The organism is Ruminococcus sp. XPD3002, assembly GCA_900119535.1.
Taxonomy (GTDB): Bacteria; Bacillota; Clostridia; order Oscillospirales; family Ruminococcaceae; genus Ruminococcus; species Ruminococcus flavefaciens_H.
On sequence record FPJT01000007.1, the window covers coordinates 58,597 to 116,267 of the forward strand.

The 57,671-nt window shown below is 45.9% G+C and carries 50 protein-coding genes (2 of these 50 only partly in view); 16 read left to right on the forward strand and 34 right to left on the reverse strand.

The features are described from left to right. A protein-coding gene (gene abc-f, locus BT127_RS07710) for a ribosomal protection-like ABC-F family protein (protein ID WP_075424451.1) crosses the window boundary here: on the forward strand, nucleotides 1–26 show its 3' end. 1,510 nt of this gene lie to the left of the window's left edge; only the last 26 of its 1,536 coding nucleotides appear in the window; its start codon lies beyond the left edge, outside the window; the stop codon is at nucleotides 24–26. A 47-nt stretch (nucleotides 27–73) separates the two neighbouring features. Here the strand turns inward: abc-f and BT127_RS07715 are convergent, their stop codons facing one another. The 14 genes from BT127_RS07715 to BT127_RS07785 form a co-directional block, all read right to left on the reverse strand. After that, nucleotides 74–970: a carbohydrate ABC transporter permease gene (locus BT127_RS07715; RefSeq protein WP_075424452.1), complete on the reverse strand. Its 897-nt coding sequence runs from the start codon at nucleotides 968–970 to the stop codon at nucleotides 74–76. 3 nt (nucleotides 971–973) lie between these two features. Further along, nucleotides 974–2,029, reverse strand: coding sequence for a carbohydrate ABC transporter permease (locus BT127_RS07720; RefSeq protein WP_075424453.1), 1,056 nt, complete (start codon nucleotides 2,027–2,029; stop codon nucleotides 974–976). A gap of 109 nt (nucleotides 2,030–2,138) precedes the next feature. After that, nucleotides 2,139–3,644, reverse strand: coding sequence for an ABC transporter substrate-binding protein (locus BT127_RS07725; protein ID WP_075424454.1), 1,506 nt, complete (start codon nucleotides 3,642–3,644; stop codon nucleotides 2,139–2,141). 621 nt (nucleotides 3,645–4,265) lie between these two features. After that, entirely contained in the window at nucleotides 4,266–7,508 is a 3,243-nt protein-coding gene (locus BT127_RS07730; RefSeq protein WP_075424455.1) for a lectin like domain-containing protein, read from the reverse strand. Nucleotides 7,509–7,542: 34 nt separating this feature from the next. Then, nucleotides 7,543–7,797: a hypothetical protein gene (locus BT127_RS07735; RefSeq protein WP_075424456.1), complete on the reverse strand. Its 255-nt coding sequence runs from the start codon at nucleotides 7,795–7,797 to the stop codon at nucleotides 7,543–7,545. 12 nt (nucleotides 7,798–7,809) lie between these two features. Next, the gene (locus BT127_RS07740) at nucleotides 7,810–8,592 is read right to left on the reverse strand and encodes a YdcF family protein (protein ID WP_075424457.1); all 783 of its coding nucleotides are present in this window, start codon (nucleotides 8,590–8,592) and stop codon (nucleotides 7,810–7,812) included. A gap of 9 nt (nucleotides 8,593–8,601) precedes the next feature. Then, nucleotides 8,602–9,450, reverse strand: coding sequence for a PHP domain-containing protein (locus tag BT127_RS07745; RefSeq protein ID WP_075424458.1), 849 nt, complete (start codon nucleotides 9,448–9,450; stop codon nucleotides 8,602–8,604). A gap of 131 nt (nucleotides 9,451–9,581) precedes the next feature. Beyond that, entirely contained in the window at nucleotides 9,582–10,421 is an 840-nt protein-coding gene (gene rsmI, locus BT127_RS07750) for a 16S rRNA (cytidine(1402)-2'-O)-methyltransferase (protein ID WP_075424459.1), read from the reverse strand. Beyond that, a complete protein-coding gene (locus BT127_RS07755) occupies nucleotides 10,418–11,140 on the reverse strand; it encodes a tRNA1(Val) (adenine(37)-N6)-methyltransferase (protein ID WP_075424460.1) in 723 nt (240 codons plus the stop codon). Before BT127_RS07755 ends, rsmI begins: the two co-directional genes overlap by 4 nt. Before the next feature lie 10 nt (nucleotides 11,141–11,150). After that, nucleotides 11,151–11,639, reverse strand: a complete 489-nt coding sequence (locus BT127_RS07760; RefSeq protein WP_075424461.1) for a GNAT family N-acetyltransferase — start codon at nucleotides 11,637–11,639, stop codon at nucleotides 11,151–11,153. Then, nucleotides 11,640–12,716 (reverse strand): tRNA 2-thiouridine(34) synthase MnmA, encoded by a 1,077-nt coding sequence (gene mnmA, locus BT127_RS07765; RefSeq protein ID WP_075424462.1) that lies wholly within the window; start codon nucleotides 12,714–12,716, stop codon nucleotides 11,640–11,642. A 19-nt stretch (nucleotides 12,717–12,735) separates the two neighbouring features. After that, nucleotides 12,736–13,392, reverse strand: coding sequence for an HAD family hydrolase (locus BT127_RS07770; RefSeq protein ID WP_318257201.1), 657 nt, complete (start codon nucleotides 13,390–13,392; stop codon nucleotides 12,736–12,738). Next, entirely contained in the window at nucleotides 13,382–14,569 is a 1,188-nt protein-coding gene (locus BT127_RS16260; protein ID WP_082334951.1) for a C39 family peptidase, read from the reverse strand. The genes BT127_RS07770 and BT127_RS16260 overlap by 11 nt, the downstream gene beginning before the upstream one ends. A gap of 3 nt (nucleotides 14,570–14,572) precedes the next feature. Beyond that, nucleotides 14,573–15,772 carry a nucleotidyltransferase gene (locus BT127_RS07785; protein WP_075424463.1) on the reverse strand — a complete coding sequence of 400 codons (1,200 nt, stop codon included), beginning with the start codon at nucleotides 15,770–15,772 and terminating at the stop codon, nucleotides 14,573–14,575. A 269-nt stretch (nucleotides 15,773–16,041) separates the two neighbouring features. Between BT127_RS07785 and BT127_RS07795 the strand changes: the two genes are divergently transcribed. Further along, nucleotides 16,042–17,241 carry an acetate/propionate family kinase gene (locus tag BT127_RS07795; RefSeq protein ID WP_075424465.1) on the forward strand — a complete coding sequence of 400 codons (1,200 nt, stop codon included), beginning with the start codon at nucleotides 16,042–16,044 and terminating at the stop codon, nucleotides 17,239–17,241. Between the two features lie 426 nt (nucleotides 17,242–17,667). Here BT127_RS07795 and BT127_RS07800 read toward each other — a convergent pair whose 3' ends face one another. Then, nucleotides 17,668–18,636 carry a serine O-acetyltransferase gene (locus BT127_RS07800; protein ID WP_207647501.1) on the reverse strand — a complete coding sequence of 323 codons (969 nt, stop codon included), beginning with the start codon at nucleotides 18,634–18,636 and terminating at the stop codon, nucleotides 17,668–17,670. A gap of 219 nt (nucleotides 18,637–18,855) precedes the next feature. On the opposite strand from BT127_RS07800, the gene BT127_RS07805 reads away from it, so the two are divergent. The 10 genes from BT127_RS07805 (at nucleotide 18,856) to BT127_RS07850 (ending at nucleotide 31,234) form a co-directional block, all read left to right on the forward strand. Beyond that, on the forward strand, nucleotides 18,856–20,385 hold the full coding sequence (locus BT127_RS07805; protein WP_075424466.1) for a TerB N-terminal domain-containing protein: 1,530 nt from the start codon (nucleotides 18,856–18,858) through the stop codon (nucleotides 20,383–20,385). Beyond that, nucleotides 20,372–21,682 (forward strand): ATP-binding protein, encoded by a 1,311-nt coding sequence (locus BT127_RS07810; protein ID WP_075424467.1) that lies wholly within the window; start codon nucleotides 20,372–20,374, stop codon nucleotides 21,680–21,682. The genes BT127_RS07805 and BT127_RS07810 overlap by 14 nt, the downstream gene beginning before the upstream one ends. A gap of 243 nt (nucleotides 21,683–21,925) precedes the next feature. Next, on the forward strand, nucleotides 21,926–22,492 hold the full coding sequence (locus tag BT127_RS07815; RefSeq protein ID WP_075424468.1) for an MptD family putative ECF transporter S component: 567 nt from the start codon (nucleotides 21,926–21,928) through the stop codon (nucleotides 22,490–22,492). Between the two features lie 17 nt (nucleotides 22,493–22,509). Beyond that, nucleotides 22,510–23,466: a helix-turn-helix domain-containing protein gene (locus tag BT127_RS07820; protein WP_318257202.1), complete on the forward strand. Its 957-nt coding sequence runs from the start codon at nucleotides 22,510–22,512 to the stop codon at nucleotides 23,464–23,466. After that, the gene (locus tag BT127_RS07825; protein ID WP_075424470.1) at nucleotides 23,466–25,217 is read left to right on the forward strand and encodes an ABC transporter ATP-binding protein; all 1,752 of its coding nucleotides are present in this window, start codon (nucleotides 23,466–23,468) and stop codon (nucleotides 25,215–25,217) included. The genes BT127_RS07820 and BT127_RS07825 overlap by 1 nt, the downstream gene beginning before the upstream one ends. After that, nucleotides 25,210–26,943 carry an ABC transporter ATP-binding protein gene (locus BT127_RS07830; protein WP_075424471.1) on the forward strand — a complete coding sequence of 578 codons (1,734 nt, stop codon included), beginning with the start codon at nucleotides 25,210–25,212 and terminating at the stop codon, nucleotides 26,941–26,943. The genes BT127_RS07825 and BT127_RS07830 overlap by 8 nt, the downstream gene beginning before the upstream one ends. A 1-nt stretch (nucleotide 26,944) precedes the next feature. Next, nucleotides 26,945–27,688 (forward strand): energy-coupling factor transporter transmembrane component T, encoded by a 744-nt coding sequence (locus BT127_RS07835; protein ID WP_075424472.1) that lies wholly within the window; start codon nucleotides 26,945–26,947, stop codon nucleotides 27,686–27,688. Then, nucleotides 27,685–29,106 (forward strand): ABC transporter ATP-binding protein, encoded by a 1,422-nt coding sequence (locus BT127_RS07840; RefSeq protein WP_075424473.1) that lies wholly within the window; start codon nucleotides 27,685–27,687, stop codon nucleotides 29,104–29,106. Before BT127_RS07835 ends, BT127_RS07840 begins: the two co-directional genes overlap by 4 nt. 210 nt (nucleotides 29,107–29,316) lie before the next feature. Next, complete coding sequence (locus tag BT127_RS07845) at nucleotides 29,317–30,462, forward strand: glutathione synthase (protein WP_075424474.1); 1,146 nt, start codon at nucleotides 29,317–29,319, stop codon at nucleotides 30,460–30,462. Between the two features lie 13 nt (nucleotides 30,463–30,475). Continuing rightward, complete coding sequence (locus BT127_RS07850) at nucleotides 30,476–31,234, forward strand: class II glutamine amidotransferase (protein ID WP_075424475.1); 759 nt, start codon at nucleotides 30,476–30,478, stop codon at nucleotides 31,232–31,234. A 334-nt stretch (nucleotides 31,235–31,568) separates the two neighbouring features. Here BT127_RS07850 and BT127_RS07855 read toward each other — a convergent pair whose 3' ends face one another. Continuing rightward, the gene (locus tag BT127_RS07855; RefSeq protein WP_075424476.1) at nucleotides 31,569–36,557 is read right to left on the reverse strand and encodes a leucine-rich repeat protein; all 4,989 of its coding nucleotides are present in this window, start codon (nucleotides 36,555–36,557) and stop codon (nucleotides 31,569–31,571) included. 144 nt (nucleotides 36,558–36,701) lie between these two features. On the opposite strand from BT127_RS07855, the gene BT127_RS07860 reads away from it, so the two are divergent. The 4 genes from BT127_RS07860 (at nucleotide 36,702) to BT127_RS07875 (ending at nucleotide 40,718) form a co-directional block, all read left to right on the forward strand. After that, nucleotides 36,702–38,087 (forward strand): helix-turn-helix domain-containing protein, encoded by a 1,386-nt coding sequence (locus BT127_RS07860; protein ID WP_075424477.1) that lies wholly within the window; start codon nucleotides 36,702–36,704, stop codon nucleotides 38,085–38,087. Between the two features lie 203 nt (nucleotides 38,088–38,290). Continuing rightward, entirely contained in the window at nucleotides 38,291–38,908 is a 618-nt protein-coding gene (locus tag BT127_RS07865; protein ID WP_075424478.1) for a TetR/AcrR family transcriptional regulator, read from the forward strand. Next, on the forward strand, nucleotides 38,908–39,945 hold the full coding sequence (locus BT127_RS07870) for an aldo/keto reductase (protein WP_075424479.1): 1,038 nt from the start codon (nucleotides 38,908–38,910) through the stop codon (nucleotides 39,943–39,945). The genes BT127_RS07865 and BT127_RS07870 overlap by 1 nt, the downstream gene beginning before the upstream one ends. A 17-nt stretch (nucleotides 39,946–39,962) precedes the next feature. Continuing rightward, nucleotides 39,963–40,718, forward strand: coding sequence for a carboxymuconolactone decarboxylase family protein (locus tag BT127_RS07875; RefSeq protein ID WP_075424480.1), 756 nt, complete (start codon nucleotides 39,963–39,965; stop codon nucleotides 40,716–40,718). Between the two features lie 75 nt (nucleotides 40,719–40,793). On the opposite strand, the gene BT127_RS07880 is transcribed toward BT127_RS07875, so the two are convergent. The 18 genes from BT127_RS07880 to BT127_RS07965 all read right to left on the reverse strand — a co-directional run. Next, entirely contained in the window at nucleotides 40,794–41,210 is a 417-nt protein-coding gene (locus tag BT127_RS07880) for a hypothetical protein (RefSeq protein WP_075424481.1), read from the reverse strand. Between the two features lie 19 nt (nucleotides 41,211–41,229). Continuing rightward, entirely contained in the window at nucleotides 41,230–42,768 is a 1,539-nt protein-coding gene (gene asnB, locus BT127_RS07885; RefSeq protein WP_075424482.1) for an asparagine synthase (glutamine-hydrolyzing), read from the reverse strand. A 92-nt stretch (nucleotides 42,769–42,860) separates the two neighbouring features. Next, entirely contained in the window at nucleotides 42,861–43,535 is a 675-nt protein-coding gene (gene plsY / locus BT127_RS07890) for a glycerol-3-phosphate 1-O-acyltransferase PlsY (protein WP_075424483.1), read from the reverse strand. Then, on the reverse strand, nucleotides 43,535–44,863 hold the full coding sequence (gene der / locus BT127_RS07895; protein ID WP_075424484.1) for a ribosome biogenesis GTPase Der: 1,329 nt from the start codon (nucleotides 44,861–44,863) through the stop codon (nucleotides 43,535–43,537). The genes plsY and der overlap by 1 nt, the downstream gene beginning before the upstream one ends. 23 nt (nucleotides 44,864–44,886) lie before the next feature. Further along, nucleotides 44,887–45,624 (reverse strand): hypothetical protein, encoded by a 738-nt coding sequence (locus BT127_RS07900; protein ID WP_075424485.1) that lies wholly within the window; start codon nucleotides 45,622–45,624, stop codon nucleotides 44,887–44,889. A gap of 26 nt (nucleotides 45,625–45,650) precedes the next feature. Further along, complete coding sequence (locus BT127_RS07905; RefSeq protein WP_075424486.1) at nucleotides 45,651–46,952, reverse strand: DUF512 domain-containing protein; 1,302 nt, start codon at nucleotides 46,950–46,952, stop codon at nucleotides 45,651–45,653. Between the two features lie 77 nt (nucleotides 46,953–47,029). Continuing rightward, nucleotides 47,030–47,215 (reverse strand): 50S ribosomal protein L32, encoded by a 186-nt coding sequence (rpmF, locus tag BT127_RS07910; protein ID WP_075424487.1) that lies wholly within the window; start codon nucleotides 47,213–47,215, stop codon nucleotides 47,030–47,032. A 35-nt stretch (nucleotides 47,216–47,250) separates the two neighbouring features. Next, nucleotides 47,251–47,700 (reverse strand): YceD family protein, encoded by a 450-nt coding sequence (locus BT127_RS07915; protein ID WP_075424488.1) that lies wholly within the window; start codon nucleotides 47,698–47,700, stop codon nucleotides 47,251–47,253. 103 nt (nucleotides 47,701–47,803) lie between these two features. Continuing rightward, complete coding sequence (locus BT127_RS07920) at nucleotides 47,804–48,211, reverse strand: hypothetical protein (RefSeq protein WP_075424489.1); 408 nt, start codon at nucleotides 48,209–48,211, stop codon at nucleotides 47,804–47,806. Between the two features lie 60 nt (nucleotides 48,212–48,271). After that, nucleotides 48,272–49,606: a glucose-6-phosphate isomerase gene (locus BT127_RS07925; RefSeq protein ID WP_075424490.1), complete on the reverse strand. Its 1,335-nt coding sequence runs from the start codon at nucleotides 49,604–49,606 to the stop codon at nucleotides 48,272–48,274. Nucleotides 49,607–49,750: 144 nt separating this feature from the next. Continuing rightward, complete coding sequence (locus BT127_RS07930) at nucleotides 49,751–50,884, reverse strand: D-alanyl-D-alanine carboxypeptidase family protein (RefSeq protein ID WP_075424491.1); 1,134 nt, start codon at nucleotides 50,882–50,884, stop codon at nucleotides 49,751–49,753. Between the two features lie 92 nt (nucleotides 50,885–50,976). Beyond that, nucleotides 50,977–51,975 (reverse strand): D-alanyl-D-alanine carboxypeptidase family protein, encoded by a 999-nt coding sequence (locus tag BT127_RS07935; protein ID WP_075424492.1) that lies wholly within the window; start codon nucleotides 51,973–51,975, stop codon nucleotides 50,977–50,979. Nucleotides 51,976–52,047: 72 nt separating this feature from the next. After that, nucleotides 52,048–53,121: a D-alanyl-D-alanine carboxypeptidase family protein gene (locus BT127_RS07940; RefSeq protein ID WP_075424493.1), complete on the reverse strand. Its 1,074-nt coding sequence runs from the start codon at nucleotides 53,119–53,121 to the stop codon at nucleotides 52,048–52,050. A 371-nt stretch (nucleotides 53,122–53,492) separates the two neighbouring features. Next, on the reverse strand, nucleotides 53,493–54,713 hold the full coding sequence (locus BT127_RS07945) for a sodium ion-translocating decarboxylase subunit beta (protein ID WP_075424494.1): 1,221 nt from the start codon (nucleotides 54,711–54,713) through the stop codon (nucleotides 53,493–53,495). A gap of 12 nt (nucleotides 54,714–54,725) precedes the next feature. Then, nucleotides 54,726–55,127, reverse strand: a complete 402-nt coding sequence (locus BT127_RS07950; protein ID WP_075424582.1) for a biotin/lipoyl-containing protein — start codon at nucleotides 55,125–55,127, stop codon at nucleotides 54,726–54,728. Between the two features lie 2 nt (nucleotides 55,128–55,129). Then, on the reverse strand, nucleotides 55,130–55,510 hold the full coding sequence (locus BT127_RS07955; RefSeq protein ID WP_075424495.1) for an OadG family protein: 381 nt from the start codon (nucleotides 55,508–55,510) through the stop codon (nucleotides 55,130–55,132). 12 nt (nucleotides 55,511–55,522) lie between these two features. Continuing rightward, a complete protein-coding gene (locus BT127_RS07960; RefSeq protein WP_075424496.1) occupies nucleotides 55,523–56,923 on the reverse strand; it encodes a pyruvate carboxylase subunit B in 1,401 nt (466 codons plus the stop codon). Nucleotides 56,924–57,217: 294 nt separating this feature from the next. Continuing rightward, nucleotides 57,218–57,671 carry the final stretch of a translation factor GTPase family protein gene (locus tag BT127_RS07965; protein ID WP_075424497.1) on the reverse strand. 2,114 nt of this gene lie beyond the right edge of the window, so 454 of the gene's 2,568 nt are visible here — the last part of the coding sequence; its start codon lies off the right edge, out of view; the stop codon is at nucleotides 57,218–57,220.

The following is a 57,671-nucleotide window of genomic DNA, read 5'->3' on the forward strand; positions in this document are numbered from 1 at the left end:
CAGTCATTGAACTTGACCAGATATAAAAAATCGGGGAGGACCTGAAAAGGTTCTCCCCGAAAGTATACTCTTATTATTCCTTTACACCACCGAGGGCAACGCCAGCGATAATGAACTTGGAAAGAATTACATATACGATTACGATAGGAAGGATACTGAGAGCGATTGCTAAGTAGATAGCACCGTAGTCAGTAAACTTATCTGATGCCTGGATAGCAGAAACCATCATAGGAAGAGTCTTCTGCTTGAACTTCGAGCTAACAAGGATCATGTTAGGTGTATAGAAGTTGTTCCAGCTTGCGATGAAAGCGAATATAGCCTGAACTGCGATAGCAGGCTTCATCATCGGGATCGCGATCGATATGAATGTTCTGAACTCGCTGCATCCGTCGATACGAGCAGCCTCAACGATATCAAGCGGGAAGCTCGACTTCATGTAAGAACGCATGAAGTAAACTACCGCAGGAGCTGCGATCGCAGGAAGAATGAGCGGCCAGTATGTATCGGTAAGGTGAAGTTTCAGCATGAATGCTACGAAACCGGCTGAAGTAACCTGCATAGGAACCATCATTACAAGGAGGATAACTGTGTAAGAGATCTCCTTGAGTTTGAAGTCGTATACATGGATGCCGTAAGCAGTCATAGCTGAGAAGAAAACAGTAAATACAGTTGAGATACCTGTAATAAGTAAGCTGTTCTTATAACCGATCCATACGTTGAATACTGTATTATAGTTGATATCCTTGAACAGTGTCTTTATGTTCTTGCTGAGGTGTCCGCCAGGAATAAAGCTGATACCGTTAGCAATAGCTGAATTTGAACGAGTAGCATTGACAATAAGGATATAAATTGGAAGCAGACAGATAATAGTCAGGATAATGAACCATATGGTAAGTATAACTGACTTTCTCTTAAGGCTTGCAGTATAGTTATCCTTGGGCTCTCCGTAAACAGATTTCATTTTGCTCATATTTTAAAATCTCCCCCCAAACTGCTTGCCGACCATTGAAGTCTGCTGCTGATTCTTCTTGATCTGCTTCTTCTTAGCGATCTCATCCTTATCACGAGTGAGGTAGAATGCGATACAACCAAGAATAAGAGTAATGAAGAACAGAATAACTGAAGCTGCACCTGCGTAACCCATCTTAGGATCGACCTGATCGTGGAAATACTCATAAATGTAAACAGCAACAGTTTTAAGGTCGTTACTAACCTTATTAGGATCCTTATGATAGAGATAAGGAATATCGAACATCTGGAGACCACCGATCATGGAAGTAACCAGTGTGTAAGCCATAATAGGGCTTAAGAGTGGAAGAGTGATCTTTCTGAACACCTGTCCGGAAGTAGCACCGTCGATGCTTGCAGCCTCGAACAGTGAAGGGTTGATACCCTGAATACCTGACATGAGCATGATCATGGTATTACCGAACCACATCCATGTCTGGATGAACATAACGACGCCACGGGACTGCCATACACCTGTGATGAACTTGATAGTATCATACTTTTCTGATGCAGCGTCCTTGCTTACCAGTCCTATTTTATTAAGGAGCTGATTGAGCGCACCGGGAGTATTCTCAGCCTCACCGCAAAGCTGGAGGAAGAGAACTGCAACTGATGCAGCAGTGATGATATTAGGAAGGTACATTACAATCTTGAAAAAGCCCTTTCCCGGGATCTTGAGGTTAGCTTCTGTAAACCAAACCGCAAGAGAAAGGGACAGAGCGATCTGAGGTATAAAGTTACCTACCCAAAGGATTACAGTGTTCGCAAGAGAACTGAAGAATCTCTCGTGAACCATTTTGATAGCACGGTTTGAACCGCCGAAGAGTATAGCCTTATAGTTGTCCAGACCTACGAAAGCATCGAGACCATCTTTACCGTTTCCGTGGAAGGAAAGGATAAAGGTATTAATTAAAGGCCATAACTGGAAAAAGAAATAAACGATAAAAAACGGCAGAATAAACAAGTAGCCATATTTTGCATAGCTGATAGATTTAATTCGCCTCTGTGCAGCTGATGCCATTCACACACACCCTCTCAGATAAATCAATTGTTAAATAAATATACACCTACGGAACACCGAAGTATTCCGTAGGTATACATATTACATTTTAAAGCTGAAACGAATTTAATTATTCGATATCGAGTGTTGTGATCTTCTCAGCAACCTGATCCTTGAATGCATCAAGTGTATCTTCCCATGAAGCGCCAGCCTCGATGTACTGCTTCTGAACAGCATCGATGAACTCGCCCTTAACTGTAGCATCATACTCTGTGATGAGGCCATTGAAGTCGATTGTCTTAGCGTTCTCAGCAAGCTCTGCGAAGTAGTTCTGCTTGTCCTTGAAGTTACCTGTGATCTCCTCGTTGAATACTGTGTTAGCATCGATGAGGTCAGCCATTACCTTAGAGTTGTTTACGAACTCAGGCTTGGTCTTAGCGTATGCAGACATCTGATCCTCGTCTGATGTAGCAGAGATGATGAAGTCACGAGCCTCTTCACCGTTATCTGTGTTTGGATGAACAACGATCCAAGTACCGCCCCAGTAGAATGCCTGTGGTCCTTCACAAACAGCCCACTTGCCGTATGTATCGCCGTCTACGCCGCCAGCAGCGTTAAGGAAGAATCCGCCGAAGCCCCATGTTGATACGAAGTAACCCATGCAGCTTCCGTTTGTTCCTGCAGCTGTCCAGTCATCAGACCACTGTGTGTTCTTTGTAACACCGCCGCAATCCCAGAGAGCCTTAGCTGTATCTGCGAAGTCCTTGCAGAAGTCGTCGATAACGAGTTTGTTGTCCTTAACCCATGGCTGTGTACGTCCACAAGCATATGCCTGCCAAATACCACCGAGTGTATCAGCGAGAGCTGTCTTGCCGTTTGAAGCCTCGTTAACTGTCTTAGCAGCCTCAACGAACTTATCCCAGTCGCCGATCTTATCCTGCATCTCAGCAGGTGACTTAACGCCGAGGTACTCTTCAGCGAGGTCAGCTCTGTAACCGAAGCCGCCTGCTGCAGCCTGCCATGAAACGCCCTTACGAACGCCGTTCTTATCCTTACCGATCTCATCTGTGTATCCGAAGATGTTAGAGAAATCGCTGTCACCAAGACCGAGCTTAGCAAGGTCGAGTGTGAGTGAATCATCGTTGATGTACTTCAGAGCCCAGTCAGCCTCGCAGAAGTAAACGTCGATGTCTCCGCCGCCAGCGAAGAGCTGATCGTACTTCTCAGAAGCTTCGCCGCCAGGAACACCGAAGTTGATGAACTTGATGCCGTCTACGCTGTCGTTTGCGAGCTTATCAGCGAATGCCTTGTAATCAGACTCGCCCTTCCACTGAGCAAGAAGTGCAGGAACGTCATCTGCGTTCCAAGCAGCAACTGTGAAGTCTGCGCCGCCCTTACCAACTGAAGCGTCGATCTCACCAGTGCCTGTTACAGCGTCAACTGCATCTGAAACAGCCTCTGAAGCATCTGAAACTGCATCTGAAACAGCGTCTGAAACTTCGCTTGCAGCGTCTGAAACAGCGTCTGAAGATGACTCTGAAGATGATGAAGCTGCCTGACTGCCGCAGCTTGCGAGTGCTGTAGCTGCCATTGAAAGAGTAGCTACTAATGCTAATGTTTTCTTAAGTGTGTTCATTAGATTTTCCTCCTTAAATACCCATATTTTAATAATATGGTTTTAGATGAATAATGATTTTCTTCCGAAGCCTTCGGGGCCCATTCCCATCGGTGAATGTCCTCACTCGAATCATACTCCCTTTGGGTGTTCGGTGTGCTCCTTGCGGAGCGGGTATTACAAGGGACTTTCATCCCAGTACCGTCTTGGCGGTTTGTACGGCAGATACCGTATGAAGCAATTCGTCCGCAGGCATCATCAGGGAACCGCTCCCTGTGATCCTTTCACCTGAAAGATATCCTTGCTTCATGCTGTTTACTTAAAGTATTATACAGCACCTCCGCTTTGGTGTTTTTACTATACCGTATTTTTCGATCAAAGTCAATCCTTTGCATCGTTCCGTAATACTTTTTTGCACATATTGTACATTTTCAACACTCATTTCTCGGTAATAATCACATAATTACAGAGTACAATTTTCAAAAGTTACAAATTGGTTAACGGTCATTTTTGACTTTATTTCACATATCGTAAAGGTTTCTTTTATGGCATATGCCTACCTAATACAAAAAACCGGAAAATATTTCCGATTTTTTGTGCAATTATACAGAGTCGAAACAAGGAGCAGTTTTTTGATGCATTTTACTCCTCTTTTTTGTCGGTTGCATCGGTTATACTCATAGTTGAAAGTTCGGCATAATATACAAGAATTAATGTCGCATCTGAGGAATCTATTACATGGTTCTTATCCATGTCTGCAAGGTACTGATTGCTGTAAGGGATCGTACCGCCGCCGCCGGTTGACATTGACGCATAGTGCGCCAGTGTCTCTGTTGCATCCGCCGCATTAACGAAACCGTCCATGTTAACATCGCCCATTTCGTACATCTCAACTATCATCGGCGCCGTAGCAAAGTAGGTTTTTGTCGCCTTTTCACGTATAGCGAGCCTGTCACCTACGTGGAACTCGTTATCTCCCCACCACGCTCCTATCAGCGAATCAAGATAACTGTCATCTTCTCTGAGGTTATATCGATCCAGCAGCAGTTCCTTCAATTTTTCAAGAGATGTATATCCCCTGGATTCCGCCAGCATTTCAAACAATCCGCCTGACGAAGGCTCTATCAGTGCCGCTTCATACTTTTCAGGATCATCAAACGTTATAACGCCTGCCTTTGTGGTGTATGAAGGAACTTCGGGAGCCATTCCCCCTGCATAAGGTATGACCATATAGGTTGCAAGACTTGCAAAATGCGTATCATCAGCCTTTAAGCGAATGTTCAGTCCCTCTCCGGGTATTACGCTGAAATCCAGATAATTCTCGTCATCTTTTCCGTTTTCGTCCACTGCAAAAGTGGTCATACGGTTTGCGGCAGGCTGATAATTTGTGGGCACGTCGAATCCCTCATCGATACAGAATTCTATATCGGGAGCAAGTTCCGTGGGGATACCTGTGATAGTCTCGGCTTTAAAGTTGATGACCAGATCGGGCATAACTCTCCTTGAAGGAAGCCTGTATTCGGCCTTCTTATCGCCTATATACGCAAAAACTCTCTTTCCTGCGATACCTCCCACATAAGCGCCGTCATCAATAAAATTGCCGAATTCGTCATATACTTTTTCCGCACCTTTGTAGTACAGGCGCTCATCCTGCATATCCACTTTAATACAGTCACGCACTATTTCAAGCTCGTAATCACCGTTCTTAATTCCAGTCTGCTTCGCAGTAAGATTTATTGTACAGGCTTCTCCGTCTTTAGGAAGTTTCTGCCACTCTGAACGCGAATAACCGTACACAATTTCGTCTCCTATGCTTATTAATGCTGTGGTTACGGGGTAAAGCTGCACCTGATCTATAGTAGCATCAAGAATGACATAAAATTTGCCGTCCTTGTAGTAAGCACGCTGATACTTTAATTTTCCCCTTTCAACGTAGTAAACGAAGATGTCGTTTATTGCCGCCGTCTTTTCTGTATAGTTTACTATACGCGGCTCATCGGGACTGCCGTTTGTATAAGCCGAAACAGTATCAGGGGGAACGATCTTCTCTGTCACCTCGTGTACTCCCGAGAACTCACCGCTTCCGCCGGAACATTCTATCTCAAAGTCGCCGTAGGAGGTCAGGGTGAGTGGTGTTCCCGGTTCAACCGCACCTTCAGGTTCGGAGAATTTTACGTCATTATCCTTTGTACCAAATGCCTTAAGGGAAATATTGCCCAGAACTACGGTTATCGTTCCGTTAGCAAAGAGCGTCTTGTAGTAATCGAGCTTTTCATCGGCTTTCTTCATTTCCTCTTCGTCATCCTCTATACCGAAGTAGAGATTGGATTTCAGATTGGTGTAAATAGCATTTTCCTCTGCATCGCCGTAAGTTTCTTCGTCATCAACAACGTCGAACCATGTTTCTCCGTCCGCACTGAAAAAGCTTTCTCCTCTGTTGGTATTGTTTCTGACGCCGTCTTCTGTAGTATTGCTGCCGATATTCGTCTTTTCACCGTCTCTATCATCAGTAACATACATAGCTGTCTCGATCGGGATTATGAATGTGGTTTCCTTATTGTAAAGCTTCACTACAACGCTGAAGTCGGTGCCGTACTTTACAGCTACAGCTTCATCAAGGGGAATGGTAAAATAGCCTGTATAGTGGCTTACGCCTTTCGTAACTGACGAAGGTGTACCCGAAGAAGGATCAGTACGGTCCTTAAGGTCTGTATATACAGTTATTTCATATTCTGTTTCGGGTTGTCTTATATATGTAGATATTGCTTCGATGTGCTGATCCGTTTCATCATTATAGAATATATTCGCCATGTAGGAAGGTGTATTTTCCTCCCCTGAATCAAATATTGAGAGCGACTGGTTCGGGACAAAAGTATCATGGTGGAAATTAGTCGAGTAGTTATACTTGTCTACGAGCTCAAACACTGCAAATTCTCCCAATGAAGGATCATCATAGGATATCCATACGAAACCATCATCACCGAGATCTGTTCCCCAGCTGTTCTTTACGAGCCACGCTCCGTCATGCTCGGGAGCGTTTTTGAAATAAGATGCAGGAAAGTCGTCATCCCAGCCGACTATTACCACAGAGTGGTTTGAAAATCTCGGAGGTCTCTTTGATTTGGTACAGAAATGCTCGGAAGAATAGTTCGCCGAAGAATCAGAATGGAACGCAACATCAACAGCCTGTCCGTTTGTAACGAAATGCTTTACAAGGCTGTCAACGTAATCCTTATTCGTCCTCATCCTGTCATAATCGAACATATATGCATTTTCAAGGTGATAATCCGAATCATACTTGATGTCATACATTTTCACGTAGTCATTGAGAGCGTTGATATCACCGTACCGCAGTTTTGATTCGTTAACAGGTCCCACCCACTGAGACCACAGATTTACTACGATTTCACTGCTTCCGCCGACAGACATGATCTTCTTTGGATCGGTTTCCATGGAATCTATCTGGTCGATTCCGAGATAAGCACAGTAAGCAGTATGAAACTCCGAAAGGTCAATATTCGGCAGTCTGTCTATTATGCTCGTTTCCGCACTTGCTGCTGCTGAATGTGCCCAGCAGGTACCGAAGGTCTCCTGGTTCTTTACAGCTGTAAGCGGCAATACACCTCGCATATCGAACTTTGAAGGGTACTTCTCATCGCCTTGTATCAGCTCGCTCATCTCCGCTGTATTGAGAACATCCGGAGAAAGCATATCTTCAACTCCGTCCAGAGTCAAAGAATCGGGTACAGACAGGGAACAGACTATATCGTCCGCTGCGCTGTCAGGCGAAATAACTGCCGCTTCCGAGAGAAACGGCATCATATAACTTAAAGAAACAGCTGCTGCCGAAATTATAGCAGCAGCTCTGTTCAAACATTTTCTCATAAACACTCCTCAAACCTATCACATCAAACCCTGTTTACATATACATCATATTCTTGTCCGCAAAAAGCAGATGTTTCGCCGCTTTCTGTATATCCACACTATAGAAAAGCTCACCGCCTTCATATTCCGACTGAACTGCTGTATATCCGCTGTTTTTAAGTCCGTTGGAACGGAGATACGCTTTAGCCTGCTTGACGGTCTTGAAACGTTTTCCATACATCTCATGATGTGCATAAACATTGCGCGAAATGAGGTATGTACCTGTTTTTTCATTTTTCAGAACAAACACTTTATTATCCTCCTAACCGAAAAATATAAAATAAACAACCCCGAACCATTCTCTTACCCAATATGTAGGCAAAAGCCAGTATGGAGTATGTGCCGAAATGTTACGGGCATCCATTCCGAGTTTACGGGCTATCAGGTCGGCCCTCAACTGATGGAAGCCGTCTGTAACGATAGTGACATCACCGCAAAGTGATCTTTCCTTTATCAGCTTTTCCGAGAATCTCAGGTTCTCTTCGGTATTCACGGACTTATCCTCCATAAATATCCGTTTACTATCGATACCTCTTGCAACGAGGTAATCCCTCATGCACTGCGCCTCGCTTACAGCCTCGTCCTCGCCCTGTCCACCAGAGACGACAGCCTTTACATCCTCATGCTCCGAGAGATAATCGTAAGCGGTATCAAGTCTGCGTTTCAGCATAAGGCTCGGACGTCCGTCCTTTACCTTGCATCCAAGTACAACAAGTGTCGTACTGCTGCTTTTGGGTGCATCACGCATTTCCCTGACCATAAATCCGCTTATCACGGCGGCTGTAATAACTCCTGCAAGGAAAAGTCCGCCTACAGTACAGACTGCGGCTTTCCCGAAAGGTCTTTCCCACATACGGCTTACAAGCTTCATGAAGCTGCCGTTAAACAGGAATATCCCCGTCAGGATAAGTGAAACAGCTGCTCCTGCGGCATTTCCGATATTGACTATCCCGGAGCCTACAGGAAGCAGAAATAGTATAAAAAGTGCAAAAGAGGCAAGAGCAGCTATCACTCTCGCCTCGTTTTTCACAAGTAAAAAACTCATGCCGATCAGTTATTCCTTTGCTGCTTTAGTTTTTGATGTCAGACGAAGGATCCGTTCAAGGTTCTCTTCGGTAGTTGTACAGCTTCCGAGATGAGTCGGAACGCTGTTGTAAAGTCCGTGAAAATCTGAACCGCCTGTTTCGATAAGTTCGTATTTTTCAGCAAGCTTGTGAAGTTCGCTGCGGCAGGCTTCATCAGCTGAATAATGAGCAACCTCAACTCCGTCTATCCTGCCCTCGGAAGCAAGCTCCTCCAGCAGTTCAAAGTTGTCATACTGCGCAGGGTGAGCCATTACAGCCGCACCGCCCGAAGTATGGATAAGGTCGATTACGAAGTTCACATCGGGATATTCTCTCTCGATATAGCAGCTTCCTGTTTTCGGGTTAAAGAGCTCGGCATCAAGTTCGCCGTAGAATTCGAGAGCATATCCGTAATCGATAAGTGCGCGCATGATATGCTGCTTGAATATGCTCTTTGAGCCTGTGGTATTTTTCAGTATGCTTTCAAGTGTTATGGGGTATTTTTCCATAACCTTGTCTATCATTTCCTTCGAGCAAGCCTTTCGTATCTCGCATGACTTAAGGCATAGACCTTCAAGTCTTTCGGGTTTGCGTGGATTGTAGCACAATATATGGACTTTTCCGTTTCTCTTTTTATCCCAGGCGGAAAGTTCAACTCCGCGCAGTATATTGACTCCTTCACGCTGACCTATAACATCAGCTCTTGAAAAAGAAGCCATAGTATCGTGGTCAGTAATGGAAAGCCAGTCGATACCTGTTCGTTTAGCCTGTGCGATGACGTCCTCGATGCCGAGAGAGCCGTCAGACAGGGTCGTATGACAATGCAGATCGCAGATCATGATATAACCTCTTTCACCGCAAAAAGGTGCGGTCGAAATATATTAATTATGTCACAAATAAATAACGAAAAATATATGCTTTATCCATTATACCATATCCGCTCACAAATTGCAAGCTTTTTTGTGCAATTTTATTCCTGCTGCAATGCCGAGTACAATTCTCCCTTCTTGAATCCCGTTTCCTTTGCCACTGCCTTACATGCGTCCGTAGGCTTTTCACCCATATCTATGAGCTTTTTGACCTGCTCCATAGCCTGTTCTATAGTCATTTCGCCGTCCGCAGAAGGATCTCGTCCCTCCAGCAGGAGTACGAATTCTCCCCTCGGTTCATTCTCGTTATAGTAGGCTACCGCCTCATCAAGGGTGAAGTGAAGTGTCTCCTCGTATATCTTGGTTATCTCACGGCAGATAGTTATCTTTCTGTCTCCTCCGAAAAACTCCGCCATTGCCGAAAGAGTCTTTTTCAGTTTGTGTGGAGCCTCGTAGAATATCATAACCGCAGTTTCATTCCGCAGTAGCTCGAATCGTTCAAGGCGTTCCTTGTTTGCCACGGGAAGAAAAGCTTCAAAGGTGAATCTTCTTACGTTCATACCAGAAAGTGCAGCGGCAGTAGTCACCGCAGTAGGTCCAGGGACCGCCTTTACAGGTATGTCATTTGCATAAGCCTTCCGTACAAGTACTTCACCGGGATCGGATATACAGGGCATACCTGCATCCGTAACGAGTCCGCAGCTTTCGCCTTCAAGCAGTCTGCGGATTATCCTTTCCGAGTCCGCAGGAAGACTGTGCTCGTGGAAAGAGACTATATTCCCGCCGCTTTTTTTTATATCGTAATGGGCGAGTATCTTGGAAGTCATGCGGGTATCCTCCGCTGCAACGAAGTCCACCTCCTCCAGCATTCTCAGCTGACGTAGAGTTATATCCTCCAGATTGCCTATGGGAGTTCCTATTATATACAGTGTACCGCTCATTGCTCATCCTTTCCCGTATCGTAGATACGCTGAAGTTCTTCCGTAAAACCGTTCTCGCTGCGGATGTACAGCTGTGGCTCGACCTTCATAAAAGGCTTGGAGCCTTTCTTGCCCTCTATCAGGAACAGCCACGGTGCTTCATCGGGATTCTTTGATACGAAGCGAAGTCTTTTGGGTTCTATGTCATTGTTTTTCATTGCGAAGATAACGTCACTGAGCCTCTCGGGACGGTTGCAGACGCAAAGTCTTCCGCCGTATTTCAGAAGCTTCTTAGCAGCTGCACATACATCGTCTATCGTGCAGAGTATTTCGTGACGGGCTATTTTCTGTGCTGTGATAACGCTCTGAAAGCCTGCGTTGTTCACCTTGTATGGCGGATTGCAGGTAACGAGATCAAGCTGACCAATAGGAGCGTCCTCCCACAGTTCTTTCAGATCCGCACATATCGGTACTATCCCCGAAGTTTCGCTCTTTTCCAGACCAAGGCGAAGCTGCTCTATCGCGCCCTCCTGTATGTCCACAGCATAAGTGACCTGAGGTGGACGGTACTTCTGCATGATGAGCGGTATGATACCGCATCCCGTACCAAGGTCGCAGGCTTTGTCCTTCTGCCTGTACTGCGAGAAATCCGCAAGCAGAAAAGCGTCTGTACCAAAGCGGTGGTCGCTGCTGGCACAGACATATATCTTATCAGTTAGTTTTTCGTATTTGTATTCCATAACGCTCCTATCAGAGTCTGTTTTGCTTGTCTATGATCAATTTCATATTGTGGTATTTAGAGACAGCGTCCTCAAATCCAAGGGACTTGTAAAGCTCATATCCATCATCGGTAGACTTAAGCTCCAGAAAATCAAGTTTCATTTCAGATGAATCAGCGATCAGCATTTTTATAAGTCTGCCTGCAATTCCCTTGCGTCTGAATTCCGGACGTGTATAAACGTTGAGAAGAGTGCCTGTCTTTCCGTTGATAAAAGACGGATTCGGCGGTTTCTCCGATACGAACAGAAAGCAGCATCCTGCAATAAGCTCCCCTGCCCTGCATACGTATGCAAAAAGATCAACATTCAGATGAGATTTGAAGTAATGCGGCAGTTTTTCCCTGAGCTGTTCGAGTTCAGTCAGCGAAAGTCCGCCGTAATCCTCTGTCAGATACTCTATCCTCAGTTCAGTCAGCGCTGACGCAAACTTCTCCGCATCGGTTATTTTCTCGTATTCCATTCAGATTATCGTACCTCCGCCGACTACAGTATCACCGTCATAGAGGACTACCGCCTGTCCGCTTGTTACAGCTCTCTGAGGTTCGTCAAACTCTACCATATACTCGCCGTTTCCGAGGTATGAAACAGTTGCAGGCTGTTCCTTCTGGCTGTATCTTGTTTTTGCGGTAACACGCATAGGTTCGGTGAGTTCCGCAACCGAGATAAGGTTGAAATCATCGGCAATAAGGGACTTTGTATACAGGTCGGATTCATCACCGAGCGTCACCGTATTTGTACCGACGTCCTTGCGTACCACGTATGCAGGCTTTCCGAGGGATATGCCGAGATGCTTACGCTGTCCCACGGTGTAGTTTATTATGCCCTTGTGGGTTCCCAGCACCTTTCCCGAAGTATCAACGAAATTACCCTCTGGCACATCCGCACCTGTGAATTTGCGTATGAATTCGCCGTATTTTCCGTCGGGAACGAAGCATATATCCTGACTGTCAGGCTTATCTGAGTTGACAAGTCCCGCCTTTTCGGCAAGCTCTCTTACCTGAGTCTTTTCAAGCTCTCCCAGCGGAAAGAGAGTATGTGCAAGCTGTTCCTGAGTCAGGGCATACAGCACATATGTCTGATCCTTGCTGCGGTCCTTGGGACGCTTAAGGAGGTATCTTCCCGACTTCTCATCGTACTCCCTTACGGCATAGTGTCCCGTAGCTATATAGTCGTATCCAAGCTCCAATGCTCTGCGGAGCATCTTGTCGAACTTCACATGTCTGTTGCACTCGATGCACGGATTCGGAGTTCTTCCGCAGAGGTAGCTTTCCGCAAACTGACTCATAACGTGCTCGCGGAAATTATCCTTGAAGTTGAACACCACATGCTCGAAACCAAGGCGGTAAGCGACGCTCCTTGCATCCTCAACATCGGAAAGGGCGCAGCAGGTCTTGCCTTCTTTTTCCGCCTGAACTATATCCTCATCCGAGAACAGCTTAAGGGTAACTCCCATTACATCATATCCCTGTTCTCTGAGCAGCATAGCGGCTACGGAGCTGTCAACTCCACCGCTCATGCCTACCATTACTTTTTTCATATCGATTATCCTTTTTAAATTATCTTCGGAACAATTCTTCCGCTTCTTTAAGCGAACTGAAATAATAGTCCGCCGCAGCTTTTATATCGTTCATTTCCTTTTCAGCAGCCTTATCGTAAACTGCCGCTGTTATGAAGCCTGCATCTGCCGCAGTGCGGATACAGTGCAGTGAATCCTCGATAACGAGCGTTTCTTCGGGAGAAGTACCCAGTCTCTCGGCAGCTCCGAGAAAAATATCGGGACGTCTTTTCCCCTCGGGATACTCCGCATCCGTCAGTATAAAAGCAAACCTCCCGCAGATACCGCAGCGCTTCAGCACTGCCTCCGCAAGAGATCTGTATGTAGCTGTGGCAACTCCGTAGCGAATACCCTTTCGGTCGAGAACATCAAGAAGCTCGGAAACATGGGGTTTAAGGGGGATATTCTCCTCATACTCACGTCTTACGAGCTCCTCTATACGCTTTATAACGTAATCCTTGGTGCAGTCAAGACCGAATTCACTGATGAAGTATGCCGAGGATTCATCGATAGTCATTTTCTTCATCCTGTCGGAAATATCCTCGGGAGGATCGGTTATACCGTTCTCCCTGAGGAACTCCCTGTCTATCCTGTACCATATTCCCATAGAATCGATAAGAGTACCGTCCATGTCGAAAATCACGCTTTTAATCTTCACTTGTTTCTCCTTCGCCGCTGTTTTCCTGCTGTTCTTCCTCAGGCGGATCCTCCTGCGGCGGTTCAGGCTCGGGCTCCGGCTCAGGCTCAGGCTCAGGTTCCGGCTCAGGCTCGGGCTCCGGTTCGGGCTCAGGTGCAGGTTCGGGCTCAGGCTCAGGCTCGGGTGCAGGCGGCGGATCAGTCTTTGGTGCCTTTGGTGCTTCTGTTTTCGCCTCTGTAGGTGCCTTTGTTTCAGGCTGAGTCGTTTTCTCCTCTGTAGGAGGCTCGGTAGGAACGAGGTCGGGACGATTCTTCTTCATCCATTCCTCTTTCTGCTTCTTGGAAGAATACTCCTTACCCTTCGATTCTTCATTGCCCACGAGTATGACAGCCTGTTTGTTCATATTACCGTAGATGCGTTCAAACAGTTCCATATCATACTTGATATTGCCCTTCAGAGGATCGGCGATATGTACTTTCTTTTCGTTATAGTCAAAACCGTATATAGTTACGCAGTGCTGGAAAGGATTGAAATAGAAATCCTCACCGCAGCCAAGTCTGAACTGGAACTCGGATACGGTATCTCTCTGGTCGATGGTAGTCCATATAATAACGGGACGTCCCTGTTCTATCTGGTAGTATATCTCCTTGATATCCGAACCTGTAAGGTCTACGGCATACCAGTCCGAACCGATATAGCTGAAATAGTCGTTTGCAGTTTTCACTATGGTCTTTGCACTGCATCCGAATCCGTAAGTGGTATGGGGATCGCCGAGATAGCGATCATCCATTGAATAATATCCGCTGTAATCGGTAAGCAGGAAGGTATCACACAGAGTCACCTTATCTATTCCGAACCCGTAGTAATTAAGAGTCTGCGCAAGTGCAGTAACCTCGCATCCTGTAGGAAGTTCGGGTTCCTGAAGAACTGTTTTGAAGTCGAGTGCCTTATCTTTTCCGAGTTTATGGTCCTTAGGCATCCTGACATTGATCTCAAGCTTCGGAGGTGCAGTTTCCTCTGTAGGCTTCTCAGGCTCTTCCTCTTTTTTCTCCTCGACAGCAGAGACAACAAGCTCGCTTATACCGATATTATTGTCCTTATCCGCTTCAGCGTCGTTGAGCTTTACCGTCTGACCGCAAGACGCAAAAGTCATCAGGGACAATGCAGCTGCCATCAGGCTTATGAACCTTTTTATCATTTTTCACTCCATATCGATCATTATTTTTGCCCTGAAATCATTCTGGGCTGACATGATATTATCAAGTGCAAGTCCGTAAACGTCGGAAGCTCTGCCTTCGAGCTCGGCAAATCTTGCAGACACCCTGTTTCTCTGAGCAAGCTTGGCAAGCGATACCGCATACGGTATGACAGCTCTGCCCTTTGCCTCAGCAAGTATCTCTCTGCCGTTCTCATTCATAGCAAGTATCCTTCCGTATGGAGGCATATGTGTCATATCCTCCGCCGTTATCCCTATCAGAAGGGAAAGGATGATGCGCTTGATACGTGCAAGTGTGTACCTTTTCGTCTTGACGGTATACAGCAGTTCTTCAAGAGAACCCGCCGATCTTGCACTGTATATGCGATTTTCAAGTCCTTGTCCAATGTCGCTTAATTCTGAAATCTCTTTTATGGATGAAGTTCTGAGTTTATATAGTATTACCCTTTCAAGTCGTGATAACGAAGCCGTTTCGCCTGATGATACAGCATTTCTTACTGCTTCCGCACAATTTGCGGGCATATATCTCTCTATCCCTTGAATATTCCCTTCTCCGATAATACTGCGTATAATACCTGCACTTGCACTGTTGCCTTCAGCCTGACTGTCGTTATGACCAGCGCCGCTTCGCTTTACAGTGAAAGGCTTTATCCTTGAACCCGATGCCTTAAGAGCATGAAGATACTCGATACCAAGCGTATTGTTCGGTTCGGAGAGAATAGCCGCCGCATGAGCGTCAACTCCGCTCATTACCGAGCAAAGAGCCCTCGGATAGGTATATCCTTTTTCCATTATACTGCGGATCTCGTTTTCTTTTTCTTCCTTCACCTTTTGCATTACGGAAAGAGAATCCTGCATTTTCCCTATATCGCCGCATTCACTGCCGAAAGACAATTCATCGACAACCCCCAGCGAATTAAGGAGCCATACTCCGCCTGCCGCAAAATTCTCGGCAGAGGAAAGGCAGTATGGTACAGGAAGCTCTATAACAAGGTCGGCGCCGTTTTTTACGGCGAGCCTTGCACGGGTAAGCTTGTCCATAATGGCGGCATCGCCTCTCTGGACGAAATTTCCGCTCATTACCGCAACGATATGAGTTGCACCGTTGCGCCTTGTTTCCTGTATATGGTGAAGATGTCCGTTATGGAACGGATTATATTCGCAAATTATACCGCTGACTTTCATTTTACTACCTCTCGCAATAAATTTCAATGGGTTTGGCAAAATTTTCATTTACTTTACATTTTCTTTGCTTACAAAACCTCGTATTTGTCACTTTTTTACTATATATCGCCAAATATGTGTAATTTTTATTCAATTTTCTCCTTAAAGTATACTTTTTCTTCTTCAAATCTGCTCTTTTCATGGGAAAATTTTCAAAAAGGACTTGAAATTTTCCGTAAATAGTATATAATAGTATATGCAAAAAATAATTTTGAAAGGAATTTGTATACATGATTATTTTAGTTGTTAATGCAGGAAGCTCTTCTCTGAAGTACCAGCTCATCAATATGGAGGATGAAAGCGTTATCGCTAAGGGCAACTGCGACAGAATAGGTATCGACGGTCACCTCTCCCACAAGACAAGCGACGGCAGGAAGGTTGAAGCAGACTGCGATTTCCCGACTCATACCGAAGCTTTCATGAAGCTTGTTGAAACTCTTACTACAGGTGACGCAAAGGTCATCGACAGCATGGACGAGATCTCCGCTGTAGGTCACCGTATAGTACAGGGTGCAGACGTATTCGATAAGTCTGTTCTCGTTACAGATGAGATCATAGATAAGATAGACGAACTCCGCGAGCTCGCTCCTGTTCACAACCACGCTCACGCTCTCGCTCTCAGAGCATGCAAGAGCGTTATCCCTGCTGACGTTCCACAGGTCGTTGTTTTCGACACTGCTTTCCACCAGACTATGCCTGCTAAGGCTTACATGTTCGGTCTTCCTTACGAGGACTATGAGAAGCTCCACGTAAGAAAGTACGGCTTCCACGGAACTTCACACCGTTTCGTTTCAAAGGCTCTTGCTGAGGCTATGGGCAAGGACGTCAAGGACCTTAAGATAGTTTCATGTCACCTCGGAAACGGTTCTTCAATCACTGCTGTTGACGGCGGCAAGTCCGTTGATACTTCTATGGGATTCACTCCTCTTGACGGTGTTGTTATGGGTACACGTACAGGTTCTGTAGATCCTTCTGCTGTTACTTTCGTTGCTGACAAGCACGGCTTCACACCTTCACAGATGAGCGAATACATGAACAAGAAGTCAGGTTTCCTCGGTGTTTCAGGCGTTGGCTCAGATAACCGCGATATCCAGGAAGCCGCTCTTAAGGGCAACAAGAAAGCTCAGCTCGTATCTGATATGCTCACATACGAGATCCAGAAGTACATCGGCGCATACGCTGCTGCTATGAACGGCATCGACGCTATCCTCTTCACAGGCGGTATCGGTGAGAACTCATGGGAAGTAAGAGAAGATGTATGCAAGAACATGGACTACTTCGGAATCAAGATAGACAGCGCTCTTAACAAGAGTATCAGAGGCAAGCTCCAGAAGATCTCAACTCCTGATTCAAAGATCGAAGTATGGATCGTTCCTACAAACGAGGAGCTCCTTATCGCAAGAGATACTCTCGAACTCATCAGCAAGTAATTCCTTTAATTGAATTATACCACGCTGACGATCCAAAATCAAGTATAACACAAGGGGGACGTATAAGGACGGTCCTCTTATAGAAGTTTTTACACGTGATATTGAGGGAAACCCTTTTGAAAAAGGGTTCCTCTGACGGAGGCGGTCCCCTCTGTCACTGCGTGACATCTCCCCGCACTGCGGGGAGTCACCCTCAAACTCCCTTCCTAAAACTTTCGCCTTAAATTTTCAGCCTGATATATCCCTTACAAAAAATTGCTGCTTATCATATATAGCAGCAAAGGGATATATCAGGCTGAAAATTTGGAGCAAAAAGTCTTTGGAAAGGGGGTACGGGGGAAGAACCTTTCCTCAGAAAGGTTTGCCCCCGATAATTACATATAAAGTTGCTATATGAGTACACCCTTTATACGTCCCCTTTCTTCTTTATATAACGTAAAACCAGTTATCATCCTCATCAAGTTCCTTATGTTCGGGCTTATCAGCAGTTTTTCCGTAGTTGACACGAAGCTCCTGATTCTTGATGCTGACCTTTGCACCTGCTGATACCGAACTCGTAATAAAAGCGTTGCCTCCTATAACAACATCCTTTCCGATAACTGTATCTCCGCCAAGTATCGACGCTCCCGAATAGATAGTGACGTTGTCCTCGATAGTAGGATGACGTTTTTTATTTTTAAGAAGCTGTCCGCCTCTTGTGGAAAGCGCTCCGAGCGTTACGCCCTGGTATATCTTTACATTATTGCCGATCTCAGTTGTTTCTCCGATAACTATGCCTGTACCGTGATCTATGAAGAAGTACTTTCCTATCGATGCTCCCGGATGTATGTCTATACCCGTCTCGCTGTGTGCATATTCCGTCATTATACGCGGTATCATCGGAACTCCAAGCAGATGCAGTTCATGGGCTATACGATTTACCAGTATCGCAAAAAGTCCCGGATAGGAGAAGATTATCTCATCCTTGTTGAATGCGGCAGGATCACCGTTGAATGCAGCTTCCACATCCGTTTCTATATATTCCCTTATCTTCGGTATCTTTTCAAGGAATGCAAATGTAGTTTCCTCCGCATGCTCCTCGATAACTCTGTCAGGAGCACCCATATACTCGGGAAGATACCTCAGCACTATCCCTATCTGATTGTTCAGATTATATATAACGTCCTCTACAAGCGTTGAGATGCTGTTGCTTACGGTATATACCTTGTAATGTTTGTTCCTGAAATAACCCGGATAAATAATATTTCTCAGCTTGAATATGATATCTATGACTTTCTCCTTGTCAGGATGATCGAAAGTCTTTATCTCGTCAATAGTCCTTCCCTTATTGTAGTCAGCAATGAGAGAATCCACTATACCGTGTATTCTTTCTTCTATCTTCATTTTCTTGGTCATAAAAAGCCTCCTATCAAGTCTATCGGTTATATATATTATATCATTCTGCGTTCTCGTTGTCAACAAACAGCCCCCGCTTTATAACCTTGGTTTACAATTGCAATCGTTACGGACGAACAATTCGTTTGTACTCCTTTTATGCCGCTATGATACGTTTGACACTGCAATATTATTGTGGTATAATGAAAGGTGCGAAAGTCGAAAAACGGAGGTGAGGAAATGTCGGATGCAAAAGAAGTACTTGAACACATACTCAATGACGAAAAATTGCTGAACAGCAAACTGTTCAGGGACAGAGTCTTTACTGACGAACCCATAATCCGCCGTGCCTCACAGATGAAAAATGCTCCCGTACCTAAAGAGATAAGCGAAATGAAAGCTATCGCCTATACTCCCGAAGCCTACTGGAAAACCTCTTCATGGCTTTTCTATCAGCAGGGATGCCTGATGAAGGACTACACCGACGATCAGGGACTTTGCGAAAACTTCGTGATGTACTATCCCACCTACCGTGATATGAACACAGTACAGCTGAGAAGCTATTTTTCATGGCGTACACAAGTCAGAAACGGCATTTTCAGCGAAACGAGACTGCCCTTTATCTTACTCTATGCATATGAGCTGATAAACGGTATAGGCACTTCATCACCGTGGGAAGGCTACGAGAAGCTATGCGCCCTCCGCAGGAACTATGGTCCGACATTCCCCGCCATAAACAAGTACCTTGCACAGTGGATAACAGACTATTCGGTATGCAATCAGCTCGATCCGCTGATGCTGAACGATTCACCTGAAATGGTATTCGATAAACTGCTTATGGTACTTATCAACTACGAGAATGCTTCCGATGATGAATTGTGGAACTCTGTCACTCGGCTTTCTTCATTCCCTATCGATAAATCACGCTTCTATAACGAAAACTCCGAACTGTTCAGACAGGTAGCCGTAAATGTATACAGAAGGCTGTCGGATTTCTTCCGTGACAACCGCAAGAACAGGCTCGTGGACAAGTATTTCGGACACATATCCACATCCGAATATCACCCATACTACGCCGCTGTATACTACAACAGCCGCAGGATAAAGTCCGCAGAATACAAGCTTAACGATATACACAGATACTGGTGCGCAAACGGCATGTGGTACTGTGAAAAGTACTCCTCATCCCACGGCAGGAATAAAAAGCTCGGCGACCTGATGCGTACCATAGACAGTATGCTTCGTGAACGTTTCGGATTCAAATACAAAATAAAGCCCGGAGATACCACGAAGATAGTGGTAAACTTCATAAATGAGGAAACCGACAGTATCATCCGTGAAAAGCAGCGCAAAGAAGCTGCCGAGATACGTATAGACCTCTCACTGCTGGGCAATATCCGCAGTGCTGCCGATTCCACCCGTGAAAAGCTCCTTGTGGATGAAGAGGACGAATATCTTTCAGAGGAGATAACCGAAACTCCGGCAGTTGACACTCCCGAAACCGTTGACGATACTGAAAGCGGACCTTCTCTGCTCGATACCGCCGAACAGCTTTTCCTTGCCGCTCTGCTTTCAGGCGGTAACTACAAGGAAGCTGCAAAAAAATCAGGTTCTATGCCTTCTATCCTTGCCGATTCCATAAATGACAAACTATTCGACGAGTTCGGCGATACGGTCATAGATTTCTCATCAGATTCACCTCAGATCATCGAGGACTATGCTGAGGACTTAAAAAACTATATCCAGGAGGTAGACAATGAAAATACCTAAAAGAATAGCCTCTGCTGTTATAAATTCACTGAAGGGCGGAGTTGTGCCCCGTACAGGTCTGCCTTACATTACTGTCGGACGTGAGACCGAGATAGACGCTCTCCTGCGTGACGTCGAGATAATCGCAGACGGAGGCGCTTCATTCCGTTTCATCGTCGGCAAGTACGGAAGCGGTAAGAGCTTCATGCTCCAGACTATCAGAAGCCACGTTATGGACAGAGGTTTCGTTGTTGTAGATGCGGACCTCTCACCCGAACGCCGCCTATTCGGTACAAAGGGACAGGGACTTGCCACCTATAAGGAACTCATCCGCAACATGTCCACAAAAACTCGTCCCGACGGAGGAGCACTTTCCCTCATACTCGACAGATGGATAAATAACGTTCAGACCGAAGCAGCTTCGGAATCAGGACTTTCCCCCGACTCCCCCGAACTGAACCGTGCTGTGGAAAAGAAAATATTCGAAGTTATCGGCGCACTTAACGAAATGGTACACGGCTTCGATTTTGCAAAGCTGCTGACCATGTATTACCGCTCCTATGTAGACGGTAATGACGAGAATAAAGCTAAAGTCATCAAGTGGTTCAGAGGAGAATACTCCACAAAGACCGAAGCACGAAACGATCTCGGCGTTAATATAATAATCACCGATGACGACTGGTACGAGTATATAAAGCTCTTTGCAATGTTCCTTAAAAAGGCAGGCTACAGCGGTCTTCTCGTACTTATCGACGAACTTGTAAACGTATACAAGATACCAAACAGCATAACACGTCAGAACAACTATGAAAAGATACTGACGATGTACAACGATACCCTTCAGGGCAAGGCTCACTACATCGGCATCATAATGGGCGGAACTCCGCAGTGCATCGAGGATACAAGACGCGGAGTATACAGCTATGAGGCTCTCCGTTCACGTCTTGCAGAAGGAAGATTCGGCAGAGAGGGAGTACGGGACATGCTTGCTCCCGTTATACACCTTGTTCCCCTGACATACGAGGAAATGCTGGTGCTTATCGAAAAGCTCTCGGATATCCACTCGCAGCTTTTCGGCTACGAGCAGAAGATAACTCAGCAGGATATGATAAACTTCATCAAGCTTGAATTCGGACGCATCGGTTCGGACAGTCACATAACTCCCCGTGAGGTCATACGTGACTATATCGAACTTCTGGATATAGTTTATCAGAATCCCGATATAGATGTGAGCAGCTTTATCGCTTCGGACGCAATGCCCTCTGCAAAATCGGATGAGACGGACGAAGAAGCTGAGTTCGCTGAATTTGACATATGAAACTTGCAGCCTGACACGGCACTCCGTTACAGATCATCTGTAACATTTACGAGTGTGCGGTCGGGCTGTTTTGTTCGGTCCGAACTGCTGCGGACTGCATAATGCAAAAAGATACAGAATGGAGCTTCGGGAATAAAACGGAGTAGAAAAAAGTATTTTCCCCTGATATAATGTAAAAGGCCTTTCTGAGAAGGCTTGATTTTTATTACATAGGTTAGTTTATTCTAACTATCGGAGGTTATCATGAAAGGAAAAGATCTTATCAACATCGGAATCTTCTCGGCGATCTATTTTGTTATCGTCTTTATTGTGGCAATGCTCGGTTTCATACCGATATTCCTGCCGCTGCTGGCTGTTATCGTGCCTATACTCGGCGGAATTCCCTTCATGCTATTCCTGACTAAAGTCAGATCATTCGGCATGATATGGATAATGAGCATAATAATGGGACTACTTATGCTCCTTACCGGCATGAGCTGGCCGCCTTTAGCTGTATCCGTTGTAAGCGGTCTGCTTGCTGAACTCGTATACAAGAGCGGAAACTACAGGAGCGCTTCAAAGGCTGTCATCACCAATGGTATTTTCAGTCTCTGGATCGCAGCCAATTACCTGCCGCTGTTCTTTGCTGCCGAAAAATACTGGGCATCGCGTCAGAACTTCGGACAGGACTACATCGACACAGTTACAAAGCTAATGCCGACATGGATGTGTCCCGTTATGTTCGCTGTTGCATTCATCTGTGGAATTATCGGCGGACTCCTCGGCAGAAAGCTCATGAAAAAGCACTTTGAGAAAGCCGGTATCGCATGAATCAGGAGCTTTTCGATATGCTCGACAAAGCAGGCTTCGGCTCGAACGTACATGAGGTAGCTGCGGACGGCGAATGCAGAGTCCTTCGGCTCGACGATGAAACGGGCGAAGGCTTTATGACCATGTACCGTGTGTTTGAAGGCATATACCTTATGTACAACGATTTCCACCTGAAAAGCTGTACATCCGAATATCAGAACGCCGAGACCGTCCTTTGCATCGACCATTGCCGTGAGGGACGCATAGAGCATGAGAATCCACTCGGCGGACGCTACTACATGGAAACGGGAGATGTGCGTATCGACAAACGTGTACACCACGAAGGCAGAGTTGAACTCCCCCTTTCGCATTATCACGGTATAACAATAGGATTCATGCAGGATCTTGCACAGGCTTCGCTTAAGCGAGAGATACCTTTTCTGTCCGTTGAACTTGAAGCTGTGGCTGAAAGGTTCTGTGCGGACAACAGTGAGTTTCTTCTGCGGGGTGACGAGAGACTGAACGTGTTTTTCTCACAGCTCTATCGGACTCCGAAAAGCATACGTCCCGATTACTTCAAAGCAAAGATTGCGGAACTGCTCATCATGCTGACTGCTGTCGATCCTGCGGAGAACACGGAGCAGAGGCAGTACATCCCTGCAAGTCAGAGCGACAAGATAAAGGACATACATTCACTCATAACTGCCGACCTCGAAAAGACATACACAGTGGAAGAGCTTTCGGAAATATCAGGTATGCCCCCTGCTACACTTCGTAAGGTGTTCCGTGCTGTTTACGGCTTGCCTATCTACCGCTACATCAAAGGCTATAAAATGAAAGCCGCCGCTGCAATGCTGATATCTGAGCATAAAATGCACATCTCTGATATCGCACAGCGTCTCGGCTATGATAATTCATCTAAATTCTCGGCGGCTTTCCGTGATGTTATGGGAGTTACGCCGCAGAATTACAGAAACAGACAGGAGGATAAATAATGGGAAAGGATAAAAACAACTCATTCGGCTGGCTTCTCAGTCAGTCGGGAGAGAGAAAGGGGAAATTCATCGCAAGCGTCATTCTTGCACTGTTCAGTATGCTCTGCGGAATAGTCCCCTACTACTTCATTGCAAGAATAGTAAGAAATCTGCTGGACGGGAACACCGACAAAGGCGTTTATATTGCAGACTGCGTAATCATACTTGCACTCTGGCTGGGACACGCACTGTTCCACGCATTGTCCACTGCAAACTCGCATCTTGCGACCTTCCATACGCTTGCCGTCATCCGAAAAAAGGCTCTTGACAAGCTTGCAAAGATGCCGTTGGGCGACGTTATCAGTCAGCCTTCAGGCTCTCTGAAAAGCACTATCGTAGAACGCATCGACAGTATCGAGACTACACTGGCACATATTCTCCCCGAGTTCACAACCGGTATCGGCGCACCGATAATCGTACTGGTCTGCGTTTTCATAGTCAGCTGGAAACTCGGACTTGCCGCGCTTATCACCATTCCCCTCGGTGTCGTATGCTATGCACTTATGATGTTCGGCTATGAAGAAAACTACAGCAGGACCGTAAGAGCTACAAAAGCGCTGAACGCCGTTACCACTGAATATATCAACGGTATCGAAGTAATCAAGGTGTTCGGCAAGGCACAGTCAAGCTATGAGAAATTCGCAGACGCCGCAAAGGAAAGTGCCGCAAGCTTCGTTGACTGGATGAGAAAATGCAATGTATATATGACATTCGCAATGTGCATAATGCCTGCTACAATGCTCTCGGTACTGCCTATAGGCGGCATAATGGCTATACATGGTACTATTACTCCATCCGACTTCATCACTGTTATCATCCTCACCGTTGGACTTATCGAACCTCTGCTGGGAGTTATGTCCTATTCGGACGATATTGCACAGATGGATACCATCGTTACGGAAGTACGCAATATCATCGATGCACCTGAAATGGTACGTCCCGAAAAACTCACAAAGGACATCAAGAACGGCGATATCGTACTTGATAACGTTCGTTTCAGCTATTCCGACAAGGAGATACTTCACGGTGTATCAATGACCATACACAAGGGCGAATTCATAGCGCTTGTAGGACCTTCGGGAAGCGGTAAATCAACTATCGCAAGACTTATCGCAAGTCTCTGGGATACCGACAGCGGAAGCATTTCTCTCGGAGGCACCAATATCAGGGATATCCCTCTTGAAGACTACAATGACAGGATATCATATGTTTCTCAGGACAACTACCTATTCGACATGTCCATAAGAGAGAATATCCGCCTCGGAAGACAGTCCGCAACAGATGAAGAGGTGGAAGAAGCCGCAAAGAGATGCGGATGCCACGATTTCATCATGGAGCTCGAAAACGGTTATGATACCGTTACAGGAACTTCGGGAGGTCATCTCTCGGGCGGTGAAAGGCAGCGTATAGCAATTGCAAGGGCAATGCTGAAAAATGCTGAAATAGTCATACTGGACGAAGCTACTGCATACACGGATCCCGAAAATGAAGCTATTATACAGCGAAGCGTTTCAAAACTCGTTGAAGGAAAAACTCTTATCGTTATCGCTCACAGGCTTTCAACAGTAAGAAACGCAGACCGCATCTACGTTATAAAGAACGGCAACATAGAAGAACAGGGCACACACGATGAACTGCTCGGAAAGGGCGGTCTCTACAGCTCTATGTGGACAGCTCATATCTCTGCAAAGGACGGTGAGGAAAATGTTTAAGATACTTAAGAACTTCTTTGATTTCTGCAATCCCGAGGACAGAAAACGCTTCTATTCCTCTATCGTCCTCAGTCTGCTCCAGGCAATATTTGAAGCTCTGAAAATACCTGCTATCGCCTGCATGGTAAAGGCTCTCCTTGAAAATAACGTATCCTCAAAGACCTGCCTTACCTGTCTCGGAATAATGCTTGTAAGCATCATCGGTTCGGGCATATTCAAATCCAAAGCAACTATGCTCCAGACCGAAGGCGGATACAATACCTGTGCTGAAAAGCGTATGCATATCGCCGAACATCTGAGATATCTGCCAATGGGCTACTACAACGAAAACAGTCTCGGACGCATAATGTCGGTAACTACAAATACTATGCAGAACCTTGAAAACGTAGCAACAAGAGTTGTAATGCTCGTTTGCTCGGGACTTCTCTCCACAGCAGTAATTACTCTTATGCTCATCATTTTCGACTGGCGTATCGGACTCATCCTCTGTGTGGGACTTGTCGTATTCTTTGCCATAAACAGCGGAATGATGAAAGTATCGGCAGGTATGGCAAAGCAGAAGATCGAAAAGGATTCAGCTCTTGTAGCTAAGGTCATAGAATACATTCAGGGCATATCCGAAGTAAGAGCATTCAGACTCACAGGCAAAAGAAGCAAAGACCTGAACAAGGCTATCGATGAAAACGAACATGCCAATTCCGCAATGGAACTTAAGCTAATCCCCTTCATGACAATGCAGAGCTTCTGGCTCAAAGCACTGGGCACTGTTATCGTACTTGTTTCCGTACTGCTCTATATAGGCGGCTCTATGGAGCTTCTTACCTGCATCATAATGATAATCAGCTCCTACCTTATCTACGCTCAGCTCGACAACGCAGGAAAATATTCCGCACTTCTCCGTACAGTTGACGTAAGTGTTCGTCAGGCTCAGGAGATACTTGAAACTCCGCAGATGGATATTTCAGGAAAAGATATCGTTCCCGAACATTACGACCTGTGTGCTGAAAACATAGGATTCGCTTACGAACAGAAGAAGATAATCGACGGTATCTCCCTCAGTATCCCCGAACATACCACAACTGCAATAGTCGGTCCGTCAGGCGGCGGAAAAACTACCCTCACTTCCCTTCTCTCACGCTTCTGGGATGTGGATGAGGGAAAGGTCACTCTCGGCGGAACGGATGTACGTGAATACAGTATGGATGCGCTCATGAAGAACTACAGCTTCGTTTTTCAGAGAGTCTACCTGTTTGCCGACACGATAGCTAACAATATACGTTTCGGCCAGCCTGATGCACCTATGGAAAAAGTCATCGAAGCTGCGAAAAAGGCTTGCTGCCACGACTTCATAATGCAGCTTCCCGAAGGCTACGACACAGTCATCGGCGAAGGCGGAGCAAGTCTCTCAGGCGGCGAAAAACAGCGCATATCAATTGCCCGTGCGATAATGAAAAATGCGCCTGTTATCGTACTCGATGAAGCTACAGCAAATGTCGATCCCGAAAATGAAGCCGAACTTATCAAAGCAATAGACGAACTTACCAAAGAAAAAACGATCATCATGATAGCTCACCGCCTCAAGACCGTGCGTAATGCAGATCAGATAGTCGTCATCAAGGACGGCAGGATCGCTCAGCAGGGCACTCATGACAGTCTTATGCAGCAGAAGGGCATCTACCGCACCTTTGTTGACAGCAGACGTGAAGCAGCATCATGGAGACTCTGATATGGCAGGTCTGTTTACAACCGATGTAGAAAACAGAGGACTTGTCCTCGATCCAAGAACAAAGCTTGCTGTAATGATAACACTTGTGATTTTCGCACTTGGCAGCACGGGCAGCGGTATAACGGCAGTACGCTGGATGACAATAGTTGTCAGCCTTCTGCCGATGCTGCTTCTCGTTTCAGCAAGAAAATACAAAAAAGCTGCAATATTCACAGCAGTATATGCACTTATGAAAGCTTCGGAACTGCTGCTTGCACCTAAAATGGCAGGACCTGCACTCAGCATTATAGGTATGTGCTGTATGATATTCGTGCGTCTGTGTCCCGGACTTATCATGGGTTCGTATATGCTCTCAACTACAACAGTGAGCGAATTCATTGCCGCTATGCACCGTATGCACGTTCCGCAGCAGATAACTATCCCGCTGTCGGTAATGTTCCGTTTCTTTCCGACTGTACTTGAAGAATTCTCGGATATCAATACAGCAATGAAAATGCGTGACATACGCTTAGGCGGCAGGAATGCAGGAAAATTCATAGAATACCGTCTTGTTCCGCTTATGGTCTGCTCGGTCAATATCGGAAACGAGCTTTCAGCTGCGGCACTTACAAGAGGTCTCGGTACAAAAGTAAGGCGCACAAATATATGCAGGATAGGCTTTCATACAGCTGATATCGCAGTTATTCTGCTGACTGCTGCACCTTACATACTTCTGATACTCGGCATGATTGGAGTGGTAAAATGAACACGGCAGCAAAGATACAACAGGTTGATTTCAGATACGCAAACGGTGACACCGGCGCACTTGAAGGACTCGACCTTGAAATAAAATGCGGTGAGTGCATACTGCTCTGCGGCAGCTCCGGCTGCGGAAAAACTACCGTGACACGCCTTCTCAACGGTCTTATCCCCCACTATTACGAGGGTGAACTTACAGGCAGTGTGACGGTCTTTGACAGGGATATCCGCAGTACTCCGATTGAGGACCTTGCAGGTACCGTCGGAAGCGTTTTCCAGAACCCGAGAAGTCAGTTCTTCTGCGTTGATACTACGGCTGAAATTGCATTCGGATGTGAAAATATGGGAATGCCCGAAGAAGAGATATTAAGCCGTATCGATAAAACAGTAAAGGACATGCATATCGAGAAGCTCCTGGGACGAAGTATTTTCAACCTCTCAGGCGGCGAAAAACAGAAGATAGCATGTGCAGGCGTTTCCGCAATGATGCCCGAACTGATAGTGCTTGACGAACCCACATCAAATCTCGACCTTGATGCAATAGGCGAACTCAGGAACATCATTTCAGACTGGCGGTCACAGGGTAAAACTATCGTTATCGCCGAACACCGTCTCGGCTGGCTTAAAGGACTCTGCGACAGGATAGCTTTCATGGAAAACGGCAGAATATCAAAAGAATTTACGGGTGAACAGTTCTTTTCTCTCAGCACTCAGGCTCTTAATGATATGGGACTGAGAGCATTACATACTGACACAAATTATCTTGAAACAGCAGCAGGCTGCTCCGCTATAAAACCATTCGATAACAAGGAAGTCATAACTCTTGAAGATTTCTGCTTCAGCTACGGCAGACAATCGGCTCTCAACATCGACAGACTGGAGCTTCCGTCAGGAGGAGTTATTGCAGTCGTGGGACACAATGGCGCAGGCAAATCCACTTTCACACGCTGTCTCTGCGGCCTGCAGAAGGGCTTCAGGGGAAAAGTACTTATCGGCGGTAAAAAACTGCGTCCCAGGGACATGATGAAGCTGAGCTACATGGTAATGCAGGATGTCAATCATCAGCTCTTTGCGGAAACTGTTACGGAGGAAGTCCTTCTCGGTACTGAATCCGACGATGAGAAACCTGCACTTGAACTGCTTGAACGTCTTAACATAGCCGAATACAAGGAACGTCATCCCATGTCGCTTTCGGGCGGTCAGAAACAGCGTACAGCTATTGCTTCCGCACTTCTTGCAGGAAAGAAGCTTCTCGTATTCGATGAACCTACCAGCGGACTTGATTTCAGAAGCATGGAATGTACTGCGGAGCTTCTACGCTCCATTGGCAATGATGTTACCGTGCTTATCGTTACTCACGATATGGAACTTATCGACCGCTGCTGTACTCACGTACTTCACATTGAAAACGGAAACATAACTTAAAAATAAGGGACTGTGTAACCTCAGGGCTGCACAGTCTTTTTTATACATTAAGCATATAAATACACAGTTGGTTATAGATACAGTCTATAATACGCAAGAGTATTTCGGAATACCGAATTCACAGAATTCCTATTGACAAAGTATGTAAACTATAGTATAATATATTCATACCAAACAAGTATGTATTCTCAGCTGTATGAGGTGATAAATATGATAGAAAGCAAATACTTTTACAAAGGAAATTTCGGTATAGAACGTGAAACGCTCCGTGTTGACAGTCAGGGAAAACTCGCTCAGACCAGACACCCTTTCGGCAATGATGAGCATATCACCCGTGATTTCTGCGAGAATCAGATCGAACTCGTTACGCCCGTATGCAGCAGTGTGGCTGAAGCCGTTGAAGCTCTGGCTGAACTGGACAAAACCGCAAGAAAAGTTCTTGCCCCAAACAGTGAAAGTATCTGGCTTTACAGCAACCCTCCGCACTTTGACAGCGAAGATGAAATTCCTATCGCCGATTTCACAGGAGACCACTCCTCCAAACGCGCATATCGTGAGGTACTCGAACGCAAATACGGTAAGAAACTAATGCTTTTCTCGGGAATACATTTCAACTTCTCCTTTTCTGAGGAATTTCTTCACGAAATAAATACTGAAAATGAGGACTTCCACAGCTTCCGTGACAGTCTGTATCTGCGTCTCTATAAGCAGCTTATGACTCACAGCTGGCTGCTTGTACTCCTTACCGCTTCCAGTCCCTACTATGATGCATCTCTCGACAAGGACGGAAAAAGCGGTATAATCCTGAGCGAGTATTCCTCGCTCCGCAACAGCAAAAGAGGTTACTGGAACAAATTCCTTCCGATACTCGACCACAAAAGTCTCAGAACTTTCACAGGGAGCATCAAAAAGCATGTCATAACAGGTTCTCTCTATTCGGCAAGCGAACTGTATCTGCCTATACGTCTGAAACCCAAGGGAGTCAACACCCTCGAAAACCTTGCAGCAAACGGCGTTGACCATATTGAACTGAGAATGTTCGACCTGAACCCTTCAGCACCTCTCGGCATAGACAAAAGAGACCTTGAATTCGCTCATCTGCTCATCCTTTACCTGCTTTCACAGCCCGATTTCGATTTTACTCCCGAATTGCAGGAAAAAGCAGTCAACGAACATAAAAACGCTGCGCTTCTCGAACCCGATGCAAAACTGCTTGAACGAGGCGACGATATACTCGAAAACATGACCGTGCATTTTTCGGATAACGAACATGCACTCGAGATAATTTCTTTTGAAAGACAGAAACTTAATGGACGCAAGGTCTGTAACAGCATTGTCAATAACATCTATGAATAAGGCGGTGATATGAATGTGCGAGCTTCTCGGCTTCACTTCTGAAAAAAACACAGATATTTCGGACTATCTGAGGACGTTCTTTTCCCACAGCAGTCAGAATCCCCACGGCTGGGGTATGATGTACGAAAACGGCGGAAGAGTCATCCTGAAAGAACCCGTTTGCGCCAATGAAAGCTCTTTTCTCGGCGATATGACAGATAGTCTTTCTCCTCAGAAAAACTTTCTCGCACATATCCGCTTCGCCACAGTAGGTTCAATCAGCGAAAATAACTGCCATCCTTTTACGGGTACGGACATTTCGGGCAGAGAATGGACGCTCATCCATAACGGTACTATATTCAACGGCAAACATAATCATCGTTATGCCGCAGTACAGTCAGGTGATACCGACTCGGAACGATTTTTCCTTTCACTGATAGACCATATGAACGAGCATATTTCAAGAGCTGTTCCCAGTGAACGTGAACGCTTTGAAATAATAAGCGGCTTCATAGCGGAAAATGCTCCCCGGAACAAGCTTAACCTGATAATTTACGACGGCGACCTTATGTATGTACATAAGAACCTGAAAAACACCCTTTGCTTCAAGCGCCTTGAAAACGGCATTATCTTCTCCACCAAACCGCTTGACGACGGACTGTGGATACCGTTCCCCATGGCACAGGTCATCGCCTACAAAAACGGACATGAGGTCTACCGCGGAGACCGCCATAAGGGTACTTTCGTCCCCACGCTCGAATATATAACTGCTATGGATGCAATGTATATCTGAGTAGCAGCAAAGCAGCACAAAGCCACAGCGTAAGATTTTTCATACAGAAACTTTTACGTGTGTTACAGAGGGAAACTCTTTGAGTAAGGGCTTTCCTCAATCATTTTCAGAGCCTTTACTTTAAATTTTCAGCCTTACAGGGTACTCATGTAAACTACCGTTTCAGTAATACTATGAGAGAGTACCTTGTAAGGCTGAAAATTTGGGGCAAAAAGTCTTTGGAAAAGGGGTTCGGGGGAAGAACCTTTCCTCAGAAAGGTTTTCCCCCGATAAATGCACATAAATTTTCTGTATGAGTATTATACTTAAGCTGCGGCTTTATGGAAGTATTGTTTTATGCAGCTTTAAGGAAATTCTCAAAGCTTTCGGTTCCTCCGGTAGAGATATAGGAGTAATACTGAAGAACATTGGTTGCATCCGTAGCATCTATCTTGCCATCCTTGTTCACGTCAGCAGCCTTTTGCTGGATTTCGGTAATTGTGTAGCTGCCGCCTGTTGAAGCTATTGAGTACTGCTGCAAGATCGAAGTTGCATCAGATGAGTCGATACGTCCGTCATCGTTTACGTCGCCGAGAGTGTACTCTTCCTCAGGAGTCTCCTCTCCCTTAGTCAGCGCCGATTTAACTGCCTTTGAAGCCGTACCTGCATAGCTGAGCGCTTTCGCTGTAAGATTAACAGATGCACCTGAAAGGTCAGTATTTTCAGTAGGAGTAAGCGTGTAGGTTATTGAACAGTCGGTATCGTTGAAGCTCTCCTTGACTGTCTTTATTTCTGTCGGTATCACTTTACCGTCCTTATCGGTGAGGTAAAGGCTGTCCTTGTTTATGGACTTATCCTGCATATGCTTCGTGAAGGTTATCGTCGCTCTTGTGGAATTGAACTCCGCACTGCTCAGCTCTGCCGCAGCTTTGCTCTTCATGTTCAGATTAACATTTACCTGTACAGGCAGTACGGGAAGCCACTCTGATTCAGCACTTTCATAGCCTTCAGCAGTGAGCTTGATCTTCCATTCGCCTTCGGGTACATCCCATGCGAACCAGCCTGCGCTGTCCGTTATCTGAGGATTAAGCTGTTCGTAGTCCACTGCATTCCACAGAACTTCCTTTCCGTTTTCATCCTTATAGTATATCTCTGCTGTCACACCCTCTATCGGATTTGAAGGAAGGAACTCGTAAGCTATACCGCTCGGATCGATAAGATATCTCATATTGCCGTCGTTTTCGACCTTTGCATCGCCGATTATAACTTTCTTAAGCCAGCCGCTTACGCCGTCTATCGCCTTTCCGACCAGCCATACACCTGCTATAACTGCGCCTACTGCAAGGAGCTCGGGAAGAATTGCTGCTCCTCCTGCGATAACTGCCGCAGCAGATGTTATGGTCGCTCCGATAGCCGCACCGCCTGCAAGTGTCAGTGTAGCCTTGCTCATGCAGGTACCTATAGATACAGCCAGCAGAGCATCCTCATGCTTCTGAACTCTCGGATCGTCCGAATTGATTATTTCACGCATCTCGTGAAGCATACCTGTACAATGTGTACCTATCTCGAGAACAGTAAGAGTATTTCCGGTATATCCGAGTGTACGGCTATATCCTGTATATTCTTTTTTAAGAAGCTTGGATACCTTTGCATCTTTTGCTTTTGCCCAGAGGTCAAGGAGTCCCTTGCTGCTTTCGGTAGTTTCTGTTACCAAGAAATCGTATACCTGACTGTCACTGTGATCGCCTGTAAGTAAAGTTACGGGACAATCGATAACTACGCTGCCGCTGGTCACTTTTGAAGCAGTATCGGTGTATCCGCCGCAATCAGCAAAAAAGTTGAGTATCCTGCTGCCTAATGTTGAACCGCCTGCCTTTTTCTTTGCAGAGGGATCAAGAGGTAACATCTCAGCCTCGTCCGTCTCAGGTTCGGGTATGTTATTCATGATGTCGAGCATTTCCTCGCCGTCGGTTACTATCTTGACCAGATACCTGTGCTGCTCTCCCTTTTCATCTGTGTAGATCATCGGAGAAAGTGTGAAACCGAAGCTTTCGGGATCTGCTATAACGTCCTCGGGAGTTACTTTGCTGCCGTTCATAGTGATAGTTTTTTCACGTGTCTCGATATGTATTATACCTGATGGTTCGCCCAGAGAGTCCGAGAAATCGAAAGTTGCTATGATAGTATCGTCATCACCTGTAACGGTGTGCTTGGTATCTGCAATTATTTCATCGGAGATATCGGGAACCTTTTCTTCTGTGTCTGTTCCGAGGAACTCATGGTCATTGATATACAGCTTTCCGTCTGATTTTTTTACTACCGAGCTTACGGTATTGTCTCTTACTGCGTTTATGTTCAGAGTACCGGGTACTCTTGTGTCGAAGAAGCCCTCGCCCTTCCAAGTACCGCTTTCCTTATCGAATGTAAGTGGAATGTCGGACTCCTGACCGTTGACTGTCGAGCTGACATAAACTGCCGCAAGATCGTTGTCGGAAAGAGTTACCTCGAAATTCAGGGGATGACTGGGATTTAATGTGATATAGGGTGAAGCGCCTATTGTGAATACATCTGTTATATCATCTGTAACAAGATCATGTGTGTAGTGAGTAAGGATGACCTTTTCGATGTTTACAGTATTTTCAGTACATACAACAGTTCTGGGCTCAGACTTGTTATCGCCTGACTGAGCATAGAGGACGATCTGCTGACCTTCCTCGGCTTTGACCTTGACTGTTCCTTTGAATTTGCCGCTGTACTTGTTGGCGGTAAGTGCAGCAACTTCCTCACCGTCTGCAAAGATCGTAACATCATCGCTGCCGTGAACATAGCCCACAACATTTATCAGGGATATGCCGTCCTTCAGAACCGCCTTCTGCGGAGCTTTCATCGTAACAGCACCCTGTCCCACAGCGTAATTGTCGATCGGGATCGGGTCAGCGAATTCTCTGTAGTGGTTGTTGTAAGTAACGTAAAATTCAGCGTTGACCGATGTATCTGCGCCCGGCTCAGGCACGGTGCTGAAACGGAAGACGCCCTCCTTCTCATTCGGATCGATAGTGAAGTAATGAGAATACTCATAGCCTTCCGTATCGTCTGACGTGAAGCTGCGCTTGGCGATAGGATTGCCGGTATTAGTGCTGACATAGATGCCGCCTTTTTCAAACAGATCATCGAATGTTGGATTCAGCTTGTAGTAAACGGTATAGTTTATCAGACCGTTATCTCCGACAGAGGTCTCCACCTTATTGATGAAGGTATTGGGGCGGTCTGCAACATTGACTCTGTTGTCGTTAAGAGCCTCGCAGTCGCGGAATGTGAAATAGTAGTAGTTTACGTTGGGAACAAGCTCTCCTGGCTCGAAGGGCATATCCAGCTTCTCCAGCTTGTGGCACTTATAGAACGCCTGATTGCCTATCTCCTTAACAGAGCCGGGGATATGAGCGACTTTCAGATTTGGAGAATCTCCGCAGATATCCGCAGGGATGACCTCTATGCCGTCCTCGAACCATATCTCGGTTAGAGCGCTGTCGTAGAAGGTGTTACAAGCCTCATTGATGTTCTTGGGGATAGTGATACTGTTCAGTGCAAAGGTCTTTCCAAAAGCAGATCCTCCCAGAAATTCAAGGTTTGCAGGAAGATGAACAGCCTCCAGTCCGGTACACCAGTAGAAAGCGTCGCCGCCTATCTTAGTCACGGAATCGGGAATATCAATGCTTCTCAGGCTCGGACAGTCCCAGAATGCACGGTACTGGATCTCGTCCAGTCCATCGGGCAAATTGACCTCACAAAGTGAATCGCAGCCATAGAAGCAGGTGCCCGGAACAATGGTCACACCATCTGCAAATGTAACTGACTCCAGAGCATCACAGTTTTCAAACAGAAAATTAGCCTGAAAATTAGCGCCCTCATAGATCAGACCTGAGGGAATAGTCACAGATCTCAGCGAATCTTCACGGGCAAAAACGTAGCTTCCAAATTCACAGCTGTTTTCCGGGAGACGAAGGTCAGTAAGAGACTCACAGGCGGAGAAAGCCCAGCCGTCTATACTTGTAACGGTATCGGGGATATGGATAGTTTCGATACCTTTACATTCAGAGAAGGCATAGCCGCCTATGGTGGTCAGGTTTGCAGGCCAGTTTATTGTTTTGAGAGCCTCTGCTTTTTGGAACATAGACTCCGGTATCTCAGTGCGGTCTCCTTCAAAGCTGATCGTTTCCACGCCGGAATATGAGATAACATTAGTGCCGGCGGTTATCTGGGCAGGGAGCGTGAATTCCTTGATAGCCTTATCATAGTTGAAAAGGTTGTTTCCCAGATCGGTTACGGAATCAGGTATATTCAGCGTAGTGACCACAGAGCCTGCACACAGGCTGTTTGGTATCTTTTCCATGCCGTCGGCAATGGTGACGGTCTCAACATAGGACTTCTCAAAAGGCGACCAGACTTCTGTCAGTGTCGAAGGAACAGTTACCTCCTTCAGCTTTTCGCAGCCGTTGAACATACATAATCCCATGTGCTCCAGACCTTCATTCAGCTCCACCTTTTCAAGAGAGGTACAGGTATGGAAAACTTCATTTCCAAGAGTTTTCACAGTAGAGGGGAGTTTTATTTCAGTAAGCCCGTCGCAGCTCTCAAAGGCGTTGCGCTCGATAGTTTCAAGTCCTTCCGGCAGATCAATGGTGGTAAAACCGTCACTGCCGTTGAATGCATAAAACTCGATTGTCTTGACACTTGAAGGGAGGTCGATGTCGGTAAGTGCGTCAGCATCTCCGAATGCACGGTATCCGACTGTGGTAACGGAATCAGGAACGACCACCTTGGTCAGCTTGTCCTGATATACGCACAGATAATCCGGTACAGCCTCGATTCCGTCCTCCAGGATGATCGTTTCCAGAGGTGTATCAGCAAAGGAGTTCCTTCCGCCTACGCCGTAGTAGCTTCCGCAGGAGATACCATCCTTCTTGAGAGTCTTTGGGAGAGTTATCTCCTTCAGGGAAGCGTTGCTGCCCAATGCCCATACGCCCATGGATTCCAGACCTGAGGGCAGATCAATGGAGGTGAGCAGGGGCATTCTTTCCAGAGAGCTTTGTCCCAGGCGCGTGACGGTCCTGCCCTCAATGGTGTCCGGCACGTCAAGAGAGGTAACGGTCTCCTTATCGCCTGTCCAGCCTGTAATGGTAACGTCCTCGTCGGTTATTTCATAGGTAAAGCCGTCCGCGGTTTCACCCTTTATCGGTTCAGCGGCTCTGACAGGCAGAATGAATGAGCCTGCAGGGAATGACGCAAGTCCTGCTGAAGCCGTCATAGTAATAGCAGTAACAGCTGATATCAGTCTTTTTTTCATATGCAACACCTCCATAAAGATTAACATTAATCTCTTTAATATGTATCATTATACCATATACATATGAACAAATCATTAAATGTCACATATCAGTCATTGACAAAAATCGTGTCATATATTATTATAGTACTGGAGGTGTAAATTATGTTATCTGACAGAATAACTCTTCTTATGAGTTCCATAAACGCCGAAACTGCTGATATCGCTGAACTTGCAGGCTTCGACCGCTCAAACATCAGCAGGATGAAAAGCGGCGCAAGAATACCGAAGAAAAACGGCAGATGTATGGACAGGTTCGTTGAAGCAATGATTGATTTTGCCGAGAACTGCGGCAAATGCGAGACTCTTTGCAGCGTTATATCCTATGAGGGAGAGTTCTCACGAAGTGAGCTTCATTCATATCTTCTGGAGTGGCTATACAAAGAACCGATACTGCCAAAGCTAAAAGAGAAACATCACGATCCAGAAGCAAAAAGATGCTTCGGCAAAAAGCTTGATACACTTATGGAGATACTGGAAATTTCCAACGTAAAGCTCAGCAAGGCAGTCAATATCGATCCTTCCTATCTCAGCCGAATGCGTACGGGAAAGTGCCTGCCAAACGAACGCTCAAAAGTTCTCGAACGCATCTGCAATGTACTGATATCCCGTGTTGCAGATAAAGGAAAAATGTCCGATCTTTCGGAGGCAGTGAACATACCTGAGGAGTTTCTTTCCTCTGAACCGAGGCTTCTTATGGAATGGATGCTCAGCAGTAAAGAAACTGCGTACAAAGCTCCCGTGGGACAGCTCCTCAACACGATAGAATATATAGACATCAAACCTGATATACCTGTCCCCGATCTTGATATATCTGCCTTTGCAAGTGAACTCAGCGATACTTCGGTGCAGTACAACGGCATTGAAGGTCTTCGCAGCGCTGTAATCAGATTCCTCGGAACTACTATCAGAAGCGGAGATCAGCTCCTGCTTTACTCGGATCAGAGCATGGAGTGGATGAACGGTGATTTCCGTAAAATATGGCTCGCCCTTATGATAGGAGTACTGAAAAAAGGCGTTCACATAAAAATAATCCACAATATTGAACGTAATTCCACCGAGATGCTTGAGGCTATATCAAGCTGGATGCCCCTTTACATGTCGGGACTTATCGAACCATACTACTGCCTTAAACGTCAGGGTGAAAGATTCTGCCATACTTTCTTCCTTGATACGGAAAATTCCTGTATTGAAGGTGTCTGTGTCAACGGATTCGAGAACAGCTGCACCTACCGCTATATCACGGATAAAACTGAACTGGCACAATGCAAGATGCAGTTCGATTCCCTACTCTCGGAATGCAGACCGCTTGTAATGATAAGCCGCGATATCCATACTCCGTCCGAAAACGGCATACATAAGACAATTGGAGGGATACACCTTGATATCATGGATAACAAGGCTGTTATCAGCAGACTTTCTGCCCCTTATTACTCCTTCAGCTTTGATCATCCGCTGCTGCTCGGAGCCTTCCGCAGCTTCGTGCTTTAAAAGCATCTTAACTGCTGCTTGTACCGTTATTGGTACAATATAACAATTCGGGTATCGCATTACAGTGCAATATGACGAATTAGCGGAAAAGAATATTTTTCTATTGACGTCGTGTCAGAATAGTGCTATAATATCATTAATGACACAATGTCAGTTGTTCAACAAATCATTTATCTTGGTTTCAGGAGAAAGGAGGCATTATTATGCCTAAGGGATCACCTGAACTTACAGCTTCACGAAAAGAAGAGATCGTGAACGCCTGCGAAAAGCTCTATCAGACCATGAGTTTCAAAGAAATAACTATCAAGGAAATAGGTGCTGTAACTTCGTTTACAAGAACTTCCATATACAATTATTTCCAGACTAAAGAGGAAATCTTCCTTGCACTCATGCAGCGTGAATACGAGGAATGGTCAGCTGAAATGTTTGCCCTTGCAGAAGAGAACAGTGCTATGTCAGCTGCCGACTTTGCAGACGCTATCGCTCATTCACTTGAAAAGCATGAACAGCTTCTGAAGCTCCTTGCAATGAACCACTACGATATGGAAGAGCATTCACGTCCCGAACGTCTTACGGAATTCAAGCTCGCTTACAGTGCTTCTCTCGATGCTGTAAGAGCATGTATAAGGAAATTCTTTCCAGATACAGACTGCGAAAGCTTCATATTCGTGTTCTTTCCTTTTATGTTCGGTGTATATCCTTATTCTGTCGCAACTGAAAAACAGCTCGAAGCAATGCGTGAAGCTAAAATGAACTTTAAAATGCACAGCATCTATGAAATGATATATTCCTGCGTAATACAGCTTCTGGGAGGTAAATAATGAAGTACACAAAACTCGGAAATTCCGACCTTTATGTTTCACGTATCTGTATGGGATGTATGGGTTTCGGCGATCCACAGAACGGTCAGCATTCATGGACTCTTGACGAGGAACACTCCCGTGAAATAATCTGGCGAGGTCTTGAAGTTGGAGTCAACTTCTACGATACTGCCATCGGCTATCAGTCGGGTACGAGCGAACAGTATGTAGGTCGTGCTCTGCGTGATTTCGCAATGCGTAAAGATATAGTTGTGGCTACAAAATTCCTGCCGAGAACTCCTGCGGATATCGAGGCAGGTATCACAGGTCAGCAGCACATTGAACGCATGATAAACAAGAGTCTCGAAAATCTCGGCATGGACTACGTTGACCTTTACATCTATCATATGTGGGACTGGAATACACCTGTCTATGACATACTTGACGGTCTCAACAGAGTGGTCAAGGCAGGAAAAGCCAGATATATCGGTATTTCAAACTGCTACGCATGGCAGCTTGCAAAGGCTAATGCACTTGCCGAAAAAGAGGGATTCGCTAAGTTCGTAAGCGTTCAGGGACACTATAACCTCATCTTCCGCGAGGAAGAACGTGAAATGGCTATGTTCTGCGACGAGGACAACATCGCTATGACTCCCTACAGCGCTCTCGCAAGCGGACGTCTTGCAAGACTTCCCGGAGAGACTTCCAAACGCGCCGAGGAGGACTCCTATGCTAAATTCAAGTATGATGCCACAAAGGAACAGGACGAGGTCATCATAAGACGAGTTGCAGAGCTTGCAGAAAAACACGGCGTTTCAATGACGGAAATATCTCTTGCCTGGCTCCTCACTAAGGTAACTTCTCCCGTAGTAGGTGCAACGAAGCTCCACCATATCGAAGACGCTGCAAAAGCAGTTGATACAGAACTTACATCCGATGAGATCACATACCTCGAAGAACCCTATGTCCCCCACCCTCTTGCAGGAGTTATGGCACAAAAAAAGCCTGCAAACAAGAACGACAAGCCTGTCTGGTCCACAGGCAGTCAGAAAATATAAAGACAGGAGTGTTTATTATGAGTGAAAAAATTGTACAGACAGCAGGAAGAGATCAGCTTGGTGAATTCGCCCCTATGTTCGCACATCTCAACGATGATGTGCTGTTCGGCGAGGTATGGAATGAACAGGCTATCGACGTAAAGACAAAATGCATAATAACAGTGGTATCCCTTATGGCTTCGGGCATAACGGACAGTTCCCTCCTTTATCATCTTCAGAACGCAAAGGCTCACGGAGTTACAAAAGAGGAGATCGCTGCTATCATAACTCACGCCACAATGTACGTAGGCTGGCCGAAGGGCTGGGCTGTTTTCCGACTTGCAAAGGAAGTCTGGAACGACACAGTCACAGAACAGACCGACAAGGACAGATATCAGAACACCATATTCTTCCCTATCGGAGAGCCTAATCCGTACGGTCAGTTCTTCGTAGGTCAGAGCTATCTTGCTCCCGTTTCCACAGAGCAGATACCGATTTACAATGTTACTTTCGAGCCTGCATGCCGCAATAACTGGCACATCCACCACGCTAAATCGAACGGCGGACAGATGCTCATATGCGTCGGCGGCAGAGGATACTATCAGGAATGGGGCAAGGATGCTGTTGAACTGACTCCCGGTTCAGTCATCAATATCCCAGCGGAGGTAAAACACTGGCACGGTGCAGCACATGACAGCTGGTTCTCACACCTTGCAATAGAAATACCGGGCGAAGAAGGCAGCACTGAATGGTGCGAAGCTGTATCTGACGAGGATTACGGCAAGCTTAAGTGAGGTCATTGACAAATACACCCTTATCTGAGTAACAAAATGCGGACTGTAGTGATATCATTACAGTCCGCATTACTATTATTTCTTTTCAAGCGCCGTATAAGTCCAGTCGGGATAGAGCATATGATTATCATCAGGTGTGCCTGCATAGATACGGTAGGAGTTATTATGCGGCAGTACGCCTATGAAGATAGAATCGCCGTTAGAGAGCTTCCAGTGGAAGTCCTCCCCAAGATCATTGCGCAGCTTCTTGAAGAACTCATCATCCTTCTCGTACATAAGTCCAAGCTCATATACGTTCCACTGTCCTCCTGCGCCGCCCTTTTTGAGCATAGAGGTGTTTTTCATGGATTCCATTTCATCATGTACCTTCTCTATCGCAGTATAATCCAGTGCAGTCTTATCCTTCTCAGGCGACTTGTCTTTCATTAACACGATTCCCAACAGAACTGCTGCCACTAATCCAATAGCAATACATATCTTTTTTAAATCCATACCGCTTCCTCCAGACGGGTTATCTCTTTACGAAGTACTCCTCATACCATACGAGGAATGTGTAAATTGTCCATACCTTGCGCCAGTTATCGGAATTTCCGCCGACATAGTCGTTGAATATAGCGTTTATCTCATCAAGATCAAAGAACTGTGCAGCCATATCGCTTCCGAACTTTGCTCTTACATCAGCATTGTATCTCTCATCTGCGAGCCATATACGGATAGGTACGATGAATCCGAGCTTCTTGCGGAATGCTATCTCTTCGGGAAGTACCTTTGCAGCAGCTGTACGGAATGCAACCTTGTTCTGCTCCTCTGTTACCTTATACTCCGAAGGCATACGTGAAGCGATATCGAATATACGTCTGTCGGTAAGAGGCATACGTATTTCAAGTCCTGCTGCTGTACTCATCTTGTCAACATTGAGGTAAATATCGCCCTCGAGCCATATCTGTATGTCCACATCGGACATCTTTGTAAGCGGATCAAGTCCCTCGGTCTCATCGTAAATGTACTTAACGAGGTCTATCGGGAGATAATCCGGATCGTAATGCTTGAGTATGCGCTGTTTTTCGTCCTCCTTCATAATGTTGGTATTTCCAACGTAGAAGGTCTTGAGGTTATCACCATAGCGCTCTGCATTGCGGTACATATTGTAACCGCCGAAGAACTCGTCTGCACCCTCGCCCGAATAGCATATCTTGGTATGCTTTGCAGTTGCAAGGCATCCGAGAGTGAATACGATAGCCGAAGCATCACCTAACGGCTGCTCCATATTGTACATAACATAGGGTACTATATCGAAGTAATCCTTTGGCTGGATATTTGCTACAGAGTGTTCAACTCCGAGAAGCTCGGCAGTCTTTGCTGCAACTCTTGATTCATCGAAGCGTTCCTCGTCATATCCGCAGGAATCAGCACGCTTTGCATCGCTCATAGCAAGCACGTATGAAGAATCTACGCCGCCTGAAAGGAAGGATTCAACGGTTTCGCCTTCCTCTTTGACTTCGGTGAATATGTGTTTGAGAGTTGAGTGTATCTCATCTGCCCACTGTTCAACGTTTTTGGACTTATCGGGAGCAAATGTGGGAGTCCAGTAGCGTCCGATCTCAAGCTTTCCGTCTGAGAATTCGAGCCAGTGTCCCGGCATGAGCTTCTTTACGCCCTTGAAGAATGTGTCCTCTCCTGCAACGTAAGTGAGAGTCATGTATATCTGGAGCATCTTCTCGTTCAGTTCCTTAACGAAGCCTTCCTGTTCCATTATACCGCGTATCATGGTACCGCAGAGGAGTCTGTTATCCTTTGTTATATAATAGTAAAAAGGCTTTGTACCGAACTGGTCTCTCATTGCGAATATCTTGCTGTTCTTCTCATCCCAGAGATAGAAAGCAAACATACCGTAGATGTGGTCTGCCATTTCGCGTCCCCATTTTTCGTATGCAGCTTCGATTATAGCTGTTTCACGCTTTTCACGGGGAAGACCTGCATCAAGTCCGAGCTCCGAACAGAGTTCTCTCCAGTTGCGGATATGTCCTCTGTACTCTTTTATTTCTGCCATTTACGATCACCTCATATTATTATTACATTTTTTGCGTCCGATCATTCTGCATCTTTTTCAGAATATGCAGTTTTTATGTCTTTTATGCAGTATTATTTTCCTGCGTATTTTCTGAAATCAAACTTAGGCTCTGTTTCATTCATAAGACGTTCGATGTTTGAACGGTGCATCCATATAACTATTGCAGCCATTGGCAGTGAAAGGAGCATATACAAGAAGCTTCTGCCGAAGGATGCTCCGCAGTCTATCCATGAGACCAGCAGAGTTGCAAGCGGACAATAGAGTGCAGCCATGATGGATGAAAGCGATACGTATTTTGAGATAGCAAGCATCGCTATGAATATCAGCAACAGACAAAGGAAAACTCTCGGGGAAACCATAAGGAATGAAGCAACTCCCACGAGTACGCCCTTTCCGCCCCTGAACTGGAAAAAGCAAGGGAAAACATGTCCGATTATTGCAAAAAGACCTGCTATATAGCCTATGTACTGTGTATCGTTATCGGGGCTGAAGCCTGCGTGGAGTCCGCCTGCGATAAGTCTTGCAAGACCTACAGCCACAACTCCCTTGCACAGGTCTCCTATAAGAGTGAGAAGTGCAGGCACAGGACCGCAGCACCTGTAGGTGTTTGTGAGTCCTGCATTTTTGCTTCCCATTTCACGTATATCTTCGCCCTTCATTATCTTTACGATAATTATTGCGAAATTGCAGCTTCCGAGGATATAACCCACTGCTGCAGCAAGTATAATAGCTAACAATACCTTCATTATTTATCATTGCCTCCCCGCTCTCTGACTATGAAGCGAACGGGAGTTCCTTCAAGGCCGAATGTCGAGCGTATCTGATTTTCGATGTATCTTCTGTATGAAAAATGGAACAGGTCTGCCCTGTTTACAAAGGTCACGAATGTCGGAGGCTTTGTAGAAGGCTGAGTCATATAGTATATTTTCAGTCGTCTGCCCTTGTCGGAAGGCGGCTGTACCCTTGTAGTGGCATATGCAAGAACATCGTTGAGCATACCTGTTGATATTCTCATGCTGTTCTGACCAAAGGTGTATTTGATGAGCTCATAGAGCTTATTTATCCTCTGTCCTGTCTTTGCGGAAATGAATACAAAGGGCACATAGGACATAAAGCTGAAATCATTTTCAAGCTTTGTGCGGAATTCCTGCATGGTCTTGTCGTTCTTCTCAACAAGGTCCCATTTATTTACGGCAACTACGCAAGCCTTGCCCTGTTCGTGAGCATAACCTGCAACCTTTGAATCCTGTTCGGTAAATCCCTCGGTCGCATCGAGCACTATAACACAGACATCCGCACGGTCCACAGCCATGTAAGCTCTCAGAACGCTGTAATGCTCCACCTTTTCCGTTACCTTTGATTTCTTTCTGATACCTGCTGTATCGATGAACACGAATTTACCGTATTCGTTCTCAATGACTGTATCCGTTGAATCTCGTGTAGTACCTGCGATATCGGATACTATAACACGTTCTTCTCCTGCGATCTTATTTATCAGCGAGGACTTTCCTGCATTAGGCTTGCCGATAACAGCTACCTTGATAACGTCATCGTCATACTCCTCCTCTTTTGATTCTGGGAGAAGATCATAGATATGATCCAGCATATCTCCCGTACCGTGACCGTGTACCGAGGATATCGGGAACGGATCGCCGAGTCCGAGGTTATAGAACTCGTAGAGCTCCAGCGGAGGTTCACCAAGCGAATCCACCTTATTTACAGCAAGCACGATAGGCTTGCCGCTTTTCTGGAGCATATCCGCAACAGCATAATCATCAGCTGTTACGCCGCACCGTATATCGGTAACAAAGACTATCACATCAGCTTTTTCTATTGCAAGCTGTGACTGCCTTCGCATCTGAGCAAGTATGACATCATCACTTTCAGGTTCGATACCACCTGTATCCACCACCATGAATTCCTTGCCTCTCCATTCACACTTGGAATAGATACGGTCTCTGGTGACACCGGGAGTATCCTCTACTATGGAAAGTCTCTGACCGATAAGCTTGTTGAAAAGAGTGGACTTTCCTACGTTAGGACGTCCCACAACTGCAACTATCGGTAATGACATAGTTATGTTCTCCTTTCTTTATATCAGAATGTTTTGTCTGCTATCTCTATTGACTGAGCGAGATATCCGAAATTCTCGCTTCTGAATTTCTTATACCAGTAACCTCCCTGTGCAAGAAGGTCGCCGTAGGCTATCCATACGGCAATTGTAGCAGCTCCCATAAGGAACCTGCGGAAGGCGTTTTTAACGGGACCTGTTCCGAGAAGTCCGAGAGTATGGGACTGGAGCACTATATGCGGAAGCTCGTCATGGAGCATCTGTCCGCAGATATCGGCAAGTGCGGGACTGTCGATCATTCTTGCGACGTTACCCAGTGCAGAGTAATACGAAAGAGCGATCATCTCGGCGGTAACAAGTACCGATACTTCCATGAAGAGACCGCCGCTCTGTCTGAGCTTGCGGAAGATATGGTCGAGTCCGTTATTCTTTTTCAGCGGCTCGTTGAAATGGTTCATATACTGTGCAAGATAGGAGGAATGAAAATTCTCCTCGCGTATAAAGAGCTTCATTACGTCGGGATATTTATCCTCGCCGTACTTTTTTGCGAAGCGGACAGCGGCTTTGACAAGGCATTTTCCGTCGCTCTGCTCTCCCCGCTGGAAAGCTCTGACAGATGGGAAGATTATCTCCCTTTCCCTGTTAGTGAGCTCATGCTCGGAAGAAAAATCGATCTTAAGTCTTTCCCTGTCGTTACGCTTAAGGTAACGAAACCAGTCATTGTAGTCATAGCCCGTGAATTTCGAGTCTTTGATATTAAACATCTTACACCTCCAAAAGCATTAGTATTTCACCATGTAACGCCCATTATGGCGTCAAGAAGCTCGTATCCGTCACTTGCGGAAGTACGGACACTGGTATTGAGTTCCCTTTCAACGTCGCCTATAGTAAGGTCATCAAGGAACACATCGCTGTCACGCCGCACCATTGACGATGAAAGCAGCAGCTGATCGCCTATGTCATGGTCTCTGAGCTGAGCAATAAGGTCCTGAGCGGTAATAAGTCCAGTAACGGTAATAGTATCGCCGAAAAAATCGTTGCGGATACGTACCACATCGCATTGAAGAAGCGGGAACTTTTCCTCAGCTTTTTTTGCAAGCTGACATATTATGGGGTATGGACTGTACCCTGTAGCGATAGTGACATGACGTTTACCGCCTTCCCATTCAGCAATATCAAGCGCTTTATCGAATTCGTCCATAAGAGAGCGGAGCATACCTACGCCGTTCTCATACTGCGAGAAGTCCTCGTAGAATTCCATATCGGGGATATCTCTTTCAGCAAGAAGAAAGAACTCATCGGAAGGGAAAACAGTTCTCGTTCCGAATTTTTCAAGGAACTGTTCCTGAAATTCAGCGATGATATCGATAGTCTCAGCAGCACCCTCCTTCGTGAAGCCCTTCAGCGGATAGAGCCCCTCACGGAACTTTGTAACACCAACGGGAACTACAGCCATACTTGTTATATTCGGCATCAGTTCACCGAGATCACGAAGCGATCTGCGAAGCTCATCACCGTCATTCAGTCCGGGACAGCAAACTATCTGGCAGTTAAGCTTGATACCGTTGTGAGCAAGCTGCCATATGAATTTCAGCTTCTCGCCTGCGAACCTGTTATGCATCATTTTCACACGAAGTTCGGGGTTTGTGGTATGGACTGAAACGTTGATATTAAGCTTCATTTCGATTATTCTGTCGATATCGGACTGTTTCAGGTTAGTAAGGGTAACGTAATTTCCCTGCAGGAAGGAAAGACGAGCATCGTCGTCCTTGAAGTAGAGAGTTTCACGCATACCCGGCGGCATCTGATCGATGAAGCAGAACACGCATTTATTGCTGCATGACTGTTTCTGGTCCATAAGGAAGGTCTCGAATTCGAGTCCGAGGTCATCGTATTCGTCCTTTTCGATGGCAACAGTCATTTCCTCGCCGTGGCGGACTATTTCAAGCGTTACCGAAGTTTCGGCAGCATAGTACATATAGTCCAGCACATCCTTTATGCCGTGACCGTTTATTCTGACCAGTATATCGCCTTCCGTGATCCCTTTTCTGTCAGCAGGAGAATCAGGGATCACGCTGTTTATCTTTACCATAAATATTCTCCTGTCAAAAGTTAAAAAGGAGAGAAGGATAACTCCCTCTCTCCTCCTCATGTATCGGAATCAGCCGATTATTCAGCGTCCAGCTTAAGAACCTCAACGCCCTTATAGAATCCGCAGTTCTTGCAAACCTTGTGCGGAGCCTTGAATGCGCCGCAGTTATCACACTTAGACATTGCGGGTGCTTCCAGCTTCCAAACAGCAGAACGTCTCTTATCACGTCTTGCCTTGGAAGTTTTTCTCTTTGGTACAGCCATTTTGGCACCTCCTTACAGGAGCTTCACAGCTCATATTAGTTGAGACAATTGCAGACCGACTCGTTCAGATCACAGCCGCAGACCATACAAAGACCTTTACAATCGTCCTTGCACAGCATTTTAACAGGCAGCTGAAGCAGAAGATCGGTAACAGCAATATCATTCAGTTCAATGCTCTCTCCCTCTGCGACGATATAATCATCATTATCGTTATTACTGAGGGAAGGAACGACAATATGCTGGAAATCAAAGCTATAGCCGCGTTCAAACTCTTTCAGGCATCTGTCGCATGCAGCGAGGAGAGTGAACTCAACAGAATAATCAAGGTAGATAACTCCTGCCCTGTTATAGACTCTTCCGCTTACGGCAACAGGTGAACTGAACTGATATCCTTTGATATCAGAAAGCTCGTCCGCTGTTATATCATAAGATATATCCTTTGATTCTCCGACGATATTGAAAATCTGCTTTAAATTAATTTTCATACAAAAAATCCTTTAGAGCACCATAAAATACATTATACACCAAACCACGCGATATGTCAATAGTTCGGCGCAAAAAACCTGAAAAATCCTTATTGTGCTTTAATTACTTAAGGAACTGCTTTACATTTTCAGAAAGCTCAGACTCATCAGCAGAAACTGTGAATACAACAACAGAATCCTCGCCTGTGAGCTTGTCGAGCTTTTCGAGCATCTTGCCGAAAGCGTCGAAGTCACGTCCGCCGATCTTAAGGATACCGTCAACATAGATGTTCTTGATATCGTAGTTGCCTGCGAGCATACCAGCTACGAAGCCGTAGAAAGCATCGAAGCCCTCGATAGCAAACTGCTCAACATCGCACCATCTAACCTTGTAGCTGATAGAACGTCTGATGTTCTCGCCCTTTTCGATACATACGAGATTGCCGTTTGTAGATCTTACAGCCTCGTTGATCTGGTCGATGATGATCTTTGTCTTTCCTGTACCCTTTTTACCGATGATAAGTTTAATCATAATTTACTCCTTCCAATGCCTTGCGGCAAAGTAATTTTTTTGTTATATTGTGAACCCTTCTCAGCCAAGTTTTGCTTCAAGAGCTGCTTTAGCGCCCTCATAGCCCGGTTTGCCGAGCAGAGCGAACATATTGGACTTGTAGCTCTCTACTCCGGGCTGATTGAATGGGTTAACTCCGAGAACGTATCCTGAAACAGCGCATGCTTTTTCAAAGAAGTAGATCATATATCCAACGCTTTCCTCAGTTGTATCCTCAAGCTCGAGTATCATGTTAGGAACTCCGCCCTCTGTATGAGCGAGAACAGTACCCTCGAAAGCACGTCTGTTAACTACTGACATATTCTGGTTTGTCAGGAAGTTAAGGCCGTCAAGGTTCTCAGCATCAGGCTCGAGGAAAAGATCTGTCTTAGGATTCTTGATATCAACAACAGTCTCGAACATGATCCTTGCGCCGTCCTGGATGTACTGGCCCATTGAGTGAAGGTCTGTAGAGAATGTAACTGAAGCAGGGAAGATACCCTTGTTGTCCTTGCCTTCGCTTTCGCCGAAGAGCTGCTTATACCATTCCGACATCATAACGAAGCTTGGATCGTAAGATACGAGCATCTCAACAGACTTGCCCTTTCTGTAAAGGATGTTTCTGAGAGCAGCGTACTTGTAGCAGTCGTTGTTGTCGAAATCAGCGCAGAGGTCCTTCTGAGCCTTTGCAGCGCCCTTCATGAGAGCATCGATGTCGCATCCTGCAACAGCGATAGGAAGAAGGCCAACAGCAGTAAGAACAGAGAAACGTCCTCCAACATCATCTGGGATAACAAATGTCTCATAGCCCTCTGTATCGGAAAGGCTCTTGAGAGTTCCTCTTGCCTTGTCAGTAGTAGCAAAGATACGGTTCTTAGCCTCTTCCTTGCCGTACTTATCCTCTACCATCTTCTTGAATATACGGAAAGCAAGTGCAGGTTCTGTAGTAGTACCTGACTTGGATATAACATTAACAGAGAAATCCTTACCCTCGCAGAGAGCGATAACTTCGTTGAGGTAAGTAGGATTGATGCTGTTTCCAACGTAGTAGATATCAGGTGTATCCTTCTTCATATTATTATAAAGAGGCGATTTGAGAAGCTCGATAGCAGCTCTTGCGCCGAGATATGAACCGCCGATACCGATAACGATGAGGATATCGGAATTCTTCTTGATCTTCTCTGCAGCAGCCTTGATACGTGCGAACTCTTCCTTATCGTAATTTGTAGGGAGCTCTACCCAACCTAAAAAATCATTTCCGAGACCTGACTTGTTGTGAAGGGTATCAGCAGCAGCTTCGACCTGAGCTTTGATACCTGCCAGCTCATCGGGATTTACAAAATCACTAAGGTATTTTGTGTTAAGTTTTAATGACATTTGATTTTACCTCCAGTATTTGGGGCGCACTACGCCCTGCAAATATAAATTACCATCTTTATGATACTATATTTTCGGATTTTTTTCAAGTACCTTTATCAAACAATTTCAACATTTGTTTACTATCAACAATTTTCGTTGTTATTACTCCAGCAAATTAAACAACATTTTTCCGAATACAAATTTGAAGTCCATTTTTCCAACACTTGTTTTAACTATCACGTCAGTTTCGCAAACAAGCGTCTTGCCGCTGTAGAATCCGACTGTACCTACACGCTGTCCCTTTATCACAGGCGCTTCAAGATACGCAGGCAGCACAGCGATGCTTGTCAGTTCGCCCGACCCCACCCTGACTGCTGCAAGTCCGCTTCTCTGCAAAGCCAGTTCCACCGCAGATTCTCTGCCGTGACTGACGTGTACGGGCATTATCATCTCATCGGGGAATGATGCATCCACCACACGGTAATTCCTGAATCCGCTTTTCAGCAGTTTCTTCGACAGCGCAAAAGAGACTTCATCGCTCTCCGCGCCAAGCACCACCGATATGTAAGCGCTGTCACCGTCCGCCGCACCCTCTGCGGCACAATATCCGCTCTGATCGGAGTGACTGGCTTTAAAGCCTATCATCGGCTCGTAAGTACGCGCGAATACGTTCTCGTTGACGAGTTCAGTCTGCTGTTCTCTAACGAAGTCACGCCATGTGTGAAAATACGGCCGCAGGAAATCAAATCCCGACAATCGGCTGCATATTACAGCAATATCACAGGCAGTAGAGTACTCACGTTCATCGTAGTAACCGTATGGCGAATAAAATACGCTGTCACGCAGTCCCAGGTCGAAAGCTTCCATGTTCATGCGTCTTACGAAATTCTCCACTGACTGCTCCGAAGCCTCTGCAAGCACCGTCATGGCATCGTTTGCATTGCCGATTATAACAGACTTAAGCAGTTCGTCCACGGTCATCCTGTCCCCTGCCCTCAGCCATACCACAGAGCCTTTGGTTCCCGTCACGGAATCTGACGCTGTAAGTTCCTTATCAAGCGTGTATTTCCCCGTTTCTATGTCCAGCGCTATGACGTACAGTGCCATGAGCTTGCCGAGATACCCCACATTCAGTTTTTCCCTGCCGTTTTGCTCCTCAAGGACTGTTTCCGTTCTCGGTTCCATAAGCACATACGCCTTAACACCGCTTTCTTCCGCCTCCTCAGCATAGGTCCTCATCGGGATACTGAACAGTAAAAACGTCAGCAGAAGAATAAATGTCCCCGTTTTTTTCATATCATCACCTCTGCACTATTCTATGGTACAGAGCGGCGGTTTATGACCTACGAGACTGCAACAAAAAAGGCGGCCGTTTCCGACCGTCCTTATCATCTTTTTGCAGTGATTATATAGTTTCCGAGATTATCTCCCGAGACCTCATAGCTTCCTGCCACGGGAACTCTGACTGTAGTTCCGCCTTCAGAAGCCTTCTGACTGTATATCACTTTGGCACTGCCGTTGAGAGTACACTCGAAAGGCTCATCATAGCTGAAGCCGCTCATATAATCAACGTACTCTTCAAGGCACATGTCCTTATCTTTCATGATCGCTGCATGAAGGCTTCCAACGTAGCGCAGATGCCATGGACAGTACGATTCGCCCGTCTTATCAGCCTTGCCCTCGGGATATCTTACGATAAATCCGTACTTATGGCAGTTCTGTACTATCCAACCCTCATCGTCAAGTCCGTCATAGGCAATGGTGCCGTAGCTTGAAATAAGTGCAAGGTCAACAGTATAACCTGTTGCCGACTCTGCAAATTTTCTCGGACAGCATGAAGCGTAATCATCGGTCGGTGTATCATCCGTACCGTAAACAACGAAGTCATTAAGCTCTGTAGCCTTATGGTAATCCTTCATCATACGGCATAAAGCATCAGCCGCATCCTCTTTAAGGACTATATCCTCGCTGTAGACTGAAAAATCATCGCTGTCATATGCAGTAAGACTAACAAGATTCCTGCTGTCCGGAGTTATATCAGGGTGCTTCTCGTTGATCACCGTAAGCATACCCTTTGAGAGACTTGCCTTATCAAGAGTCACTTCAGCTGTACCTACATACTTTACATTTTCGATAGCCTCAGCCTCACGAGGAGCGTCCTCTTTATCCCAGGGCGTTGTACTGTTAGTCGCCTTTTGTTCAGCAGGTGCTTCCGCACTGCTGACTGTATTTAAAAAAGTTCCACGCACATCAACTATCTCATTGATGCTTTTCTTGTGCAGATCCTTGAAAAAGCTGCCGCCCAGTATGACCAATACCGAGCATACACACATTGCCGCAGCCAGTCCGCTCTTTTTTACGTGGAGCTTTCCGTTCTCCTTCCGCATTTCACTTGCCCCCGTTTGAATGTTTCCTTTTGTTCTACTTCTCTTTTTTCACATGTTACTGCATGTGTCTTTCTATTTCTTTGGCGGTTCATAGTCCTTGCCGCCTGCACAATAAGTGCTGTATATGCTCAGTGTATCATAGATCGCATTCCAGTTTGTTTTATCTCCTGCGATAACGAGTATATACTTTTTTCCGTTCACGTCCGCAAAAGTCTCGACGCAATTCTTAGCCTCGTCGGTGTAGCCAGTCTTACCGCCTTTGACGGTAACATTCGGCATCTCATCACCGAACATCCTGCTGAACAGAGTGCTGTTGAAGGTAAGTCCCTCGGGACTCTCCTTAGTGGGCGGATATTTATATTCCACCGCAGTAAGGTACTTCAGGCACGTCTCGTCCTGCATGGCATAATCAAGTATCGCTGCCATATCGGCTGCGGTACTGTAGTGATCCTCCGCATGGAGACCGACAACATTCGTGAAATGGGTATCCTTAAGCTTCATATCCTCAGCCTTCCTGTTCATGAGTTCAACAAAGGCTTCCTCGGAACCTGCAACGTATACCGCAGCAGCAAGAGCGGCATCAGCGCCCGATTCGAGCACCATACCGTAAAGCACCTGATCCAGCGAAGGCTTTTCGCCCACAGCGAAACCTGCCCTTGAGGCATCCAGTGCTATCATAGGGTTTACCATTTCTTCTGTTATCTCGACCTTATCGGACATATCCTTTATATTTTCAACTGCCACGATAAGAGTCATCACTTTAGTCAGGGAGGCGGGGTAGATCCGGACGTTTTCGTCTCTGTAAGCGACTACCTCTCCTGTTTCAGCATCGTAAAGAACCACATTTTTTCCGTCGTATTTCTTATCCAGCTTCACGGATGCGTCCGTTCGCTTCGGATAAACAACAAAAGGCACAGTTTTGTTCCCGTTTTCTGCTTCTGTCAGCGGTTCTGCAACAGCTTCCGCCGGGACGACGTTCTCAGTGTACTCAGACACAGCAGACACATCGTTTTCCATTTCGGGTATCATCTTTTCATGGCTCTTTATATACGCCATAATACCCGCACTGATCAAAAGCAAAGGGATCACAACTGCACCAACTCTGGAATAGCGGATCTTGACCTTGCGTTCCCTTTCCTTGTTCATTACACACCTCTTTACAGACATACCTTGTATCTTTTTATTTGTTATATCGACTGTATATCTGTATATATCTTTATACTTAACATTATACAACAAATTAATTCACTTGTCAATAACGAGGACAAAATCTACAGATTGCACAAACAAGCAGTACATGTTTGCTTGAATTTTACAAAGCAGCGGTTGACAAATTGTGGATAAGTGTTGAATAGTCTGTTGGTTTGCTGTTGACAAAAGTGGAAACAAGTTGAAAGTGAAAATATGTTCTGACAAATTGAACAAATCGGCACCTCTGACATTACACAAACGGACAAAAAAATTCCGCGGCACTTCACAGATGTGAAATACCGCGGTTGTCTGCAAAGCAGATAATATTACTTGAATACTGCAAGAAGGAATCCTGCTGCGATAGCAGATCCGATAACACCTGCAACGTTCGGTCCCATAGCATGCATGAGAAGGAAGTTCGAGGGATTAGCCTTCTGACCTTCCATCTGTGAAACACGCGCTGCCATTGGTACGGCAGAAACGCCTGCGGAACCGATAAGAGGATTGATCTTGCCGCCTGAGAGCTTATACATGATCTTACCTACGAGAAGTCCGCCGACTGTTGAGAAACAGAATGCAGCAAGTCCGAGGAATACGATCTTGATAGTCTCAAGTGAAAGGAATCTGTCAGCAGCAGTAGTTGCGCCGACTGATATACCGAGGAATACAGTTACGATGTTCATAAGAGCATTCTGTACTGTATCTGAAAGACGCTCTGTAACGCCGCATTCTCTCCAGAGGTTGCCGAGCATAAGGCATCCGATAAGGGGAGCTGTTGAAGGAAGAAGAAGGATTACGAACATTGCAACGATGATAGGGAAGATTATCTTCTCTGTCTTTGAAACAGTTCTGTTCTGCTCCATCTTTACCTCGCGCTCCTTCTGTGTTGTGAGGAGACGCATGAGCGGCGGCTGTATCATAGGGATAAGAGCCATGTAGGAGTAAGCTGCGATAGCTATAGGTCCGAGAAGTTCGGGAGCCAGTCTCGTTGTAAGGAAGATAGCAGTAGGACCGTCAGCACCGCCGATGATACCTATTGAAGCTGCCTGTTCGCCTGAGAATCCGAGGCATACAGCACCGAAGAATGCAAGGAATACGCCCATCTGTGCAGCTGCGCCGAGAAGAAGGCTCTTGGGGTTTGAGATAAGCGGACCGAAGTCGGTCATAGCACCAACGCCCATGAATATGAGCGACGGGTAAACACCGGCTTTAACACCTATGTAAAGGATGTCAAGGAGTCCGCCGTGAGCCATGATAGCTCCGTAGCTGTGATAATCGGGATGCTCCGAATTCAGGAAGTTATCCCATAGATCCATGTGATAGAGCGCATCTGAAGTATCTCCTGCTGCAAAATAGGAAAGGTTTACAAGCAGACAGCCGAATGCGATACCAACAAGAAGAAGAGGTTCAAATTTCTTTTTGATACCAAGATAGAGAAGGATGCATGAAATGAATATCATTATCAGGTTCTTCCAGCCGCCTTCAATAAGGAAGCTGTGGAAACCCGAGCCTTCCCACAAGGTCTCAAGTGTTTCAACTATATTCATACGGGCGCCTCCTTATGCTATTACGATCAGCGGAGCGCCTGTATCTACAACCGCACCCTTGCTTGTAACAACCTGTGCAACAGTGCCGTCCTTAGGAGAAACTATCTCATTTTCCATTTTCATTGCTTCAAGAATAACAAGTATCTGACCTGCCTTTACAGTGTCGCCCTGCTTAACATCAACTCTGAGGATGTTTCCGGGCATAGGAGCGTTAACAGTCTCGCCTGAAGCAAGGTCAACGGGAGCAGCAGGTGCAGGAGCGGCAGCAGGTGCTGCAGCAGGAGCAGCGGCAACAGGAGCAGCAGCCGCAGGTGCAGCAGGAGCAAGTGCCTCATACTCATCGAGAAGTACAGCCTTGCCGTGCTCTACCTCTACTTCATATGTCTTACCATTAAGTGTAACTTTATACTTCATGATCATTTTACCTCCTTGATAGAAATAAAGTGAAGCTCATTGATAGGCTTCTGCATCTGATCGGCAACGATAGCCATGATCATAGCGGCTTCCTTATCGGGAACGCCGTGGAGCTTTACATGTCCTGCAGAGCCGGGAGCCTTCGGAGCTTCGGCAGGTATAACCTTAAGGGGATTAGCCTCGACCTCTTTTGCAGTGTTCTCGAGAGCAGCCTTTGCAGCAGCCTCAGCCTTGGCATCCTTGCTTTTGAAGTAAGCGCCTGTGCAGTAGAGCACTATCATAAGAAGAACGAGTCCCACGAATACTACGCAGTATCCGAAAATAGCAGTACCTGCGGCTTCACCTACAGAAAGTTCACGGAGCGCATATAAGTTATCTGACATAACGCACCCTCCTTACATTTCCTCGATAGTGTAAACTACCTCGTTCTCTTCCTGAGCCTTGCGGTCCTTAAGGAACTTGAGAGTCTGATCGGGATAGCAGATATAGCTCATTACGTCCTCTTCACTGCGGCAGAGGTCTCCGAGAGCTTCCTTTGCAGCTGTGAACTCTTCACCTGTACGCTTCTGATCTTCGTCACGGCAGTCAACAGGCTGACCGTCTGCGCCGAGCACCTTTTCTATAAGGCTGCTGTCAACAGGTGCAGGAGAGATTCCGTATTCGCCCTTGATGTAGTTCTTTATTTCCTTTGAGATATTCTTGTATCTCTCGCCGATAAGTACGTTTGTAACAGCCTGATTTCCCACCATCTGAGAAAGAGGAGTTACCAGCGGAGGATAACCCATATCAGCTCTTACCTTCGGTATCTCGGCAAGCGCTTCATCGAATCTGTCCATAGCGTGCATATCTGTGAGGTTAGCGATCATGTTGGAGAGCATACCGCCCGGAACCTTATAAACAAGTGCCTGAGCATCTGTAGCAAGGCTCTTGGGGTTGAGCTGACCGTTATCGATATACTTCTGCTTAACGGGCTTGAAGAAGTCATTGACCTTATTGATTATATCCTCGTCCAGACCTGTCTCGATGCCGTACTGCTTAAGAGCATAGAACATTGTCTCTGTTGAAGGCTGTGAAGTACCGCCGGAGAAACATGATGTAGCGCAGTCGATAACATCGATTCCGGACTCTATAGCCTTTGTAAGAGTCATGTAAGCCATACCTGTAGTGCAGTGTGTATGGAGTATCAGAGGCATATCGCCGATAGCATCCTTGATGCCCTTGATAAGGTGCTCTGCCTCGTATGGTGACATAGTACCTGCCATATCCTTAAGGCAGATAGTATCGAATCCCATTTCCTTGAGTTCCTTACACATTTCTATATACTTGTCAACTGTATGTACAGGGCTCTGAGTGTATGAGATACAGCCTGATGCAACAGTCTTCTCCTTAGCGTACTTCTTTGTAGCTTCGAGAGCTGTGCGGATGTTTCTGAAATCATTAAGAGCATCGAATATACGGATAACGTCGATACCGTTCTTTATTGAAAGCTCAACGAACTTTTCAACGACATCATCGTGATAATGCTTGTAACCGAGAAGATTCTGACCTCTCAGAAGCATCTGGAGTCGGGTATTCGGAAGGTGCTTTCTCAGGTTGCGGAGTCTCTCCCACGGATCCTCGTTCAGATAACGAAGACAAGAATCGAAGGTAGCTCCTCCCCAGCACTCGATGGAGTAATAACCAGCCTTATCCATATCATCGAGGATATCCTCGTAATCGGCATAAGGCAGACGTGTTGCCATAAGCGACTGCTGTGCGTCACGCAATACGGTTTCTGTCAGTTGCACTTTTTTCATGTACAAGCCTCCTCTAAAAATAACTCTGCATTGCAGAAATAAAATAATACCACGTTCAGAAGAACACAGTTTTTGGTCAGATGCGCCTTTGCAAATAAACCAATCAAAATTAATTATAACACATAAAGCAAAAAATTTCCACTGTTTTTTCAAGTTTTTTCTTTTATTTTTATATATTTGTTATCGCAACCTAACAAATCATAAAACTACATCCTCCGCTAATAAATGGCTCGGTAAGTTTTTCTTACTGAGCCATTTATCTTTCTGATCTGACAGTATCATAAAACCGATACATCAGTGCGTTCCGCTGAGGAATTCCCTTATCTCCGCCTCTGCATCGTCCACTCTCTTGCGGAACTCCGCCGCAGAAAGTCTCATTGCACCGTTGCCCAGTATTATCATCTGTTCAAGGCCGTCGGAAGTTGCAACTCTTACTCTGTGCTTCTTTGAGAGTTCGTGCGTAACTCGCTCGATGTAGCTGTCGGCAGTTTCTGCCTCCTGAGTGAAAACTATGCTTATACCGCAGTAATTCTCCACCTCACGGTGTCTGCCCTTTACACGGTAAGCATCGAATACGAGTATCAGCTCGCAGCCTGCATAGCCTCTGTAATTGCACATCCTGTTTATCAGCTCGGAACGTGCCGCATCGAGATTATCCTCGGCGATACGGCTGAGATCATCCCACGCATAGATTATATTATAGCCGTCCACAAGCAGATAATCGGGGCCTTCATAATCGGGCAGCGTG

Excerpts from the sequence above, each read along its gene's own strand:
- BT127_RS07715 (WP_075424452.1), bottom strand. The coding sequence starts at position 970 with ATGAGCAAAATGAAATCTGTTTACGGAGAGCCCAAGGATAACTATACT.
- BT127_RS07720 (WP_075424453.1), bottom strand. The coding sequence starts at position 2,029 with ATGGCATCAGCTGCACAGAGGCGAATTAAATCTATCAGCTATGCAAAA.
- BT127_RS07725 (WP_075424454.1), bottom strand. The coding sequence starts at position 3,644 with ATGAACACACTTAAGAAAACATTAGCATTAGTAGCTACTCTTTCAATG.
- BT127_RS07730 (WP_075424455.1), bottom strand. The coding sequence starts at position 7,508 with ATGAGAAAATGTTTGAACAGAGCTGCTGCTATAATTTCGGCAGCAGCT.
- BT127_RS07740 (WP_075424457.1), bottom strand. The coding sequence starts at position 8,592 with ATGAGTTTTTTACTTGTGAAAAACGAGGCGAGAGTGATAGCTGCTCTT.
- BT127_RS07745 (WP_075424458.1), bottom strand. The coding sequence starts at position 9,450 with ATGATCTGCGATCTGCATTGTCATACGACCCTGTCTGACGGCTCTCTC.
- rsmI (WP_075424459.1), bottom strand. The coding sequence starts at position 10,421 with ATGAGCGGTACACTGTATATAATAGGAACTCCCATAGGCAATCTGGAG.
- BT127_RS07755 (WP_075424460.1), bottom strand. The coding sequence starts at position 11,140 with ATGGAATACAAATACGAAAAACTAACTGATAAGATATATGTCTGTGCC.
- BT127_RS07760 (WP_075424461.1), bottom strand. The coding sequence starts at position 11,639 with ATGGAATACGAGAAAATAACCGATGCGGAGAAGTTTGCGTCAGCGCTG.
- mnmA (WP_075424462.1), bottom strand. The coding sequence starts at position 12,716 with ATGAAAAAAGTAATGGTAGGCATGAGCGGTGGAGTTGACAGCTCCGTA.
- BT127_RS16260 (WP_082334951.1), bottom strand. The coding sequence starts at position 14,569 with ATGATAAAAAGGTTCATAAGCCTGATGGCAGCTGCATTGTCCCTGATG.
- BT127_RS07785 (WP_075424463.1), bottom strand. The coding sequence starts at position 15,772 with ATGAAAGTCAGCGGTATAATTTGCGAATATAATCCGTTCCATAACGGA.
- BT127_RS07795 (WP_075424465.1), top strand. The coding sequence starts at position 16,042 with ATGATTATTTTAGTTGTTAATGCAGGAAGCTCTTCTCTGAAGTACCAG.
- BT127_RS07800 (WP_207647501.1), bottom strand. The coding sequence starts at position 18,636 with ATGACCAAGAAAATGAAGATAGAAGAAAGAATACACGGTATAGTGGAT.
- BT127_RS07805 (WP_075424466.1), top strand. The coding sequence starts at position 18,856 with ATGTCGGATGCAAAAGAAGTACTTGAACACATACTCAATGACGAAAAA.
- BT127_RS07810 (WP_075424467.1), top strand. The coding sequence starts at position 20,372 with ATGAAAATACCTAAAAGAATAGCCTCTGCTGTTATAAATTCACTGAAG.
- BT127_RS07815 (WP_075424468.1), top strand. The coding sequence starts at position 21,926 with ATGAAAGGAAAAGATCTTATCAACATCGGAATCTTCTCGGCGATCTAT.
- BT127_RS07820 (WP_318257202.1), top strand. The coding sequence starts at position 22,510 with ATGCTCGACAAAGCAGGCTTCGGCTCGAACGTACATGAGGTAGCTGCG.
- BT127_RS07825 (WP_075424470.1), top strand. The coding sequence starts at position 23,466 with ATGGGAAAGGATAAAAACAACTCATTCGGCTGGCTTCTCAGTCAGTCG.
- BT127_RS07830 (WP_075424471.1), top strand. The coding sequence starts at position 25,210 with ATGTTTAAGATACTTAAGAACTTCTTTGATTTCTGCAATCCCGAGGAC.
- BT127_RS07835 (WP_075424472.1), top strand. The coding sequence starts at position 26,945 with ATGGCAGGTCTGTTTACAACCGATGTAGAAAACAGAGGACTTGTCCTC.
- BT127_RS07840 (WP_075424473.1), top strand. The coding sequence starts at position 27,685 with ATGAACACGGCAGCAAAGATACAACAGGTTGATTTCAGATACGCAAAC.
- BT127_RS07845 (WP_075424474.1), top strand. The coding sequence starts at position 29,317 with ATGATAGAAAGCAAATACTTTTACAAAGGAAATTTCGGTATAGAACGT.
- BT127_RS07850 (WP_075424475.1), top strand. The coding sequence starts at position 30,476 with ATGTGCGAGCTTCTCGGCTTCACTTCTGAAAAAAACACAGATATTTCG.
- BT127_RS07855 (WP_075424476.1), bottom strand. The coding sequence starts at position 36,557 with ATGAAAAAAAGACTGATATCAGCTGTTACTGCTATTACTATGACGGCT.
- BT127_RS07860 (WP_075424477.1), top strand. The coding sequence starts at position 36,702 with ATGTTATCTGACAGAATAACTCTTCTTATGAGTTCCATAAACGCCGAA.
- BT127_RS07865 (WP_075424478.1), top strand. The coding sequence starts at position 38,291 with ATGCCTAAGGGATCACCTGAACTTACAGCTTCACGAAAAGAAGAGATC.
- BT127_RS07870 (WP_075424479.1), top strand. The coding sequence starts at position 38,908 with ATGAAGTACACAAAACTCGGAAATTCCGACCTTTATGTTTCACGTATC.
- BT127_RS07875 (WP_075424480.1), top strand. The coding sequence starts at position 39,963 with ATGAGTGAAAAAATTGTACAGACAGCAGGAAGAGATCAGCTTGGTGAA.
- BT127_RS07880 (WP_075424481.1), bottom strand. The coding sequence starts at position 41,210 with ATGGATTTAAAAAAGATATGTATTGCTATTGGATTAGTGGCAGCAGTT.
- asnB (WP_075424482.1), bottom strand. The coding sequence starts at position 42,768 with ATGGCAGAAATAAAAGAGTACAGAGGACATATCCGCAACTGGAGAGAA.
- plsY (WP_075424483.1), bottom strand. The coding sequence starts at position 43,535 with ATGAAGGTATTGTTAGCTATTATACTTGCTGCAGCAGTGGGTTATATC.
- der (WP_075424484.1), bottom strand. The coding sequence starts at position 44,863 with ATGTCATTACCGATAGTTGCAGTTGTGGGACGTCCTAACGTAGGAAAG.
- BT127_RS07900 (WP_075424485.1), bottom strand. The coding sequence starts at position 45,624 with ATGTTTAATATCAAAGACTCGAAATTCACGGGCTATGACTACAATGAC.
- BT127_RS07905 (WP_075424486.1), bottom strand. The coding sequence starts at position 46,952 with ATGGTAAAGATAAACAGCGTGATCCCTGATTCTCCTGCTGACAGAAAA.
- rpmF (WP_075424487.1), bottom strand. The coding sequence starts at position 47,215 with ATGGCTGTACCAAAGAGAAAAACTTCCAAGGCAAGACGTGATAAGAGA.
- BT127_RS07915 (WP_075424488.1), bottom strand. The coding sequence starts at position 47,700 with ATGAAAATTAATTTAAAGCAGATTTTCAATATCGTCGGAGAATCAAAG.
- BT127_RS07920 (WP_075424489.1), bottom strand. The coding sequence starts at position 48,211 with ATGATTAAACTTATCATCGGTAAAAAGGGTACAGGAAAGACAAAGATC.
- BT127_RS07925 (WP_075424490.1), bottom strand. The coding sequence starts at position 49,606 with ATGTCATTAAAACTTAACACAAAATACCTTAGTGATTTTGTAAATCCC.
- BT127_RS07930 (WP_075424491.1), bottom strand. The coding sequence starts at position 50,884 with ATGAAAAAAACGGGGACATTTATTCTTCTGCTGACGTTTTTACTGTTC.
- BT127_RS07935 (WP_075424492.1), bottom strand. The coding sequence starts at position 51,975 with ATGCGGAAGGAGAACGGAAAGCTCCACGTAAAAAAGAGCGGACTGGCT.
- BT127_RS07940 (WP_075424493.1), bottom strand. The coding sequence starts at position 53,121 with ATGAACAAGGAAAGGGAACGCAAGGTCAAGATCCGCTATTCCAGAGTT.
- BT127_RS07945 (WP_075424494.1), bottom strand. The coding sequence starts at position 54,713 with ATGAATATAGTTGAAACACTTGAGACCTTGTGGGAAGGCTCGGGTTTC.
- BT127_RS07950 (WP_075424582.1), bottom strand. The coding sequence starts at position 55,127 with ATGAAGTATAAAGTTACACTTAATGGTAAGACATATGAAGTAGAGGTA.
- BT127_RS07955 (WP_075424495.1), bottom strand. The coding sequence starts at position 55,510 with ATGTCAGATAACTTATATGCGCTCCGTGAACTTTCTGTAGGTGAAGCC.
- BT127_RS07960 (WP_075424496.1), bottom strand. The coding sequence starts at position 56,923 with ATGAAAAAAGTGCAACTGACAGAAACCGTATTGCGTGACGCACAGCAG.